Here is a 55,254-nt window from a genome sequence, read left to right on the forward strand (position 1 = left end):
CTCACATTCCTTCGCCGGCGGCAGCCTTCAGGAACATGATCTGGTCTGTATAGGCACCGATCAGGCACTGGTAGTCGGCGCCGCAGGCGTCGCGCCGAGCCAGAAACTGCTGCTGCGACGACCTGACCTCCGCGACGCTGCCGTTCTTGACGGCCGTCCCGCCGGAGATCAGCGAGTAGTAGAGGCCGGCCGCCTGGTCATCGAGCTGCGAGAGTTGCGGATGCTCGCAGATCGCGTGCTCCGTCGGCGTCGCGGCCTTGGCGCAATCGAACGATGCGGCCCGGCTGTTGCCGGCAATGCTTGCCGCCGCCGCCCCCAGGAGCAGCATCACGATGCAGCGCATTGTCCTCATTGATCCCTCCTGCCTGCCGAAAGGGCCCCGCGTGTCGAATCGCGCGCGCCCACTGCTACCTCAGATTGGTATCTGTTGGAGGCTCGCCCGGGAATTTCAATAGCCTGCCAACAATCGAAACCCTGCTGAAACAATTGTTACACGACCTAAACCGACGAAACAAATGTTACCACGACGCAACAGAGATATCGTTGTCGGCCTGAATCCCCTGGGCTAACCTTACTTAACGTAGCAGATCGGAAACGATCGACGACTACTGAAACTGGATTGAATTGTCCAGACGGCCTTGGATGGATGAAAGATGCAAACAAGCTGCATGACAGTATTGATTGCGAAGCATCCATCGAGTTGCACAGATTTTCTTTCTTCGATCCCCCCATCTTCTGTCGCCAGCCGCTCGGCTGGATTGCGTGCACCGACAGGCGCAGACCGCGCTGCCGGCGCGGCGCGCCGAGGCGGGAACCTCTATTTTCCGGGTTTGAACCTTGGCGGCCGGACCGCCTCCGGCAGGTCGATGCCGGGGCGCTGCGCCGTCAATCCCACTTATTGCTGAGACTACCTATTTCAGTCGAAGCGCGCGGCCCCGTTACGGGGCCGCGTTTTTTCGTGCGCGCCGATGCACGGGCCGCGTCGCGGCGTTTCCTCCACCCGCGAGTGCGACGCCAACCACCAGAAAAGCGACCTGACGCACGTCGCATTCACGGCGTTGCCGCCGTGCGGCGAGGGGAGCACACTCCGCGAAGAAAGCCGGCGTTGTAAACTCTATTGCCTGCCCGCTTTCTGACTTTTCGCATCACCCAGACCAGGAAAACAACGATGACGATAGCCTTGCGTTTAGCCTCGGCGCTGTCTGCGCTTGCGCTTTCCACCTGCATACTCGGTTCCGGCGCGGCTCTCGCCCAGCAGGCCGCGCGCACGTCCTCCTCGCCGGAGCGTCCGGCGGGCGAATCCAGCCTGCCGCTGCCCAAGGGCCCGCAACAGAGCAAGATGCCGCTGGTCAGTTCCGACCTCTTCGAGGAAGCCGCCGAACTGGCCACCGGCGGCCGCATCAGGGGCAAACCGGGTGTCTCCGGCGCCTCGGTGGGCGCGAATGCCGAATCCGACGCCGCGAATCTCTCCGAGCCCGAGGCATTCGGCAGCTCCACCGCGCCCTACACCACCGCCCGCGTCGCAGTCGGTGCACTTGGGTCGTCGACGACGAACGCCAAGACCCCCGTCACCAGCTACCCCTACCGGGCAACCGGCAAGCTCTGGGCGCGCTGGGGCGACAGCTGGTACGTCTGCACCGCCTCGCTGGTGAAGAAGGGCGTCCTGATCACCGCCGCCCACTGCATCTTCAACTACGGCGACCGCGCCGAGGGCTGGGCCGACGAAGTGCGCTGGTATCCCGCCAACTATGCCCAGAACGGCGCGCCGTACGGCTACTACTCGCATCGTCAGTTGCGCGTCCCGACCTCGTACTATGCGGGCACCGACACCTGCACGCAGGCCGGCGTCGTCTGCAACAACGACATCGCCACCGTCGTGCTGAATACCCGCGACGGCCAGTATCCCGGCAACGTCGTCGGCTGGTATGCCTACGGCTGGAACGGCTACTCCTTCAAGAAGTCGTCCTTCCTCGGCAACAAGACGACCGTGCAGATCACCCAGCTCGGCTATCCCCTCGCCTTCGACAGCGGCTATCAGATGATCCGCACGGACGCGGTGGGTTGGTACTACAGCTCCGGCAGTCTCAAGAACACGCAGATCGGCTCCGCCCAGACGGGCGGATCGAGCGGAGGTCCCTGGCTGACCAATTTTGGCACCAAGCCAAGCGTCTCGAGTGCCGCCTCGCTCGGCAACAAGACCAGCCAGGCCGTCGTCGGCGTGACGAGCTACGGGTCCACCACCAAGGGCTACAATCGCCAGGGAGCCTCCTACTTCGGACAGAACAAGGAGTTCTCCGGCAGCGACTATGGCGGCTACGGCGCCGGCAACATCGGCAAGATCATGCAGGACACCTGCGCAGCCCAGCCCAGCTACTGCTGACCTGTCCCGCACTCGCGGCGCGGCCCCTCGCCGGGGCCGCGCCATTTGTGCCCGCCGTCGATCCATCCGCATGAACGTTAGGGTGAACGTGCCGTTCAGGCACGGTTCAGCCGCCGCCTGTCAGAACACGTCCCATGAGACGGAGGCGTTCGAAGGCACGCAAGACGCAAGGCCCGGCGCACCGTCCGCAGACGTGACAGGAGAATTGTCATGAAACGGACCTGGAAGACCCTCGCCGCCGCCGGCCTCATCGTCGCCGTCGGCGCCGCGGCAGTCCCCGCCTCGGCGAACGCCGGCTGGAACCACAACAACGGTGCGGCCGCCGCGGCGGGCTTCATCGGTCTTGCCGCCGGCGCGATCATCGGATCGACGATGGCACAAGCCAACCCGTACCCCTACGGCGGAACCTACTACTACGGCCCGCCGGCGCCGTGGTCGCCGGCCTGGTACAGCTACTGCTCGGCGAAGTACAACAGCTTCAACCCGAACACCGGATACTTCTACGGCTACGACGGCCGGTATCATTTCTGCCGGTGAGCTCGCACCGGGAAACGCCGGGACCTCATGGGCGGCCGCGACTGCGCAGTCGCGGCCGCCGAAAATCGCCAGGCGATCTGTTTCGCCCCCTCGCGATCGAACTTCTCCGCAGCCTTGGCGTTTCAGTAACACATCCTGATTGTTTCCGATCTGACGGCAGGGCCGGGAGGGGTGGAAAGAACATGACCCGAAACGGCCGACCGCCTTCGTTGACGACCGTGAAATGATTGAAACAGGGACTGCAATACGGATGAAATCCGGACCCGGCATAAGGGAAATCGCAACGGCTCATCGTTATCGTGAGCCGGCTGGGAATTGACAGGGCTGGAACGAGATTTGGGAGCTCCAAAGATGCTCGCCGCAGATATTTTTTCCCGACGGACCCGAAATTTGACGATGAACGACGCCGCTCGTCACGGCACGACCGCCCGCATTTCCGGGCTTCGCGAGTTTTCCGCAACCGTCTCGCTCGCGGTTGCCCTTGCCGCCATGCCGGGACTGACGATGGCCGGCTACATCGAATCTCCCGTCTGCCAGGCGCACCTCGACAAGATCGAAGGAAAGCTCTCCAACGTATCGATGACCTTCGAGAACGGGCTCGACGAAGCCGGCTCTGCCGACTGCGAAGCGATGCACGGTCAGGTCCGCTTCATGCTTGCCGCCCGCAACTTCTACAAGCGGTGCGCTACAGGTACCGAAAGGGTACAACGCATCGACTTCACCGAAGGCTCCATCAGCCAGATCACCGACCGCATTTCCCAGGACTGCTCTTCGAACTAGCAACCCTCGAGGCGCCCGATAGCGGCGCCTCCCCACCGCCCGAACGCTTCGTCACACGGACCCGATCATGAGCGACCGCCGCACCCCTCGCCCCTTCGTCCTGGCCGCCGTAACCGCCGCCCTCCTCGGCGGCGGCCTGACCCTCACCATGGCCCTGGCGCCGGTTCCTACGGACGCGGCGACCGGTCCGGCAGCCGGGGCTTCCGGAAGCTGCGCCGAGAGCATCGCACAGGTCCACCGCGGTTTCGGCGCCAGCCTGACCCGGCTGGCCGACGTCGCTGAGGCCGGACCGGCCGAACGCTGCGTTGCCTATCGCACCCATCTGGCCGCAATCGACACGGCCCGGGTGGTCTATGGAAGCTGCATGACCGGCTTCGCACGGGACGACCAGGTCGGACAGCTCGACCTGGCCTATTCGGACTGGCGCACCACCATCGACGACCGCTGCTCCGAGTAGTCGGCCGGCCCGGCAGGTTGCACCGAAATGAACGCCGCCCTCTTCGACGCGATGTCGGCCTACGGGTTGCAGCTGGCATTGTGGCTCGGCTGGCCGTGTCTTCTGGCCGGCGGGCTGGCGGGTGCGGCGATATCGCCACGATGGCGCATCACCGGCATCGTCGCCGGTGCGACAGGCGGGACGCTGCTGTGGATGGCGAGCTGGCTGGCGGTCGCCGTCAGCCTGCGCCTGATGGGCGTCGCTGCCTGAACGCGCCAGGCGCGGCTCCGCTGGCCTGCGGATTTGCCGCGATTGCCCTCCCCGCCCCATTCTTGCCGTCTTTTTCCGGCCAATCCGACTTTGACAGGTCTCGGGGGATCACGTCGGAGGTCAGGGAAAATGTCCGCGTTCTTCATCCGCGCCGCGGCGGCGACTGTCGCTGCTGCGAGCCTTTTCGCGCTGTTTCCGTTGGAGTCGCATGCGTCCGAATGCGGACGCGCCTCGTGGTATGCGATGACAAGCCGCACCGCCTCCGGCGAGCGTGCCAATCCGAATGCCTTCCACGCCGCCCACCGCACCCTGCCCTTCGGCACCCGCATCCGCGTGGAGAACCTCGGCAACGGGCGCTCCGTCGAGGTCCGCGTCAACGACCGCGGGCCGTTCGTGCGCGGCCGTGTCGTCGATGTGAGCAAGGCGGCGGCCGCGCAACTCGGCTTCATATCGGCGGGCACCGCCGCCGTGCGCGTTACCGTCGTCGGGCAGAAGCCGGGCGCCGGCTGTTCCTGACGGACCGCCCGATCGAAGCAGCGCCGGGTCAGGTCGGCGCGTTCTCTCCCGCATAGGGATTGGTCCGGCGTTCCTCGCCGATCGTGCTTCCCGGCCCGTGGCCGCACAGGAAAGACACCTCGTCGCCGAGTGGAAACAGTTTCTCGCGGATCGACCGTAGCAGCGTTTGCAGATCTCCCCCGGGAAGGTCCGGTCGACCGATCGAACCGCGGAACAGGACGTCGCCGACGAGTGCGAACTTCATCTCCTTGTTGACGAAGACGACCGACCCCGGGCTGTGGCCGGGGCAGTGCAGGACGTCGAACGTCACTCCCGCGATATCTATCGTGTCGCCCTCGCGCAGCCACCGGTCGGGCACCACGTTGCGCGCACCCTCTATGCCATAGGCCGCCCCTTGCTCGGCCAGGCTGTCGAGGAACGGCTTGTCCGCCTCGTGCGGACCGATCACCTCCACGCCGAGGTCGGCGCGCAGCTCGTCGGCACCGCTGGCATGGTCGACGTGGCCATGGGTCAGGACGATGGCGTCTATCACGACGCCGAACTCCGCGACGGCGTTCTTGATCAGCGGCAGGTCGCCGCCCGGATCGATGACGATCCCCCGCCTGGTCTCTTCGTCGAACACCAGGGTGCAGTTCTGCTGGAACGGCGTGACGGGGACGATCGCTGCGCGAAGATTGGGCATCGGGGCTTCCTGTACTGCGTATGCATGGCGCCGGAGGCTGCTCGTCTCCGTGACTAGCCGATGGCGCCGCCCGACGAAAGGGGCGCGAGGCGTGCTGCACGGCTATCGTCCGGTGTGCCGGCGCTGTAGGCTTGGCGGGCTCGATGGCAACCGGCAGCGCCGCCGGGTCACTCGGCGCGCCCGCGCAGGCTTGGAGGCTTCCGCTTGATGAACCCGCTTCTGGTTTCCTTCGACATCTCCGCGGTCACGCCGGAGCACGACCAGCCGCCGGCCGACAGGGTCGTCAGCGGATCGCCGCGCTTTACCACCTGGAACGTCGACGAGAGCGGGGACGGCCGGCGCTTCGCCGGGGTCTGGGAGGCGACGCCGGGGACATGGCGGATCGCCTACGACGAGTGGGAATTCTGTTCCATCATTTCCGGTGTCTCCGTGATCAGCGACGACGACGGTGGATCCGTCACCGTGCGCGCCGGCGACGCATTCGTCCTCCGGCCCGGCTTCACCGGCACGTGGGAGGTCGTGGAGACAACCCGTAAGCAATACGTCATCGATCTGCCTCAGAAATAGGCAAAACTTGACCTTGAGTTAGCTGGCCCGGAGATGTCATTGTAAATTTGCTTGCCAATGCCAGTGCCATCCGTCATCAAAAGTGATTGAGGCGGCTGATCGGACTACCGGATTGGACTACGACGTGCTACCTGCCGCGCGGAACACCTATCCCGATGAAACCTGTTCGCCAGCCTCATTCTAGTCCGGCCGCAAGCGAAGCGGCCGGCAAGCTTCGGGAAAGGAGGCTGCCATGCGCCAGACCGGCACAGTAAAGTTCTTCAATCAGTCCAAGGGTTTTGGGTTCATCACGCCGGACGAGGGCGACAAGGATGTGTTCGTGCACATCTCCGACGTCGAACGTTCCGGCATTCCCCCCATCGACCAGGGGTCGCGCGTGTCCTTCGAGACGGAACCGGACAAGCGCGGCAAGGGGCCCAAGGCCGTCAACCTGCAGATCGCCGGCTGAGACGGTGTGCTGTCTCGGCCCGGGCAGCGGCTCGGGCCGAGTTTCGTTGCGACGACTGCCGTATATTCCCGCTGGGGAAATCGCGCGAACTTTGCTAGCCTGTCCCTGATGGGATAGCTTCGCGACATACTTGGTGCATCGTCGCCACTAACGTCGTTTCGGCGTTCTTCGCCGGAACCGGGGAAAGTCGCGCCGGCGACGGAACAGCTCCTCCCGCCCCCGCCGTTCTGGCGGCTCAGGATTCCGGGCACGTCTTGCGCCCCAACGTGAACTGCACCTGTCGCTTCGACGGCAGGGATTTCGGCATCGGTGAGTCCGCGTGCATCCGCGGCACGCTCGCCACCTGCTCCACCGTCCTCAACAACACCTCCTGGGCGATATCCGCCACGCCTTGCCCCGTCGCAAGCCTGCTCACGGAGCCGGCAGCCGGCCGGTAGGCTTGCCTTGTCAGGCGCTAAACGGCGCCGCGACGGTGATGAAGGTATCCGGGTAGAGCCCGTTGAAGTCGGTCCTCAGCGACAGCGAGTAGGCGCCGATGTGGCCGACCTCGATCCAGTCGCCTGTCTTGACCGTCTCCGGCAGCCAGAACGGCCGCGACAGGATGTCGACGGAGTCGCAGGTCGCGCCCATGATCCGGAACGGTACGATCCTGTCGGGATCGCCCTTCGGCCGCAGCCGGTCCGGCTCTGCGATCAGCTGGACCGGCAGCGTCAGCTTTCCCGTCCACGAATCCGACAGGCTCGCCCAGATGCCGTCGTTGATATACAGGCGCTGGCCCTTGCGCAGCAGCACGCGCACGATCACCGAAAGCGAGCGCGCGACGATGGCGCGGCCCGGCTCTGCGATCAGCGGAATGTCGCTGAATCCGGCCAGGTCGACGGCGCGCAGGATGCTCGGCAGCAGTTCGCCCGGGCTCGGCACCGGAAAGGCGTCGTGCTTGGGGTCGCGTCCGTAGCGGGCCGGATAGCCGCCGCCGATGTCGAGCGCCGCCAGGGGCACGCCCGCCCGGCTGCGGATCCACTGTGCCGTCTTCAGCGCCTGCTCGTAGGCGTCGGGCTGCAGCACCTGGCTGCCGACATGGAAGCAGAGGCCGGCCTGCGCGCCGAGCCTCGCCACGCGCTGCAGGAGTTCGACGGCATGGCCCGGTGCCGCGCCGAACTTGCGGGAGAGTTCGTAGACCGCGTGCCCTTTCGTGGCCAGCCGGACGAACAGCGTCAGTTCGGAGGCATCGATGCCCGCCGCCCGCGCCTCTCGCAGGATCTTGGCGACCTCGTTCTCGTGATCGACGGCCATGTGGCGGATGCCGTACTCGGCAAGACCTGCCCGGATCGAGGACGCCGGCTTGACCGGATGCATGTAGAACAGGTCGGCGCGGGGGGCCGCTTCACGCGCCAGCCGGAACTCCTCCCGCGAGGCGACGTCGAAGGCGTCGATCCCGGCGCCGGCGACGCCGCCCAGGATCAGCGGATGCGGATTGGTCTTGACGGCATACGCCGTGCGGCCCGGAAACGCGGTGCGGAACGCCTCGGCGTCCGCTGCCAGTTGATCCGGGCGGAAGCAGTAGACCGGCTCGTCCGGCCGAAGCGCCAGCGCCGCCGTCTGCGCGTCGGGATAGGACATCAGCGTGTCCGGACGGTCCTGAATGGTCTCGATACGGGCGGTCGACGGCACGACGGGCCTCCATGGTCTCCTCCCGGATCGGAAGCAGCGCTTCCGCGTTCGCCCCGGGAGTATCCTTCGTCACCGGAATGCCTGTTCCGGCGTTGGGCGGAACCGCCTACGCCCACAATATGGCCGTCTTATCACAACCGGCCGGAGCCGCGAAACACGCACCCCCGCCTGCGATGGCGGGGCGGGGACGTTTCGGAATCTAGCCGCCGCGGGCCGGCGGCATCACGGCGCGCTGCAGGCGGCAGGACTTGCGATCGACCTCCTCGCAGGACCGGTACTCGAGGGACTTCGTCAGGCAGATCCGCACTTCCCGCAGGCGCCGGCTGTCGCAGGTCACCGCGATCGCGTCTGCGGCGATGCCGGGATTGGCGGTGCGGAACGCGGTTTCCACGTCCGCCGGCGTCACCATGGTGTATGCGGCGATGCCCTCGAACGCCGGCGGTATCCTGACCTTGCCGCGGGCTTTCCTCAGCGTTTCGAAATATCCCTCGACCGGCAGGCCCGCGCAGGTGCCGTGCTTGTCCCATTCGTGCCGCACCAGGCCCGGACTCGGCATGATATCGAGCATCGCGCGCACCATCGGTTCCGACGGCGGCGCCCCGGCCGGCCTGCAGTATTGCGGCCAGCCGCGCTCGTATTGCGGCCACAGCCCGTGCACGACGAAATGGTACGGCCGCCCGCCGGCGCACTGGAACCGGTCTGCCCTGTCGCCTTCTGCCTCGCAATAGGACGGCGACCAGGACAGCGCGAGGACGTAGAAATCGAAATCGCCGGGGACATCCTGCCCGGCCCGTGCAGCGACTGGACCGGCCAGCCAGAAGACTGCGGCGGCAAGCAATGCCATAGGGCGGCACGCGCTACGCACCGGCTCGCACCCCGGAGCCAGGCTTTCGGACGGCCGCCCCGCTCAGAGCGGGCGCAGCATCTTGCAGGCCGGCGCGTAGGAGTAGTCGCGATCGCGGCCGACCAGGCAGTACTGCACCCCCCAGCCGACCCCGGCGAAGCCCTGCTCGCTGCGCAGCCAGTAAACCAGATTGTAGCGGTTGCCGTCGGTCAGATAGGCGGTGCCGGTGCAGTAGCGCCGGGCGATGATCGTGGGATCCCAGTCGCGGAACGCCGTCTCGCGGGCTTCCGTGATGTCGGCCATCCGGACGCCGGTATGCCAGTATTCCGCCTCGGTCTGGTCGAAGCGCGCCGTGATGGCGCTCAGCACGGACGGCTCGTCGCACTCCGGCCCGTTCCAGGGCGCGTTGCGATGGGCATCGTACAGGAACAGGAAGTTGTCCGCGGCGGCGGGCGCACCGATACCGCTGAGCGCGAACGCACCAAGGCTCGCGACGACAGCACAGGCTGCGACAGCGGCGAAACGCACCATTCAGGCCTCCCCGTTACAATTGTCGGGCAAGGATGCGCAGCGACGTGGGCCGGGTCAAGCAACGAGAGGGAATTTCCGGGCCCGCGCGGCGCATTGGCGCACGGCCGTGGCATTTGGGCACTGCCGGGACCGGATGGACCCGCCGCCGTTACGGTGCGGGAGCCCGCCTCCTGGCGTTCGCCGCTTCCCAGGCGTCGATGTCGGCGGCGCGATCGGGCACCAGGATGCGCAGCTGGAGCAGCACGATTCGCTGTGCCTCGAAACGGTTGGCCATGTCGGGACTGATCAGGATGTCGACCCACAGGCCGTCGATCAGCCCCTCGATCATCCTGGCCATGTCGCTCGCGCCGTCCGGCGGCTTGCCCTCGGCCAGCAACAGGTCCCGGCAGGCCTGCGTCGTCGCCTCGTAGCGCTCGTGGTCGTTGGCCCCGCAAATTTTCAGGTACTGGGGCCGGGACTTTGCCTCGCCGTAAAACGCGTGCCAGACCGCGATCGACTTGCGATTGCAGACCTTCGGCGAGAAGCTCGCCCCCACGAGAGCCAGCAGCCGCGCCAGCGGATCGGTCCCCGCCTTGGCCAGCGCCGACTGCCAGGTCTCGGCGAATTCCGCAGAGACGTGCCGCAGCGTCTCGACCAGCAGCGCGTCCTTCGACTTGAAGTGGAACAACAGGTTGGCCTGCGACATGCCGGCTTCCCGCGCCACCGTCGCCAGCGTCGTGTCGGCGAATCCGACCCGTGCGACGGAATCGATCGCCGCGGCGACGATGTCACGTCGCCGGGCGTCCTTCGAAACCCACTTCGACCGCTCCGCTCTATCGACCATTTTGACCCTCATGATAGGGTGCTTTCACGAGTAATTTCAATCCACTGACGTCAATTACTGACTGATTGATCAGTCAGGATCTGGACAAAACGGCGATACTGTGGCAGTCTTTCCTTCCGGCCGGCCCCGACCGCACCTCCCTCGTCTGCGCAGTAACGCGGCCTGCCGGCCAATGACGATGCACGTTTCACGACCGAAACCAAGGACCTGATGATCATGCGCAACGCGCTGGCCAGAAACGATCTTTTCGACGACGAGTTCCGCGGCGGCCTGCCCGCGTGGACCTACACGAGCGACGAGATCACGGAGCTGGAGATGGAGCACATGTTCCGGCGCTCCTGGCTGGTTGCCGGTCATGTCAGCGAGATCCCGGATCCGGGCGACTTCATTACCCACGACATCGTCGACGAGCGTGCCCTGATCGTGCGCGGCCAGGACGGCGCCGTGCGCGCCTTCCACAACCTGTGCCGCCACCGCGGCTCGCGCGTCGTCGCCGAACCAACAGGCAATTGCGGCAATCGCATCGTCTGCCCGTTCCACGGCTGGTGCTACAACGCCGACGGCTCGCTGCGCGGTCGCGCCGCGGAGAAGACCTTCCCCGCCGCCGAGAAATCAGAGCTCGGCCTCAAGCCGGTCGACATGGAGATCTGGCACGGCCTGATCTTCATCCGCTTCAAGGGCGACGGGCCGTCGGTGGCCGAGACCATGGCGCCGGTGGAGGCGGAGATCGCGCCATACCGCATCGAGGACATGAAGCCGCTGTTCCCGCGCTACAAGGTCGAGGTGGACGTGAACTGGAAGGCGATGGTCGACGTCGATGCCGAGGGCTATCACGTGCCGATCGCCCATCCCAGCCTGATGGACCTCTACGGCCGCACCTATCGCGACGAGATCCTGGAGAACGGCATCGCCCGGTCCTACGGGACCTTCGCGGACAGCCGCGAGGGAAAGATCTGGAGCGTGCGCAACTACAAGCGCCTGCTGCCGGATGTCGAGCATCTGCCGGAGAGCCACCGCCGTGCCTGGGTCTACTTCTCGATCTTCACCGGAACGGCGCTGCAGCTCTTCCCGGACATGGTGGACTTCTACCAGTTCTATCCGCTGACCACGAACCGAAGCGTCTCCTGGGGCGCCTCCTTCGCCCTGCCGGACGACCGGCGGGAGATGAAGGCCGCCCGCTACCTCAACCAGCGCATCAACGAGATCACCACCCAGGAGGACACCCAGCTCATCAAGTGGTCGTGCGAAGGCATGCGCTCGTCGGGCTATGACGACTTCCTGCTCTCCGACCTGGAGCTCGGGGTGAAGCATTTCCACGAGACGCTGCGCGACAACATCCCGGTCATGAGCCTGCCGGAGCCGCCGCCCAGCGGCACGGTGGCACAGGTCAACGCCGCCATGTGCGGCAACCCGGCCTATCTCGGCAACCGCTGACTCCGATTAATCGGCAGCCGCCATCGCATTGGCGTGCCGCCGGGCCGGCCGTCTGATACAAACGCGCGTCCGAAACCGCCGACCCGGTCCCGCGCGCCATGCCGATGCCACGACGCTTGCTCGCCTGCCTCTTCGCACTCCTCGCCGCGGCCTCTGCCGAGGCCGCCGAGACGGCCGCGTTTCGCGGCTGGCAGGCCGAATGCACCGACGACAACATCTGCGTTCTGGTCAACCGGGCGACCGGCGCGGCTGGCGAGGACGCGGTCATTGCCTTGCGCCGCCTGCCCGATGCGGGGGCGCCATGGCAGATCCTGGTGACGCCGCTCGATCCGGCGATCGATCTGACCCATCCCTTCGCCCTGAACGTCGACGGCGGGCCGAAGCTCACCTTCAATCCCGGCTATGACTTCCTGGCCTACGGACCAGCCGGCAACCTGTTTCTGGTCAACCCCGGGCTCGCCGGCCGATTGCTGGGAGCGATGGCGGGCGGCATGTCCGCTGCGCTTTACTACGAGCCGGAGGCCGGCGGCAGCGCAGCTGCCGTCTTCGCCCTGCCCGGCCTCGCCGACGGACTCGCCTGGATCGATGATCGCCAGTCGCGCCTCGACAGGAACCGCCGGGTGGCCGCGCCGGTAGACCTGGAGCCGCACGAATCGATGGCCGGCCTCGTCACCCCGATCGACGGCGGCACCGGCGAGCGGGGCCTGCCCAACAACGTGCTCACGCAGCACTACGGCGTGCACGGCTGCGAGCGCCTGGACAGTACCCTGATGTCCGCCACGCAGCCGCTGACGGGGAGGCTGTCGGATTCGGCCGTGCTCTATGCGATCCCCTGCACGGCGACGGGCCAGCGCGTCGACTACCGGCTCTATGTCGTGGAAACCGGCGAGATCGGCGGCATCGATACGCTGTCGTTTGCACGCTACAGCCGCGACTACGGCTGGACCGGCACCGACACCCTGGTCGACATCGCGTACGATCCCGAAGAAGGCGTCCTCACCAGTGCCTCACCGCACCGCGAGGTCGATGGCTGCGGCCACTACGCCCGTTGGCGCTGGACCGACATCCGCTTTGCGTTGATCGAGTACCGCTACCGCGAAAGCTGCGGTGGCGCAGGGGATCCAAGGCAGTATCCGGAGGTCTTCCGGCTCGGCAATTAGCTCGCCGCCTTCTCCTGGGCGGACGCGATCCGCCCCGTCGCGCTGAAGACGAAAGTCGGCGCCGGGCCTACTGGAACTTGTAGGTCACGCCGGCGCGAACCGTGTGGCTGTCGAACTCGGTGGTGAACGGCGAGCCTCCCAGCGACCCGTCGACTTTCCCCAGATCGGTATAGAGGTATTCGCCGCGCAGGGTGATCCGGTCGTTGATTGCCGCCTCGATGCCGGCGCCGATCGTCCAGCCGACCTTGGTGTCGCTGAACGAGGTGCCGGGGGCCGACAGTTCCACGTCCCCCACCGCCAGGCCGCCGGTCCCGTAGAACAGGTAGCGGTCATAGGCATAGCCCGCCCGGCCCCGCAAGGTCGAGAACCAGTCGTTCTGGGCTGTCACCGGGACGCCGGCGATGAGCTGCGTGTCGTCGCCGGTCTTGAAGTTCACGTCCAGTTCGAGGCCGTAGACGAACGGACCGTTCTGGAAGTTCATGCCGGCATAGGCGCCGGCGGTGAAATTGCTCGGATCGAAGCTGGTCGAGACGGGCGCGACGCCGAACAGGGTGTCGAACGTATCCCAGCTCGCCCCCGCGCTGACGCCGGCATAGACGCCGGACCAGTCGTAGACGACTGGGGCAGCCGGCGTGAACATGTTCCGGTCGACCGTTTGCGCATGACCTGGCGCTGCCGCGGCGGCCATGAGGATGGCAGTTCCGCCAGCAAGAAACAGCGCACGGGCGTTCGCGCGAATGGACATCCAATCATCCTCCGGGCACGCGTCGATCCGGCTGAAACCCGATCCGCCACCGGTGGAACCGGCTCACCGCCGCATTCGACCGTCCGGCTCGTCCTCGCCGGAAATCGCGAGGAAATCTGTCCGTTTCGTGGCGCGCCGACCACCTTTACCCTTACGGTTTGGCAAGGTTTCCTGCGGTCTCGACGAGGCCTATGTAGGAACGCCGGCGGGACGAACAAGTTCGCTTCTTTTACGACCGCTTCGACGAGAGTCCCGGCCGGGCCCCAAAGCGGGGCAGCCGGCCGGGGACCGCACTCCTAGAACAGGTTGAACTTGTAGTTGACGCCGACGCGCACGTAGCTGCCGTCCAGGTCGACCGGCGTCGGGGTCGGCGCGCCGAGCAGATAGGGCTCGTCGCTGAAATCGACGTAGAGATACTCGCCCTTCAGCGACAGATTGTCGGTCATCGCCCATTCGACGCCGGCGCCTGCAGTCCAGCCGGTCAGGCCCTGCTTGTCGGAGTTGTAGCCGGGAGGCCCCGCGAAGCTGGTCTCCATGCTCGTGAAGGCGACACCGCCCGTGCCGTAGACCAGCACGCGGTCGAAGGCGACGCCGGCACGGCCCCTCACCGTGGACAGCCAGTCCGCTCGGGTTTGGACGACGCCGCCGGACGAGGTGTGGGAGCCCTCCAGGTTGGCCCAGGAGAGGTCGGCCTCGCCGCCGAGCACGAGGCGATCCATCTGCCAGTTGAAGCCGACCTGGCCGCCGCCGGCGAAGCCGTCGGTCTCCACGCCCATGGTCGACAGGCCGCCGAGCGGCCCGAAGCCGACGTCGGAGTTGCCGAACAGGTAGCCGGCATGGGCGCCGACATAGAGCCCCGACCAGTCGAAGATGTCCGGGCTGATGGCCACCTCCGGCGCGGGCGCGGCCGGCGGCGGCGCAGCCGAGATATCGGCGGCGAGAACGGGCGGTGTCGCCGTGAGCGCCAGGATGGCGACACCGAAGCGTATCGGTCTACGAAGCATGAGCTGTTCAACGTCCCTTGAACTTTTGTGGTCCTGTGCCGCCCCGTCGCTGTCGGCAGGACCCGCATCCGCGTGGCGGCAAACGTCCCGGAGCATCACTCCGCTGCAGTGGCCGGAGTTTGACTGAACGAGGGCGCTCACAGACCCATTTCAAGGCAATTCGGAACAGCTGGGATGACGAAAATGCGGCATTGCCACCCTGCCCGGCCTTCCGATCCGCGACCGGCTTCTTATATCGAGCACGCCTGAACCCGCCGGCCGGCCTTTCACCGTGCGCCGGTGCCCATTGTCCGAACGGTCCGGCCCGCACGATGCGGATCGGTGCGTCTCGCCCGAAAGAGCCGTCTTGGCGTACCTCATCCTGATCGTCGGCCTGATCGTTCTCCTGTTCGCCGGCGACCTGCTGGTGCGCGGCGCCGTCACCATCGCCGAACGGCTTGGCATACCCTCCCTGATCATCGGGCTGACCATCGTTGCGCTTGGAACCTCGGCCCCGGAAATGGTGGTCAGTCTCGACGCGGCGCTGTCCGGCGCACCGGGGATCGCCGTTGGCAACGTCGTCGGCTCCAACATCGCCAACGTCCTCCTGGTGCTCGGCCTGCCGTCGATCGTGCTGGCGACCCGCTGTGACGAGCCCGGCCTGAGGCGCAACACCGTCTTCCTGATCGTCGCGACACTCGTCTTCATCGCGCTGGCCTGGACCGCGCCGCTCGGCCTCTGGCAAGGCCTTGTGATGATCGCCCTGATGGCGGCGTTCCTGGTCTACTCGGGCGCCCGGGCGCGCCACGCCATGAACGGACCCGAAGACCTGGAGGCGGCGCCGGTCGATACCGCGGCGGCGGGCGGAAGTCGCCGCTTCGTTCCGCTCCTCTTCCTGGTCGTCGGCCTGCTCGGCCTGCCGCTCGGCGCCCACCTGACCGTCGCCGGGGCGCGGGAGATCGCCCTCGCCTTCGGCATGTCTGACGCCGCCATCGGGCTCACGGTGGTCGCGCTCGGCACCTCCCTGCCGGAGCTTGCCGCCACGATGATGGCCGCCCTGCGCCGCGAAACCGGCATCGCGGTGGGCAACGTCATCGGCTCCAACATCTTCAACCTGCTGGCGATCCTGGGCGTTACCGCCGTCGTCGCGCCGATACCGCTTGCCCCGGCGGTGCTCAAGGTCGACCTCTGGGTGATGCTCGCCGCGTCGCTGGTGATCGTGCCTTTCGTCTTCGGGCGTTTCAGCATCGGCCGGATCGCCGGGCTGGTCTTCGTGGCCTCCTATGTCGCATACGTCGCGGTGGTCGTCGGCCAGCACTCCGAGGCGCTCACCTCGCACTAGCCGGAGTTGCGGTCCGCCGCTAGGTTCGTCCGGATGAAGGCTGCTTCGCCATGACCGCCAGAGTCGTGCTCGTCACCGGTGCCGCAAAGCGTATCGGCCGGGCCATTGCCTTCGATCTCGCCGCGCACGGATACTCGGTGGCGATCCACTTCAACCGGTCCGCCGACGACGCCCGCGCGCTGGCCGAAAGCATCGCTGCGGCGGGCGGCCATGCGGCGACCGTTTCGGGCGATCTCGCCGATCCCGACGCCCCCCGCCGCGTGATCGCCGAGGCGCAGGCGGCCCTCGGCCCGCTCACGGCGCTGGTCAACAACGCCTCGATCTTCGAGGCCGATTCGCCGGAAACCGTGGAGGCCGACCTGTGGGACCGCCAGCTTGCCGTCAACCTGCGGGCGCCGGTCCTGCTGGCGCGCCGGTTCGCCGCCGCCCTGCCCGCCTCCGCCTCCGCCTCCGCCTCCGCCTCGGGGGCGATCGTCAATCTCCTTGACCAGCGGGTCCTCAAGCCGACGCCGCAGTTCTTTTCCTACGCGGTATCCAAGGAAGCGCTGTGGGCGGCGACCCGGATGCTGGCACAGGGCCTGGCCCCGCGCGTGCGGGTCAACGCGGTCGCCCCCGGCCCGACGCTGGCCAACGTCCGCCAGAGCCCCGACGACTTCCGCCGCCAGCAGGAGGCCGTCATCCTGCGCCGCGGGCCGACCGTCGAGGAAGTCGCCGCCGGCGTCCGCTTCCTGCTTGAATCCGCCTCCGTGACGGGCCAGATGCTGACGGTGGACGGCGGCCAACACCTTGCCTGGGAAACGCCGGACGTCGTAGGCATCAACGAGTAGCTGGAGTCGCCGGGTGCCGGCATTTCCCTGCGAAGCACCCGGTATCGGCCTTACCTCGGCTGTCATTGCCGGGCTTGTCCCGGCAATCCATGCCCACGATCGCCAGCCAATGTGGATATGGATGCCCGGAACAGGTCCGGGCATGACAACCGGAGAGAACCAGACCCCCTTGGCGGATACGTATGACGACGGATTCGACTGACACCGACTCAACCGGAACCGACACCGCCCCCGTCCGCACCGGCCCAGCCGTCATCGCGGCGATGGTGAGGCGCGCGCCGAACGGTCCGGGCGTCTACCGGATGCTCGACCGCAACGGCGACGTGCTCTACGTCGGCAAGGCGCGCAGCGTCCGGAAGCGCATCCAGTCCTACGCCCGCTACGGCGGCCAGACCGCCCGCATCGCCCGCATGATCGCCGAGACCGCGGCGATGGAGTTCGTCTCGACGCAGACCGAGACCGAGGCGCTGCTGCTCGAGGCGAACCTGATCAAGCGCCTCAGGCCGCGCTTCAACGTGCTGCTGCGCGACGACAAGTCGTTCCCCTACATCCTGATCACCCGCGACCACGACGCCCCGCAGATCGTCAAGCACCGCGGCGCCCGCAACAGGAAGGGCGACTATTTCGGCCCCTTCGCCTCCGCCGGCGCGGTCGGCCGCACCATCAACGCCCTGCAGCGCGCCTTCCTGCTCAGGTCCTGTTCGGACTCCGTCTACGAGAGCCGCACGCGGCCCTGCCTCCTCTACCAGATCAAGCGCTGCTCGGCGCCGTGCACCGGCGAGATCTCGCTGGACGACTACGGCGTACTGGTCGGCGAGGCGGAGGATTTCCTGTCCGGCAAGAGCCGGGCGGTGCGCGAGGACCTCGCCCGCCAGATGGAAGCCGCCGCCGAGAACCTCGAGTTCGAGACCGCCGCCGTCTACCGCGACCGCCTCGCGGCGCTGAGCCATGTCCAATCGCACCAGGGCATCAACGTGCGCTCGATCGACGAGGCCGACGTCTTCGCCGTGCATCAGGAGGGCGGCCAGACCTGCATCCAGGTCTTCTTCTTCCGCACCGGCCAGAACTGGGGCAACCGCGCCTATTTCCCCCGCGCCGACAGGTCGCTGGAAGCGGGCGAGGTGCTCGGCTCCTTCATCGCCCAGTTCTACGACGACAAGCCGGTCCCCCGCCTCGTCCTGCTCTCCGACGATATCGAGGAGGCCGGCCTGTTGTCGGAGGCGCTGGCGCTGAAGGCCGGCCACAAGGTCGAGGTCGCCGTGCCGAAGCGCGGCGAGAAGCGCGAGTTGGTCGACCACGCCCGGTCGAACGCCCGCGAGGCGCTCGGCCGCCGCCTCGCCGAAACCGCCTCCCAGGCGAAGCTGCTCGCCGGTGTCGCCGAAGCCTTCGGCCTCGACGAGCCGCCGCAGCGCATCGAGGTCTACGACAACTCCCACATCATGGGCACCAACCCGGTCGGCGCCATGATCGTCGCCGGCCCGGAGGGCTTCGAGAAGGGCCAGTACCGCAAGTTCAACATCCGCTCGACCGATCTGACGCCGGGCGACGACTACGCCATGATGCGCGAGGTCCTGAAGCGCCGCTTCACACGGCTCCTGAAGGAGAGCGGTCGGCTGCCTGGGGATTACGCCGATGAAGAGCCGGCTTCGGCCAGCAACGAACCGGCACCCGGCACGACAAAAGACCCTCATCCTGAGGAGGCGCGTAGCGCCGTCTCGAAGGATGAGGCCCGGGCCGTCCCCCCGTCCTTCGAGACCCAGGCTACGCCTGCTCCTCAGGATGAGGGGACGGAGACGCCATCCACCGAAAACGGGCAAGGCGAAGCAGATGACACTGAAAGGTTAGGCGACGAGTCGCCCTGGCCCGACCTCGTCCTGATCGACGGCGGCCCGGGGCAGCTGTCTGCGGCGCTGGAGGTGATGGCCGAGCTCGGCATCGAGGACGCACCGCTGGTCGGCATCGCCAAGGGCGTCGACCGCGACGCCGGCCGCGAGGTCTTCCACATCCCGGGCCGCCCGCCGTTCCGCCTGCCGGTCCGCGATCCGGTGCTCTATTTCGTCCAGCGCCTGCGCGACGAGGCGCACCGCTTCGCCATCGGCTCGCACCGCGCCCGCCGCAAGAAGGCGATGGCCGCCAACCCGCTCGACGAGATCGCCGGCATCGGCCCGACCCGCAAGCGGGCCTTGCTCCACCATTTCGGCTCCGCCAAGGCCGTCAGCCGCGCCGGCCTCGCCGACCTGGAGGCGACCCCCGGCATCAGCGCCCAGATGGCGCGCGCGATTTACGACCATTTCCATGAGGGGAAGTAACCCGCCCGCGCTGTGACCGCCCTCAAGTAGCCGGCCCGGCGCACGAGAATCTCTCTCGACCGCGGCCGATAAATACGGTCTATTTCCTCTCGCTCTTGTCGGGCTTTCACATCCGTTTCTGATGTTGGCGGACCGGGCGTCGGTGCACGGCGGTCCGGGGGTGGCACGCGTGCTGCCCGGGTTGGAGCCCGGCACGCGCATCGTTCTGGAGAGATTGACATGTCGATCGCTGCGAGATCCGTCCTGATGCTTGGCGTCGCCACCGCTTTGGCGGCATTCGGATGGTCCGAGGCCCGCGCGCTGGACGGCTACTGGCACGGCGCGGTTTCCAATCAGTGGCACCAGGGCGTCAAGGGCAGCTCCAGCAACTGGTTCACCGCCCCGCCGCCCGGCGGATCGCCCCAGGACGTGCCGGATGGAATGGCGGTTTTTCCGCCGGGCGCCGAGCGCACCACCGTCATCGTTCGCGGCAAGCGGTCGATCGACTCGATCCTGTTCTCGCCCGGCACCGATGGGTACACGCTCAAGGTCGCCCCCGGCGGCAGGCTGACGGTTTCAGGCGACGGGCTGTCGAACCAGGCCGCGATGATCCCCCAGATCCGTGCCGACGGTGTCAGGACGACCCTGGAATTCATCAATGAGGCCGTGGCCTGCCACGACTCCTCGTTGCAGGTACTGCTGTCCACCCAGGACAGGGGGTCGATCCTGTTCACGGATGACGCGACCGGCACCGACAAGTGCGCACTCGGAGCCAACGAGAAGGGCTCCATCGAGTTTCAGAAGCGCGCCTCGGCCGGCGGCATGGATGTCGGGCTCGGCGGCAAGGGCAGCGTGCTGAAGTTCACCGGGCTGAGCACGGCCGGCGCCTCCACTATCGTCAACTCGGCGGGACAGGTGCGGATCAACTCCCGCGGTCCGGCGAAGGACGGGAAGATCACAGGCGGCAACATCGTGAATTCGGACGTCCTCAACCTCGGCAACACCTCGGTCGACCTCAGCGGCCATCTCGTCCTGCAGGGCACGTCGAAGTTCAATACCCGGATCGCCGCCGGCGTCATCAGCGCCATCTCCTCCAAACAGCAGATGTATGTCGACGGCAAGCTGCAGGTGTTCGGCACGAAGAACGTCGCGCCGGGGACCTACACGGTGCTGTCCTCGAAGAAGGGAGTCGCCGGCCGCTTTGCAAAGGTCGTCTTCAAGAAGTTCGGCAACAAGAGCGTCGACATCAAATACGCGCCGAAGTCGGTGAAGATCGAGGTCAGCGGCTAGACCCGGCCGTCGCCGGTCCGCTGGGGAGCCTCCCGCGCATCGACCCGCCGCATCGGGCGCGCCGGCGCCCGTTGCCCCTATGCCGCCTGCCCTGCCGCCCAGCCCGACGACCACGCCCACTGGAAGTTGTAGCCGCCGAGCCATCCGGTGACGTCGACCGCCTCGCCGACGAAGTAGAGGCCCGGCACCGCCCGCGCCGCCATCGTCTTCTGGTCGAGGTCGCGCGTGTCGACGCCGCCGACCGTCACCTCTGCGGTGCGGTAGCCTTCGCTGCCGACCGGCTTGACGGTCCAGGCGTTCGCCGCCGCGCCGATCCGGCGGAGCACCTTGTCGGAACAGTCGCCAAGTGTGCCGCGCGCCCCCTCCCGCAGCCCCGCCAAGTCGCAGGCCGTCTGCGCCAGCCGCTTCGGCAGGAGGTCGGCGAGCACGCTCGACACCGCCTGCCGCCCGGCCTTGGCGCGGATCCCGCGCAGCGCCTCGAACACGTCGGTCCCCGGAGAAAGGTCGACGGTGATCGCCTCGCCCTCGCGCCAGTAGGAGGAGATCTGCAGGATCGCCGGGCCGCTGAGCCCCCGGTGCGTGAACAGCATCGCCTCGGCGAAGCGCGTCCTGCCACACGAGATCACCGCGTCGACCGATATGCCGGCGAGCGGCCTCAGTCGCTCCAGCAGGCCCGCCTCGAAGGTCAGCGGCACCAGTCCCGGCCGCGTTTCGGTCACCCTGAGCCCGAACCGGCGCGCGACGTCGTAGCCGAAGCCGCTCGCCCCCATCTTCGGGATCGACTTGCCGCCGCTGGCGACGACAACCGAGGCACAGGCGATCGGGCCTGCCGTTGTCGAAACAGTGAAGCCCTCGCCGTTCCGCTCGATCGTCTCGGCCCCGACGGCGAGCCGCAGCCGCGCCCCCGCCGCCGCCATCTCGCCCGTCAGCATCGCGATGATCTGCTTCGCCGAGCCGTCGCAGAACAGCTGCCCGAGCGTCTTCTCGTGCCAGGCGATCCGGTGCCGGTCGACGAGCGCGATGAAGTCCGCCTGGGTGTAGCGGCTCAGCGCCGAGATGCAGAACCGGGGGTTCTGCGACAGGAACGCTCCGGGGCCGGCGCCCAGGTTGGTGAAGTTGCAGCGGCCGCCGCCGGAGATGCGGATCTTCTCGCCCGGCGCGGCATTGTGCTCGACGACCACGACCGAGCGGCCGCGCTTGCCCGCCTCGATCGCGCACATCATGCCCGCCGCCCCGGCGCCGATGACGAGGACCTCCGTCCGTTCCATGCCCGCCGGTGTGACGTCAGCGCGACGCGCGGTCAATGCCGATTGCCGGGAAGTGCCCCCGGTACGGCGGCCGATCGACCCCACGCCACCCGATTCGGTTCCGCCCGAACCGCCGGCCTCGTTGCCGCCTCACTCCCGATAACCATTTGTCACACGAGTATCCTAGGAAGCGTTGCGGAGATTGACGCGAAGGGCATTCTCATGGTCACTGAAAGCATGACGACCACGACCCAGGCGCGGGGACATGCCATGTCCCTGCCGAACATTCTCACCTACGCCCGCATCGCGGCGGTGCCGGCGATGGTCGCCTGTTTCTATATCGACGGCTACTGGGCGAACTGGCTGGCGCTGACGCTGTTCGTCGCCGCCTGCATCACCGACTATCTCGACGGATACCTGGCCCGCATCTGGCAGCAGCAGTCGGCGCTCGGCCGCATGCTCGACCCGATCGCCGACAAGCTGCTGGTCGCGGCGGCGCTGATCATGCTGGTCGACGCGGGCACCATCGGCGGCTGGTCGCTGCTCGCGGCGGTCATCATCCTGAGCCGGGAGATCCTCGTCTCGGGCCTGCGCGAATTCCTCGCCGAGTTGCGCGTCAGCGTGCCCGTCACCAACCTCGCCAAGTGGAAGACCACCATGCAGATGGTGGCGATCGGCTTCCTGATCGCCGGTCCCGCCGGCGACGACCTGATCCCGGGCGTTTCGCTGGTCGGGCTGACCTTGCTCTGGTTGTCGGCGATTCTTACCCTTTATACTGGGTGGGACTATTTCCGCGCCGGTGTCCGCCACGCCATGGAAGAATGAGGCGGCTGCCCGGCGCGCAAGTGGTCTGATTCCGACGTTTGCATCCCGCTGAAGCGAGTCCGAGAGCAAATGTCGAAATCAAAAGGACCAGTAGCAACTATTTGATTCTAATGGAGCTTTTGAATTTGACATTTGATACGGCACTTGCTGCAAGTGGGAATCAAATGTCAAATTCGCTCCACTAGCGTGAGGCAATTGACGTGAAACTCCTGTATTTCGCCTGGATCCGCGAGCGCACCGGCCATGCGGAGGAAGAGATCGATCCGCCTGAGGGTGCCGAGACGGTCGCCGACCTGATCGCCTGGCTGAAGACCCGCGGCGAGGAATACGAGCACGCCTTCGGAACCGACGGCATCGTGCGCGCGGCGATCGACCGCACCCATGCCCGGATGGACGCGCCGATCGCCGGCGCCCGGGAAATCGCCTTCTTCCCGCCGATGACCGGCGGCTGAGCGATGCCGGCCGCATCGCCCGCCACACCGCTCGTCGACGTCCGCGTCCAGCCCGGCCCCTTCGACCTGCCGGCGGAATCGGCGCGTCTGTCCGCCCTGCCCGACGTCGGCGCCGTCGTCACCTTCACCGGCATCTGCCGGTCCGACGGGGGCCGCCTGGAGGCGCTCGAACTCGAGCACTATCCCGGCATGGCCGAGGAGGAGATCGGGCGCGTCGCCGGGGAGGCCGCCGCACGCTGGCCGATCGCCGGGGCGATCGCCGTGCACCGCTACGGCCGCATCGCCGCGGGCGAGGACATCGTCCTGGTCGCCACCGCCTCGGCGCATCGCGGCGCGGCGTTCGCCGCCGCCGAGTTCCTGATGGACTGGATGAAGACCCGCGCTCCGTTCTGGAAGCGCGAGATCTTCAAGGATGGCACCGTCGGTCCGTGGGTCGAGGCCCGCGCGGCGGACGATGCCGCGGCGGACCGCTGGCGGCCCGACACGGCCGCGGAATAGCTCCGGTGGCAACGCAGGCATGCTCGCACGGCGGTTGTGCGGTACCGTGAATTGGCGTTGATTGCCGTTTGATCTGCGCGTTGCGTGCCGGGCCGGGTGCTCCGCGGGCGACGCCCCCCGCCTCAACCATTGGCACGCGACATTGACCACGCACGACACCGAAAAGACCGCGGCGGCTCCCTCCTTCGTCGAATTCGTCGCCATCGTCGCAATGCTGATGGCACTGACCGCGCTGTCCGTGGACATCATGCTGCCGGCGCTGCCGGCGATCGACGACTATTTCGCGATTGCCGACGACAACGACCGCCAGCTGGTCGTCACCGCCTACATGCTCGGCTTCGCCGCGGGTCAGCCGCTCTACGGTCCCCTGTCCGATCGCTTCGGCCGCAAGCCGATGCTGATGATCGGGCTGGTGATCTTCGTGCTGGCCTCGCTGGGCACCCTGTTCGCCGAATCCTACGAATGGCTGCTGCTGCTGCGCGCCGCGCAGGGCATCGGCTCCGCCTCGCCGCGGGTCGTCGGCCTTGCCGTCGTGCGCGACCGCTTCGGCGGGCGCGACATGGCCCGGGTCATGTCGTTCGTGATGATGATCTTCGTCACCCTGCCGATGATCGCGCCGGCGCTGGGAAGCGGCGTCCTGCTGTTGGGCAGCTGGCACATGGTCTTCCTGCTGCTGCTGGTGGTCGGCGTCGCGATCGCGTTGTGGATGCAGGTGCGGCTGCCGGAAACCCGTCCGGTCGACCAGCGCGAGCCGCTGTCGCTGCGATGGCTCGGCCATGCCCTGAAGCAGACGGTCACCACCCGCGAGACGCTCGGCTACACGATCGCTGTGGCCTTCATCTTCGGGCCGCTGCTCGGCTACATAAACTCCGCCCAGCAGATCTTCATCGACGTCTTCGACCTCGGCCACCTGTTCCCGCTGTTCTTCGCCATCATCGCTGCGGCTCTGGCGCTGGCGGCCTTCATCAACGGTCGCCTGGTGGTCAGGGTCGGCATGCGGCCGCTTGCCCATTTCGCGCTGGTGGCCTTCGTCGCGATCGCCGCGGTTCACGCCTGCATTATACTGTTCGTCGATGCGGTGCCCTCGATCTGGCTGTTCAGCGGCCTGATCGCAGCCAACCTGTTCTGCTTCGGCGTCATGATGCCGAACTTCAACGCCATGGCGATGGAGCCGCTCGGCGAGATCGCCGGCACCGCCGCCTCCTTCGTCGGCGCCATCACCACCGCCGGCGGCGCCGTCTTCGGCTGGTACGTGGGTCACCTCTACGACGGCACTCTCGTGCCCCTGGTCGTCGGCTATCTGGTGCTGGGCGGCATCGCCTTCCTGATCGTGCTGTACACCGAGCGCGGCCGGCTGTTCCAGCCGCACCACGCGCCCCCGCACTGAGGCCCCTGTACTGACGCACGCCACGGACCGGCCAAACGGAAACGGCGCGAACCTTGCGGTCCGCGCCGTCCCGAATGATCCGGTCGTCAGGTCTCAGCTGATCGCGGCAGCCATCTGCTTCTGCGGCTCGGCCTTCGCGGGCCGGACCTCCTTGGTGTAGTCGTTCATCAGCGTCAGCGTGATCTCGCCGGGCGTGAAGCTGTGGGGACCGATCTCGGAGACCGGCGTCACTTCGGCCGCGGTCCCGCAGATGAAGCACTGCTCGAAGTCGTCCAGTTCCTCGGGCTTGATGTGCCGCTCGACCAGCTCGTAGCCGCGCCGCTGCGCCAGCTCGATCACGGTGCGCCGCGTGATGCCGTCGAGGAAGCAATCGGGCGTCGGCGTGTGCAGCACGCCGTCCTTGACGAAGAAGATGTTGGCGCCGGTGGCTTCGGCGACGTAGCCGCGCCAGTCGAACATCAGGGCGTCGGCATAGCCCTTCTTCTCCGCGGCATGCTTGGAGATGGTGCAGATCATGTAGAGGCCTGCGGCCTTCGACTTGCACGGGGCGGTGCGCGGATCCGGTCGGCGGTACTCCGCGATGTCGAGACGGATTCCCTTGAGCCGCTGGGCGGGGTCGAAATAGGACGGCCAGTCCCACACGGCGATTGCCAGGTGGATCTTGTTCTGCTGGGCCGAGACGCCCATCATCTCCGAGCCGCGCCAGGCGATCGGCCGGACGTAGGCGTCCTCGAAGCCCTGCTCGCGCAGCAGCGCGTTGCAGGCCGCGTTGATCTCCTCGACCGAGTACGGGATCTCGAAGTCGAGCAGGCGGGCCGACTCGTGCAGGCGCCTGGTGTGCTCGTCGAGCTTGAAGATCTTGCCGCCATAGGCCCGTTCGCCCTCGAATACGGCGCTGGCATAGTGCAGACCGTGCGTGAGCACGTGAACGTTGGCCTCGCTCCAGGGCACCATTTCGCCGTCATACCAGATGACGCCGTCTCGCTGATCGAACGAAGGGGACGACATGACCAAACTCCTTGGCGTTGCCTCGCGCTGGGCGGATTTCCGGATCTTCGGCCCGGTCCGCGGCCCCGTGGGCATTGTGCGCAGGCTTTGCGTGTTGTTGCGACAATCGTTATCTTTCGCCTGAACACGCGAGCCGATGGCAGGGTCCGCTATCGAAAGGCTATGTCCGGGCGACCGTCGCGATCTTTTGTTTCGCGATCGGCAGTCCATCCGTAACAATCGCAAAAAAATATGTCAATATGGCTGACGTAAATTTTGGTCGCCGCGCGACGAAGGAAGACCTGCAGGACAGTGGCGGGCCGGCGGCGGGCCGGCGTCGCGACGGCGGAGGCGCGGCCGGTGCCGATCTCTACGATCTCGTCGAGCTGCTGTTCTTCGCCTATCGCGACTTCATTTCAGACCCCGACGAGATCCTCGCCGAATACGGGTTCGGCCGCGCCCACCATCGGGTGCTGCATTTCGTCAACCGCAATCCCGGCCTGAAGGTCGCCGATCTCCTGGATATCCTGAAGATCACCAAGCAGAGCCTCGGCCGTGTCCTCAAGCAGCTCGTCGACGAGGGCTTCATCTTCCAGCGCGAGGGGCCCTCGGACCGTCGCCAGCGGCTGCTCTACACGACGCCGCGCGGCAGTGCGCTGGCGGTCCGGCTCGCCTCGCCGCAGTTTTCGCGGTTCGCCCACGCCATCGCCACCGCAGGCGAAGCCGATGCCGATGCCGCCAAGCGCTTCCTCATGGCGATGGTCAACGAGCGCGAGCGCGACCGGGTCGCGGCGCTGCTGCGCGGCGGCCAGGGCAACGGCGATGACGGGTGACGCGATGAGGCAAGCCGCCAGTGAAAGGGCCGCCAGTGAACGGGCCGCCGGTGACAGGGCTGGTGACAGGTCGGGCCGGCCGGCGGGGGCGAAGGTGGTTCTGGATGATGCCGCCCCCCACCTACTGGTGGTCGACGACGACCGCCGCATCCGCACGCTGCTGTCGCGCTTCCTCGTCGAGCACGGCTACCGGGTGACGACCGCCGACACGGCGGCGGAGGCGCGCCGACGGCTCAACGGGCTCGCCTTCGACCTGATCGTGCTCGACGTGATGATGCCGGGCGAATCCGGCGTCTCGTTCGCCACCGACCTGCGCGCCACCTCGGACGTGCCGATCCTGATGCTGACCGCCCGCGCCGAGCTGGAGCACCGCATCGAGGGGCTGGAAGCCGGCGTCGACGACTATCTGGCCAAGCCCTTCGAGCCGCGCGAGCTGCTGTTGCGCATCGCCTCGATCCTGCGCCGCCAGTCGCGCGCCCAGCCGGCCGAGCAGGCCGTCGCCTTCGGCCCGTTCACCTTCCATCTCGGCCGGGGCGAGCTGAAGTACGGCGAGGAGGTGATCCGCCTGACCGAGCGCGAGCGGGACCTCCTGCGCACCTTCGCCTCGCAGCCAGGCGAGACGGTCGCAAGGCTCGACCTCGCCGCCGGCGCCAACGGCAGCGAGCGCGCCGTGGATGTCCAGATCAACCGGCTGCGCCGCAAGATCGAGACCGACCCCGGCAATCCGGTCCACCTGCAGACGGTCCGCGGCATCGGCTACCGCCTGCAGATCAACTGAGCGCCCGGCGCCCGGCACAGAAGATGAAACCCCTCCCCTCCTGCGACCGGCAGCGGCGAACCGGGCCCCCAAGCCGCGGCGGCCGCGGACCGGCCCGATGACCTCGATCGCCGATTTCGCCCGCCCCGCCCGCGCCGGTCGCAATGCGTGGCGCTGGTTCTGGCGGCAGGTGGCGAACTGGATGCCGAAGGGCCTGTTCGCCCGCTCCCTGCTGATCATCATCGCGCCGATCGTGCTGCTGCAGGCGGTCGTCGCCTTCGTCTTCATGGAGCGGCACTGGAACCAGGTCACCGCCCGCCTGTCGGAGGCCGTCACCCAGGAAATCGCCGCGATCATCGATATCTACGAGAGCTATCCGCAGGATCCCGAGCACGAGACGCTGGTGCGCATCGCCGCGGAGGACTTCGGCCTCGGCATCTCGATCCTGCCGCCCGATCCGCTGCCGCCGGCCGGGCCGAAGCCGTTCTTCTCGCTGCTCGACCGGACGCTGTCGGAGGAGATCACCCGGCAGATCGGCCGGCCGTTCTGGATCGACACCGTCGGCAAGTCGAACCTGGTCGAGATACGCATCAAGCTCGACGACGCGGTGCTGCGCGTCTTCGCCCGCCGCAGCCAGGCCTACGCCTCGAATTCGCACATCTTCATCGTCTGGATGATCGGCACGTCGCTGGTGCTGCTGGCCGTCGCGGTGGCATTCCTGCGCAACCAGATCCGCCCCATCCTGACGCTCGCCGAGGCGGCCGACAGCTTCGGCAAGGGCCGCGACGTCGAGGATTTTCGGCCGCGCGGCGCCCGCGAAGTGCGGCAAGCCGCCTTGGCCTTCCTGGAGATGAAGCGCCGCATCGAGCGCCAGATCGAGCAGCGCACCACGATGCTGGCCGGCGTCAGCCACGACCTCAGGACGATCCTGACCCGCTTCAAGCTGGAACTGGCGCTGCTCGGCGATTCCGCCGAGATCGAGATGATGACGGCCGACGTCGACGAGATGCAGCGGATGCTCGAGGAGTACATGGCGTTTGCCCGCGGCGACACCGGCGAGCAGCCCGAGTCGGTCGACATCCTGATGCTGTTCGAGACGCTGAAGTCGGAAGCCGAACGCTCGGGCCACCGCGCCACCGTGCACTTTTCAGGCAGCCCGATGGTCACCGTGCGCCCGCAGGCGTTCAAGCGCTGCCTCGCCAATCTCGTCGACAACGCCTGCCGCTTCGGCACGACCGTCCGCATCGCCGGCGTGCGCGGCGACATGTGGCTTACCGTGATGATCGACGACGACGGTCCCGGCATCCCCGAGGACATGCGCGAGTCCGTGTTCAAGCCGTTCCACCGCCTCGACGACTCGCGCAACCGCGACAGCGGCGGCACCGGCCTCGGCCTCGCCATCGCCCGCGACGTCGTCCGCAGCCACGGCGGCGACATCAGCTTGAGCGAAAGCCCGATGGGCGGCCTGCGGGCGACCGTCAGGATGCCGGTTTGAGCAGTGCCCGATCCGGATCCGGCCGCCTCACTCCAGTCCCGCCAGCACCTTGTCGAGCGTCGCCGGGTAGTCCCTGACCCGCACGCCGGTGGCGTTGTAGATCGCGTTGGTCACCGCGGCGGCGGCGCCGCAGATGCCGAGTTCGCCAAGGCCCTTCGCCTGCAGCGGGTTGGCCCAGTCGTCGCGCTCCTCGAGCAGCAGCACGTCGAGCTGCGGCACGTCGGCATTGACGGCGACGTGGTACTCGGCGAGGTCGTGGTTGACGATCTGGCCGTGTCGCCGGTCGTGGACCAGGTCCTCCGTCAGCGCCATCCCGATGCCCCACACCATGCCGCCGATGCATTGTGAGCGCGCCGTCTTGCGGTTCAGGATTCTCCCTGCCGCGAAGGCGCCCAGCATCCGCCGCACCCGCGCCTCGCCGGTCACCGCGCTCACCGCAACCTCGGCGAAGTAGGCACCGTAGGTCGCCTGCCGCACCGTGTCCTCGGTCTCGCCGGGCTCGACGTGGCCGCGCGCCTCGATGCTGCTGCCGCCGAGGATCTCGGTGAGCGGCGTCGAGCGGTTGCCGGCGATCGCCGCGCCATCGGTGAGGGTCAGCTCGCTCTCCGCGCAGCCGACCGCCTCGGCGATGCGCCCGCGGATCTCTTCGCAGGCGAGGAACACCGAGGTGCCGCTCGATGCGGCGCCGAACGAGCCGCCCGAGCCGGAGGCCGGCGGAAGGTCAGTGTCGCCGAGCCTCACCCTCACCCGGTCGGCCGGCAGGCCGAGCATCTCGCAGGCGATCTGGGTCAGCACGGCGTAGGTGCCCGTGCCGATGTCGGTCATGTCGGTCTCGACCTCGGCGGTGCCGTCCGGGTTCAGCCGGACGCGGGACTCGGATTCCATCAGCATGTTGACCCGGAAGGCCGAGGCCATGCCCATGCCGATCAGCCACTCTCCCTCCCGGACGGCGCCGGGCTCGGGCCGGCGACGCTCCCATCCGAAGGCGCGCGAGCCCTCGTCCAGCGCCGCGGCGAGCTTGTGCGAGGAGAACGGGATGCCCTGCGATGGATCTTCGTCGGAGATGTTGATGCGGCGCAGTTCGACCGGGTCGATGCCGGCCTGGTGGGCGAGTTCGTCCATGGCGTTCTCGAACACCGTCACACCGACCGCCTCGCCGGGCGCCCGCACGGACCCCGCGCAGGTTCGGTTGAGCCGGGCGATGTGGTGTCCGATGACCCGGTTCTCGCCGCGGTACATGAACGGCGTCGCCTGTGTCACCGGCTCGGAGAACTCCTCGTCGAACAGGCTCGAAACCAGCACCTCGTGGCCGATGCCGGTGAGCCTGCCGTCGGCGTCGGCGGCAAGTCGCACCCGCTGGCGCGTCTCGGAACGCCGCATGGTCGTCTCGAACACCTGGGGGCGGGTCATCGCCACCGAGACCGGCCGGCCGAGCTGCCTGGCGGCCAGCGCCGCGGCGACCGCCTCCGGCGCGATGCCGAGCTTGGAGCCGAAGCCGCCGCCGACATAGGGCGACAGGATGCGCACGTTCTGCGGATCGATGCCGAGGCTGTCGGCAAGCTCGTTGCGGTTGAACTTCAGCATCTGGTAGCTGCCGCGCAGCGTCAGCCTGTCGCCGTCCCATTCGGCGATCGAGGCGTGCGGCTCCATCGGCGCGCTGGAATGGGCCGGCGTCGTGTAGGTGGCGTCTATCCTGTGGGTGGCCTCGCGCATCGCCCTGTCGAGATCGCCGCTCGAGGATTGCTTGTCCTCCGGAACCTCCGGCTCGACCGCCTCCGGGTCGATCGCGAAATCGGCCTCGCGCTCGATGGCAAGCCGCAGCGCCTGCGCGCCGTGGCGTGCCTGCTCGAAGCTCTCGGCGACGACGAGCGCCACCGGCTGGCCGAAATAGGCGATCTCGGCTGCGCCCTGCACCGGCGCCTCGTTGGCCATCCCCTGCGCCGGATTGCGCAGCATCCGCTCGCCCGAGATCACGGCCAATACGCCCGGCATCGCCGTCACCGCCTCCGTCGCGAGACCGGTCAGCCGGCCCTTCGTCGCCGGCGCCCGCACCAGCACGCCGTGGCACAGGTCGTCGCGTTGCCATTCGGCGGCATAGGGCGCGGTTCCCGTGACCTTCCGCGCCCCCTCCGGCCGGTCCAGCGCCGTGCCGATGACACCCTGCGCCATGTCGTCGAGCCGGTGCCGGCGGTCGGGGGCATCCATCTTCAGGTGGCGGGTCATCGTGTGGCCTCCTCCAGCACGGCCGTCAGCGTCCGTCGCGCCAGCGGGATCTTGAAGTCGTTGTCGCCCTGGCCGCGGGCGTTCGCCAGAAGCGCGTCGGCGGCGGCCCTGAACGCCTCTTCCGACGGCGGCTGGCCGACCAGCGCAACCTCGACGGCTTCATCGCGCCACGGCATCGGGGCGAGGCCGCCGAAGGCGAGGTCGGCGCGGGTGATGGTGCCGTCGCTGACCTCGACGATGGCGGCGACCGACACCAGCGCGAAGGCGTAGGAGGCGCGGTCGCGGACCTTGCGGTAGATCTGGCGGCCGCCGGCCGGCGGGGGCAGGATCACTGCGGTGATCAGGTCGCCCGGCTGCAGAACCGTCTCGCGTTCCGGCGTGTCTCCCGGCAGCAGGTAGAGGTCGCCGACCGGCAGGCGGCTGTGTTCGCCGTCGCGGCCGCGGATCTCGACCTCCGCGCCCAGCGCCCGCATGGCCACCGCCATGTCGCTCGGATGGGTGGCGATGCAGCTGTCGCTCGCCCCGAGGATCGCGTGGATCCGGTTGAAGCCGCCGATCGCGCTGCAGCCCGAGCCGGGCTCGCGTTTGTTGCAGGCCATCGCGGTGTCGTAGAAGTAGTAGCAGCGGGTTCGCTGCAGCAGGTTGCCGCCGGTGGTCGCCTTGTTGCGCAGCTGCCCGCTGGCGCCGGCCAGCAGCGCCCGGGCCAGCACCGGCCAGCCGCGACGCACCCTGATGTCGGCGGCGAGATCGCTGTTGGTCACCAGCGCGCCGATCCTCAGGCCGCCGTCGGCGGTCTCCTCGATGCGCTTCAGGTCGAGCCGGTTGATGTCGACGAGCCGCTGCGGCGTCATCACCTCGAGCTTCATCAGGTCGAGCAGGTTGGTCCCGCCCGCGATGATCGTCGCCCCTTCGGCCGCCAGCGCCTTGGCGGCGTCGGCCGGGTCTGCGGCGCGCTGATAGTCGAAGGGCCTCATTCGCCGCCTCCCCCGGTTCCGCCGTCCCCGGTTCCGCCGTCCCCGGTGCCGTGGGTCCTTGCGACCTCGCGGATCGCGTCGACGATGTTGGGATAGGCGGAGCATCGGCACAGATTGCCGCTCATCCGTTCCGAGATTTCCGCGTCGTCGAGGCCGGGGGCTCCTTTGGCTTCGCCGTCGGCGTCGCCGGAAATTTCCGCCGTGACGTGGCTCGGCCAGCCGGCGTCCGCCTCCTCCAGCATGGCGGTCGCCGAACAGATCTGCCCCGGCGTGCAGTAGCCGCACTGGAACCCGTCATGGGCGACGAAGGCGCGCTGCAGCGGCGACTGCGCCTCAGGCGTGCCGAGCCCTTCGATGGTGGTGATCTCGTCGCCGTCGTGCATGCAGGCCAGCGTCAGGCAGGAATTGATCCGCCGCCCGTTGACCAGCACCGTGCAGGCGCCGCACTGGCCGTGGTCGCAGCCCTTCTTGGTTCCCGTCAGGCCCAGATGGTGACGCAGCGCGTCCAGGAGCGACGTCCGCGGATCGGCGTCCAGCCCGCGCACGGCGCCGTTGATTGTCAGGTCGGTCTTCATGGATCTCCTCAGCCGGCATGCCGCGGTGGGGGGAGCAGCGCCGGCATGCTGCCCCGTTAACCGACGGGCCGGACAGAGGTTCCATGGGAATGGCTGGCGCAGTCACGGACGCCGCTGCGACGGCGACCGCCGCACCGGTCGAGACCGCCGGCGGACTTCGGCATAGCTGCTGCCGCGACCACAGGCGCCCGTCTCTCGCAGTCACGCTCTTCCGTGGTGTCGGGCATCGAGGCTCCCGCCCGGCGGAGCCGCCCTGGCCATCTGCTTGAGCAGGGCGAGGCCCCGGCGAATGACTTTCGCCCGCTCGATTCGACTCTGGACCCGGATCCTGTGAACGGTCTCCGCGTCTATGCCGGATGCCGGACGCCGGCGGGCGGAGAGCCATTGGCCTAACTTGTGAGAAAAACTGTATGCCATGGGAAACGCCTCCAGTTGCATTTCCCTGAAAATCTAGCATTTCACGACGAGGCAGGCTTGTCGGAAAAGCTGCAGACCTGTTAGTTTTCCTATCATGACAAAACGCACCGATATCGCCTGGCTGCCACTCAATTCCCTGCGTGCACTCGCGGCGGTGCATGAAACCGGCTCCGTCGGCGCTGCCGCACAGGCGCTCCACGTGACCCATGGCGGTCAGTCAGCACCTGAGGTCCCTGGAGGACCGCTTGCAGCGCAAGTTGTTCACCCGGACCGGCAGTCGCCTGGTCATGCTGCCCGACGCCGCCGACCTGGCCGACAGTCTACTCCGGAACTTCAGGGCGATGGCCGGTGACATCGAGTGGTTCCGGCGTGACGAGAACGTCCTCAACATCACGGTCACCCCGCATTTCGCCCAGTACTGGCTGCTGCCGCGCCTCGGCGATTTCGTCCAGCGTCACCCGGACATCGATCTGCGCATCAACGCCGACGCGACGGTGCATGATCTTGCCCATGGCGACTTCGACGCCGCCGTCCGGCATGGCGACGGCACCTGGCCGGGGCTGAACTGCGAAAGGCTGCTGGAAAGCCGACACGTCGTCGTGGCGGCGCCCTCGCTCCTGGAGGGCGTCTCGGTGCGAACGCCGCAGGACCTCACCGGGCTGCCATGGATTCTCGACGAGGACCGCGACAGCGAGATGTCCGCCTGGTTCGATGACCACGGCTTGAGCGAGCACACCCACCCGCGCATCACCCGGCTGCCGAGCGCGCTTACGCTGGTGGCGGCCCTCGACGGGCACGGCGTGGCATGGCTGCCCCACGTCTACGCCGCACCCTACCTGGCCAGCGGCCGCCTGGTGCAACTGCTCGGCGACGACCAATGGCCGGCCCGTAACATCCGCCACTACTACCTGTGCTGGGCCGACCACAAGAACCGCCCGGCCTTCAGGACCTTCCGGCACTGGCTGAGGCGGCAGCTTCAGTGATGGTCGCGTAACGCGGCCGGGCTCAGGTTCCAAGCCGCTATCGACGGACTATCTGCTCTGCGGATGCGTCGCGCCCCATATTGGTCATCTGAGGTTGTTTCTAGACCCCTGTAGACCGGACATTCGCGCCGTCCGGCACAAGGTCGAAACTGGCGGGAAGTAGTCGTTCGCTGCGCAATCCACGAACGGCATATTTGGGGCCGGGAGCGGACTGGCGACTTCTCAGGAAAGCTGCAATTCGGTCAACGGCCAACGCGTTGCCCTTAAGCCAGCCACAAGTGCCAGAGTTCAATGACACCGGGCGGAGACGTGTGGTTCGGCGCTTGATAGCTAAAGGACCGCGCATGACTAGACGCTCGCGTGTCGGATGACATTCCCGCTAGCTGCTTCGGCAAACAAAGAGTCTGACACGGGTCTGCGGATTGTCTCGACGCGTTATACAGATGTGCCGATAGCTGACCATCAATCGTTGCGCCATCCCTTACGAAGGCGAACAGCATGGCTTCCCGATTAGCCCATGCGTATTCCCCCTTTACAAACCGCGCAATTCCGTTGGCACAATACAGGTCAACTCCCTTTCTGGCGTTTTTGTCGACTATTTTACATTCCACAACAATTGGGAATGAAGGGTGTCTCCTTGTAAGAAATATAGACAGGTCCGGTCGCTTTTCGAGATGCAAACCGTTGTAGCTTAGTGTTTCTTTTCCGCGGGCGACCGTGGCCACCAGTTGGGACCAAATTGGGTCATTGCCATAAAGCGCATTTAGTTTTGCTTCCAGAAGCGCATTGATTTCCGCCTCGGTTCCAACGGAAAGCATCTCGTTGTGCGCGCTGCGGAGTTCGATCCAGATTCGACTAACTGTCTCTGCCACAATTTGCATGTGCAGTCGCGAAATGGGCTCCAAGGGAAGACTCACTCCCTTTGTAAGTTCGGCGATATGGTCGGGGCGGGGTCGCAACGCACTAATCGTCATTTGAAGTTGCCCCGGCCAGAAAGTCGATGTTCTCCCAGATCAATCGTCGTGCGGTCAGACGCGCCTGACTGAAGGTCCAGTACCGCGCTTGGTTTAGGCGTCCCAAGATTATCTGGTGTAGGCGGTCATCCTGTAGCACGCATTCAGTGGCAGCGAGCTCGTCGGCCCACTGTATGGTAAATTCGGAAAGTGGATTTTGGCTGTTGTCACGCTGATCAGATTTAGAAATCCGAACAAAACACCAAGGAGAATTTGAAGCCGAGTGCATCAATTCCACTTTCAGCGGAATGCCGTATCTCTCAGCCCACGGCTTTAGTTCGTCAGCAAGAAAATGGCCAAATTCAACGCGCTGATTCATTGAGGTGGGAGATTGTGCTCGATTGATGTTCGCAGCATAGGGCAGATGATATCCCAGCGTGTCGCCTATCACCCGCAAGTCATCTTTCGTCAATTTGAACTTGTCGGCTACCCACTCATCCACGTCTTGCCAAATCTTGTCGCTTTCTGTTTTTGCCAATTCCTCAAATAATTCGGAAATTTTGAACTTGTCCGCGGTCGATAGAGTTTCAAATGGCGGGATCGGAATCTCATCGAGATTAAACTTTTCAACTACCTCTCGTTCAAAACCGAAGCGTCCGCTGGTCACAAGCGCATGCCATAGGGCGAACTTACTACCCAATACCAGCGCAAGATATTGAGCGAACCTGACGCCATCTGAATGTGAATGCGTGCTGTAACCGTGGAAACTCTGATTATACACAAGGCTTTGCAGGGATACAGAAGTTCTGATTCGCGCCGAGGCGACGGGCGGGGATTCGCCTACAACTAGGATGGGGCCGCTGAAAATGGACCTGGGTCTTTGGCGATGGATGCGCATCGCGGTAAACTTGGGAAGGCCCTGAACGTCGAGTTCAAGACTCAGTGGGTGCCCAGTCGGCAATTCCGGCAGACCATGCAGGTAATCTGCCGGAACACCGGGAAGACTGTCAGCTTTGTTGAGTTCGCTGCTCTGCCTTAGCCGTTGATAGCCGTTCCCGGTGAAATTGCCTTTTCCATTACAGACGCCGAATAGCTCTTTCCAGTAGTCACCAAGCGTCGAGAATCCCAGCGAAAGGAGTCGATCATACAACTCGAGGTCCAAACGCGTTCCTCGAAACAGGATTTTTAGAATCTCAGGACGTGACCTGACGTCTTGGTTGCTAACAATTTCGGCACGGCTTGCGTCGATGCGCCACGATCCACCATTGTTTAGATTGCGTTCCAAGTGGGGGCTTGTGAACCTAAATGCCGCCCCAGCAGACGGCGCGGAGTTCCGCGCGAATAAAAGACAGAAGGGTGCCGAGATTTCCGGCCAGACCTTCGTAAAGCGCAATTCCGTGCCATTCACGATTCCTGTAACGTCCAACGCTCCAAAAAGGGCGTTTCGGGCGTCTGGCATCGTCTCGCCGCGCTGAAACAGTATGCGCGCGTGAAGTGCAAATGCAATTTGGCCCGTTGGCCGCGCCCATTCCATTGCCCGCCATACAAAAGGCAAGTCCAGGACTTCATTTGGGATTGGCGCCTGAATGTCTTCTTGGCCAGTTCGTTCGGCAGCGATGGCACGTACTCGAAGCTGAACTTTTTCCCAGTTCGGCAATTTCGTGGAAGTTGCCCAAGGGGGGTTACCGATCACTAGATCGTAGGAGCCCTTGTGAGAATCCCCGACCGCGTCTCCCAAGCTGCCGAGTCCATCCACCTCGGGACTAACCCTGTCGTCATTTAGGTTTCGAAGGATATTGGGACGCAGGTTCTTAAACCGAAGCTTTTCGACAGGTTCGGGATTGGGGTCTAGTTCAATCGACATCAGGTAGAGACCCAACGCAGCAAATCGAAGCGCAGATTCGTTGATATCGAAGCCCGTGATTTGATTGTACAGAATATCCCGCAGCGTCTTCGTGTCTGGCCGCTTATCGTATCGCCAGCGCTCTGCGACTAGTTCTCTAAAGGCTGTTAGTAGGAAGACGCCTGCCCCCGCTGCCGGGTCAAGCACCTTCGCTTTGTGTAATTTCATCTCCGATCGAAGTGCCGCAAATGAACCCTGCACCATTAAATCGGCGATGTGCCTAGGAGTGTAGTAGCCTCCCTCTTTTCGCTGCTTTGCAGGTTGCCGATGACTCAAATAGCGTTCGTAGGCTTGGCTCAAGACACCTACAGGTATGTGGGCAAAGTCCAAACGATCCCAGCTTTCTTGCCATCCAAGCAATAGCTGCCCGTTTGGCGCCCGCCGCAATATATTGCCCAGAACACAAAATGCCTCGGCAGGAAGAGCCTTCACGCTCTGATCTGATAGTGGAAGGAAATCGCCGTTGAAGGTTTCATCCAGCCAATGCGAGGTAGATATCGCGCGGGACGCCGTGTCGAACAAAGCCGCCACACCGTCCGGCGAGTCCGGGAGCATTGAACTCGGCAGAAGATCCCGGTCGACAAGAAATCGCACAAACAGTGCGCGGCCACTTAGGGAGATTGCGTCTTCGTCCGAAATCCCTAAGGCAGATAAGTCATTTAGCGCACCCGTTAGCAAACGAAGGATTACGTCACTTATCCAGCTAGAGCTTTTGGGCAGTTGTGGTCGCAAGTTGGCAAGGTAAGGAATGAAAATTGCGTCATCGCTGTCGGACTGCCCAACTTCGACCGCCGCTTTCGATAAATCTCCCTCAAGCCCCACGCTGTAAACGCTAAGGCGACCCGGTGAGACGACGCCGAGATATGGCGCATCACCTCGCATTGCTACAATGCGTCTAATACGTCCAATCTTCTCTGGGTCTGAATCCAGCGCCACCCCATCAACAAGAAATATCAGGGGACGATCTTGCCATTCGTATACGGCCGCCAAGTTCGCTAGATCAGGATCGCCGGCGCTGCGTGCGGCCGTCAGCGTTGCATATGGGAGTGTGTCAGGCGAGTGTGCGGTAAGGTCAACTAAGGACTTTGGGTTGCCACCGAAACGGAGTACTGTTCGTGAGTAGTCCTCCATTTGCCGCCTCCAAAGCACAAATTTCCGGCTCGCAACACTTTTTGTTGCGACCGGCGCCATCAGTTCCCCTTTTTTCCTTCGCCAGAGCGGGAAAATATAGGGAATATTGATTCCTAATTTGTTAACGCAAAAAGCGCTTCAACGCCATCGCGGTGATTGCCGAACTGCAGTGAATGACCACCTTCGGGATACCTAGTTCCGAATGCTAACGACCTAGATGGGGCGCAAAGCGGCCGCTGCACGAGCCCCGATGGGATGGCGGTTTTGGGTCGGGTTACCGTCGAAGCCACCAACACAGGGACTACACGTGGACTGGTACAACCTCTTCCTGGCGATCCTCGGCGCCGTCATCCTGCTCACCGCCTGGCTGCAACTGCTCCTGAAGAACCTGCCGATGTCGCTGCCGATGGTGTTCATCGGCATCGGCGTGCTGGTGGCCTGGAACCCGCTGCTGCCGATCGACTTCGCCAACCCGCTGGAGAACCGCTACGTCACCGAGCGGATGACCGAGTTCGTCGTCATCGTGTCGCTGATGGGCGCCGGGCTGAAGCTCGACCGGCCGCTCGGCTGGCGCAGCTGGGGGCTGACCTGGCGGCTGATCCTGATCGCCATGCCGATCACCATCCTCGGCGTCTCGGTGCTCGGCTGGGCGGTGCTCGGGCTCGGCGTCGCCGGCGCGCTGCTGCTCGGCGCGGCGCTGGCGCCGACCGATCCGGTGCTGGCCAGCGACGTGCAGGTCGGGCCGCCGCAATCGGGCGCGGAGGACGAGGAGGACGAGGTGCGCTTCGCGCTCACCTCGGAGGCCGGCGTCAACGACGGGGCCGCCTTCCCGTTCGTCTATCTCGCCATCGCGATCGCCCTGTCGCAGGTCTCGGGCGAGCCGTTCCTGGTCGACTGGCTGCTGGTCAGCGTATTGTGGAAGATCGGCGCCGGCGTCGCCATCGGCTGGGTCGGCGGCTGGGTGATGGGCAACCTCGCCTTCCGGCTGTCGAAGCGGGCGGCGCTGTCGCAGTCGCAGGACGGCTTCGCCGCGCTCGGCATCACCTGCCTCGCCTACGGCACGACGGAGCTCGCCCACGGCTACGGCTTCCTCGCCGTGTTCGTCGCCGCGGTGGCGTTCCGGGCCGTCGAGCGGCGCCACAGCTACCACCGCGACCTGCACAGCTTCTCCGAGCAGATCGAGCGCCTGGTCATGATGGTGCTGCTGGTGTGCTTCGGCGCGGCGATCGCCGAGGGCACGATCTTCAGCGCGCTTAGCTGGCCCGTGGTGGTCGTCGCGGTCGCGATCCTGCTGGTGCTGCGGCCGCTGTGCGGCTGGCTCAGCCTGCTCGGCCACCCCGCGCCGCACGGCGAGAAGCTGGCCATCGCCTTCTTCGGCATCCGCGGCCTCGGCTCGTTCTACTACGTCGCCTACGCGCTCGGGCAGGCGGAGTTCGCCGAGGCGCAGGTGATCTGGGTGACGGTCTGCTGCGTGGTGCTGATGTCGATCTTCCTGCACGGCGTGGCGGTCACGCCGATCATGATGCGGCTCGACCGGGACCGGGCGCCGGCGGCCGCCGCTCATCCCCCGAAGTAGCGCCCCGGCGTCACGCCGAGTTCGCCGCGGAAGGCGTGGATGAAGGCGCTGACGCTGTCGTAGCCGGTCTCCAGCGCCACCGCCGTGACCGGGTCGCCGGCGGCGAGCTGCTCGATCGCCCGCAGCATCCGCAGCCGCCTCCGCCAGGCGCCGAAGCTCAGGCCGGTCTCCGCGGCGACGCGGCGGGCGAAGCTGCGCCGCGCCATGCCGGCGGCGGCGGCCCAGTCCTCGAGCGTGCCGCGCGCCGCCGGCTCGGCCATCAGCCGGGCGACGATCCGCTCCAGCCGCGGGTCGCGCGGCTGCGGCAGGTGCAGCGGCACCGTCGGCGCGGCGCCCAGTTCCGCCACCAGCAGCGCCACCAGGTGGGGCCGCGTGTCGTCGCCCCCCGGCTCACCCCCGCCCGCCGGCCCCTCGATCACCGGCCCCTCGACCAGCCGCAGGATCACCTCGCGCAGCAGCGGCGTCACCTCCAGCACCGCCAGCGCGTCGCGATAGGGCAGCCGCCGGTCCGCCCTCAGGTAGACCGTCCGCATGGCGACCTCGGTGCGGCACTGCACCTCGTGCGGCACCCGCGCCGGGATCCACAGCGCCCGGCCCGGCGGCACCACCCAGACGCCGCCCCGCCTGGTCTCGGCATGCCCGTCGCCGACCCTGCCGCCGTCCCCCCGCGCGACGACGCGCATCACGCCGCGGCGGGCGAACGCGACCTGGCCGAAATCGTGGGCATGCGGCGCGACGCCGCTGCCGCGGGGATAGTCGCTGGCGAAGGTCTCGATGTCCGGCAGGTCCGACATTGGCACGAATTCGACACTAACCGGCATTCCTGCGCAAGCGTGTAGCGGCGGCGGGCGCTAGACTGCGACAGCCCGGGGCACGATGTCGGCACGATGCCCCGCCGCCATGTTTGCCCGATACGCCGCCCCGCCATGCGGGGACCAGACCGAAGGCCCGCAATGCGCCGCACGCTGCTGTTCGTCAACGTCGCCCATTTCTTGGATCACTATTTCCTGCTGATCTTTTCGACCGCGGTGCTGGCCATCCATCCGGCCTGGAACATGTCCTACGGCGCGGCGCTGGCGCTCGGCACGCCCGGCTTCGTCGCCTTCGCGCTCGGCACGCCGGTCGCCGGCTGGCTCGGCGACCGCTGGGGCGGCCGGCCGATGATGGCCATCTTCTTCGTCGGCATCGGCCTGTCGTCGGTGGCGACCGGACTTGCGACGGGACCGCTGACGCTCGCCGCAGGCCTCACCGCGATCGGCGCCTTCGCCTCCATCTACCACCCGGTCGGCACCGCGATGGTGGTGCGGCTGGCCAACCGGACCGGGCGGGCCCTCGGCGTCAACGGCGTCTACGGCAATCTCGGCGTCGCCGCCGCCGCCGGCGTCACCGGGCTGATCGCCGGCTATCTCGGCTGGCGGGCGGCCTTCATCGCGCCGGGCCTGCTGACGGCGGCGGCCGGGCTCGCATTTCTCCGGCTGCCTGCCGCCGAGAACCACGAGGCGGCCGCGCGCCGTGGCGCGCAGGTGCTCGACGCCAGCAGGGCGGACCGCGTCCGCGTGCTCGTGATCGTGCTCGTCGCCAGCCTGTTCGGCGGCATTGCCTTCAACGGCATCACCGTCGCCCTGCCGAAGATCTTCGAGGAACGCGTCGCCGCGGCCCTGTCGGGAGACGGCGGCATCGCCGCGATCGGCGCCTATGCCTCGCTGGTGTTCGCGGCGGCCGCCTTCACCCAGATCCCGGTCGGCCGCCTGCTCGACCGGATCGGCGGCAAGCCGATCATGGTCGCCATGACCGGCCTGCAGGCGCTGCTGTTCTTCGTGCTGGCAAACGTCTACGGGCCGCTGGCGATCGTCGTCGCGATCCCGCTGATGCTCGCCGTCTTCGGCGAGATCCCGGTGGCCTCCTGGCTGATCGGCCGCTACGTCGCGGCCGAGTGGCGCTCGCGCGTCTTTTCGCTTCAGTACCTGCTGACGCTCGGCGTCAGTTCGGCGATCGTGCCGCTGATCTCGGTGCTCTACGAGCGCACGGGATCCTCGACGGCGCTGCTCATGGTGCTGTCGGGATCGATGCTGGTGGTCTTCGTGCTGGCGTGGCTGCTGCCGGGCGGCGTCCGCGCGCTGCTCGCACAGCCGCAGCCGGCGACCCGGTAGCGCGTGCTACGTACGCCCCCTTCCGCTCAGTCCCGCGGAAGCGGGACTCCGGCGTTGAGCCCGGGCGAAGCCGCCGCCGCCGTGCTGCTTGTCCATGCGGCACACCACGAGCCCTCACGGTGAGGAGCGCTCGCATGAGCGCGTCTCGAACCAGGAGGGCGGCCCGCACCTGATCACACTCCGCCAAGAACACTACGCCGTCGGCGGATCGTCACGCGGGGTCCGTGCTCGGGAACTCGGCAGAGGGTGCCTCAGTAGAGGCGGCCGCCGTTCGGCACCGGCCGGCCGGGCTGGATCAGCACCACCTCGCCGTGCTCGTCGGGAAAGCCCAGCGTCAGCACCTCCGACATGAACTTGCCGATCTGGCGCGGCGGGAAGTTGACGACCGCCGCCACCTGCTCGCCGACCAGCGCCTCGACGGTGTAGTGCCGGGTGATCTGGGCGGAGGTCTTCTTGATGCCGATCTCCGGGCCGAAGTCGATGCGCAGCTTGTAGGCCGGTTTGCGCGCCTCCGGATAGGGCTCGGCCTCGACGATCGTGCCGACCCGGATGTCGACCTTCAGGAAATCCTCTATTCCGATCGTTTCGCCCGGTTCGCCGCTCATCGCCCCCTCCTGTGGTCGCGACCGGCGCCTAGCACGCTGCTACGGCCGAGGGCAAGCTCAGATGCCGGTGCCGTAGGCCTCCTCGTCGGCCTCGGGCTCCTCGTATCTGCGCCGCCGGCGCCTGCCGCGGCGCATCCGGTCGACGGCGCGCGCCACGCCCGACAGGCCGTCGAGCCGGCGCATCCAGCGCTCGCCCTCGGTCAGCCGGCGGTCCAGTTCCACCATGGTGCGCGCCATGCCCTCGTCGTCGTCGCGCAGCCAGACGCGCACCGTCCGGCCGAAGGCGATGGCCAGGCCCTGCGTCGCCACGGCGCCGAGGCGTCCGCCGGTGTCGATGCCCGAGGCCTCCAGCATCCAGGTCATCGAGCGCACGGCGATCGGGTTCCACGTCAGCAGTTCGCCGGGCCGCCGCTCGAAGCTGCGCACGATCGAGCGCACCGCGTCCCGGTAGGGCATCAGCACGTCGAACCGGGTCATCAGCACGTCGAACAGCCGCTCGCGTGGCGGCTCGCCGGCGAGGTCCGGATCGATCCGGTCGAGCACCGCCTGGTCGATGCGGCGGGTGAAGGCAGCGAGGATACCGGTCTTGCCGTCGAACTCCGCTCGCAGCTCCGACAGCGACAGACCGACGCGCTCGGCGATGTCGCTCAGCCGGACATCCTCCCAGGCCCGCTCTGCGGCCAGTTCGAGCGCCGCGTCGACGATCGCATCGGGACGCTTGTCCCTGGCGATCTTCTTCGGGCCGGAGTTCTTTTGGGCGGGCTTGCGTGCCATGGATCACCTCCGGTTTGGAAGATAAGCGCTGCGGACCCACCTGCAAGGCGGCGAAGACGCGCAATCTGGCGGCGCGGCAACACGGCCGCCGCCGCAGTCCCTCCCGAAGGCGATCTTCCGGCCCTATCGATCCTGCAGGGCCAACCGCACACCGAGGGCGCAGTATATCGTTCCCACCACCTTGCCCTGCCACCGCAGGATGGCCGGGTTGCGGCGCAGAATGCGGCCGACGCCGCCTGCGGAGACCGCGACCACGACCGTGCTGAACAGTCCCATCAGGACGAAGAGTCCCCCGAGCACCGTGAGCTGCAGCGCCACCGACCCATTCTCCGGACGCACGAACTGCGGCAGGAATGCCAGGAAGAACAGTGCCGATTTCGGGTTCAGGACTTCGGCGATCACCGCCTGCCGGAACGCCTGGGACGATGTCACGAGAGGTGGAGCGGTCGCCACCGCGAGGTGCGACCTGTCGAGGATCGCACGTAGGCCGAGATAGACCAGATACGCCGCACCCAGGTACTTCACGAAACTGAAGGCGACCGCCGAGGCAAGGATGATGGCCGAGAGACCGAGGGCGGTCATGGCGGTATGGAGGAGATCCCCCACAGCAATGCCCATTCCCGTCGCAAGGCCGACCCGCGTACCCGAGCTTGTCGCCCGGGCAAGGGTGAGCAGCACAGCCGGGCCGGGGATGAAGACGAACCCGAGCAGGACGGCGAGATAGGTCAGTAGCGTCGATTGGTCGATCATCGGTTTGCCCCCGCAGCCATCGGCCCGCTATTCATCGCACGCGACCGCCGACTGCGGAAGCTAATCCGCCAGCTCCTTGCCGCGCCGGGTCGCCGCCGCGACGCCCTCCCTCATGAGATCGGGAATGGCGCCCGGCGCCATCAGCACCTTCAGCGCAGCCTCCGTCGTGCCGCCCGGCGAGGTGACGTTCTTGCGCAGCACGTCGGGCTCGAGGCCGGACGCCCGCAGCAGCTCGCCGGCCCCCGACACCGTGGCCAGCGCCAGTCGCCGGGCAAGCTCCGGCGAAAGGCCTGCGGCGACGCCGGCGTCCGCCAGGCTCTCGGCCAGCAGGAACACGTAGGCCGGCCCGGACCCGGACACTGCCGTGACCGCGTCCATCAGCCCCTCGTCCTCGATCCAGGCCACCTCGCCGCAGGCGCTGAGCAGCTCGCCGGCCGCCTCGCGCTGTTCGTCGGAGACGACGCCGTTTGCCACGCACACGGTGATGCCGCGCCCGATTGCGGCGGGCGTGTTGGGTATCGTGCGGATGATCGGCTGCCCCTTGGGCAGATGCGCGGCGATATTGGCGATGGTCTTGCCGGCGGCGATCGAGAGGACAACCGCGTCTTCGGGCACGTATCGCACGACGTCCTGCAACACGTCGTCCATCACCTGCGGCTTTACGGCCAGGACGACGACCTTGGGCGGCGGCGCGTTCGGCTTTTCGGGATTCAGGCGCAGTCCCTGGCCGGAGGCGGTTGCCCGCAATTCGGCGGCGGCATTGGGTTCGAGGACGCAGATCTGTTCGGCCGGGAGGCCCCGGTCGATCCAGCCCTCCAGCATCGCCCCGCCCATCTTGCCGGCCCCGACCAGCAGGACCGGACCGATGGACTGAAGGCTCACGCCTCGCCCGCCGTCTCGAACAGGGCCGACTCGATCGCCTCTTCGGCCGTCTTTCCGGCCCAGACCACGAACTGGTAGGCCTGGAAATAGCGCTCGCAGGTATCGACCGCGGCATCCAGCAGTGCCTCGCACTGGCGCGGGCTGGTCTCGGTGCCGGCAAGCGGCAGGGCATGCCGGAAGATCACGACGCCCTCCTGCGCCCATAGGTCGAAATGGCCGATCCACAGTTGCTCGTTGATCCGCGCCATCAGGTCGACCACCTCGCGCCTGCGCACGTCGGGCACCTTCAGGTCGAAGGCGCAGGCCAGATGCAGCGCCTCCAGGTCGTCCATCCACGTGAAGGAGATGTGGTAGTCGGTCCAGTTGCCAGCGACGGAGATGGTTATTTCATGGTCGCCCGAACGGTCGAAGGCCCAGTCGTTCACCGCCGCGATCTGCTCGATGGTATCTACGGGATTGATCAGGCGTTCGGTCTGGAATTCGACGACGAGTGTCATGGCCTGCTCCTCGTGGCTGAGCTTGGGGAGGTGAAGCGCATCCGCCGGCCTGAACCGGGAGAATGAACGAAAACGGGCCGGCAAAGGCCGGCCTCGCGACATGGCGCTGCGGTTGGACCGGGATCCGCTGCCCGGGAGGTATCTCTTCGCTGCGCAAAAACGAATCGCGGCATAAAGCCAATATATCGTGGCCGAAACGGCGTCGGCTACATGTTATGGATCTTTTGCGTTAACGCGCTGTTAACGATGCCGTCGCGAGTGCGTAACGCAAGGCCCACGTGCTGCGCAAGGGCGGAATGCATTCAGGGGTTGTTCGATTTTGTCGCAGCGCTTTTTGTGGCCGGCTTCTTTTTGGCCGGGCTTGAGCGCTTGGCACTGGCCGATGTGCTGCGCGTCGCGGTCTTGGGCTTCGCCGCGGCCGCTCGCGTCGGCGTCTTCTTCGCTTCAGGAGAGGCGATGCCCACGGCAGCCTCCAGCGCGGCGACCCGACCGTGCAGGGTCTCGTTCTCGGCACGGGCCTTTGCGGCCATCTCCTTGACGGCCTCGAATTCCTCGCGATGCACGACGTCGAGATCGCGCAGCACTTTCTCGGCCTGCGTGCGTACGGCCGTTTCGACTTCCGAACGCACGCCCTTCGCCATGCCGGCGGCATCGGTCATGAAACGCGCGAACTCGTCGAGTATCCGGTTGTTGCTCTGGGTCATCCTGGTTCCCGGTGCGCGGAGCACCTGGCTCCTTCCTGTCAAGCTCGTCCCGAAACGGACACGCAGACAATGGGCATCGCGGCCGGCAACTTCAAGGACGACGGCCGCAAATATGGTGGGGCGACCGTGCGCTCCCGGCGGGGCCGCCTCCCAAGAAAAACGCCGCGGGATCTCTCCAGCGGCGTTTGACTTAATCCCTCAGATCCCGTGTCGCCGGGCCAATCAGGCGAGTTCGATACCGACCGCCTGAGGACCCCGACCGCGCCGGTCTTCCTCGACTTCGAAGCTCACCTTGGTGCCTTCGTCGAGGGCCGGCAGGCCCGAGCGCTCGAGCGCGGTAATGTGCACGAACACGTCCTTCCCGCCCGATTCCGGCGTAATGAAGCCGAATCCGCGCGAGTGATTGAAGAATTTCACGGTGCCGTTCTGGCGCATGGGAAGCTCCTGTCCCGAATTCCGTCGATATCCAACCAAAGGCCCGGGCTGCGACGTACAGCCCGACAGTCTCAGATGTTCGGGATAGGCAACTGTTCGCCCCCAACGGTGTGGGCAGTCCTGACCGAATTCCTGAGGGTGCGTTCCACCGCGGACCGCACCGGCGTTCGGTATATGGCAGGGTAATGCGGCATCCGCAAGGCAGTTTGCGACCGCACGGCGCCGCCGAAACGGCGCGCCGGTGCGGTTTCCTTGCGATCCCGGAGAGTGAACGGAGCCTCGCGTGCGGGCCCGCGTTGGCGGTTGCGGCCGCTTTTCAACCTGCTCCGGCTACGGCTGGCATCGCTCGTGGCCAGGGGCGGGGGTCCGCAGAATCCGTTCGCGCACTCGCGGCGTCGCCATTGTCCTGGCGAACTTCGCAGCCGACCCGCGACGATGCGGTGCACGGTCCAGGTCGACGCCCAGAAGGTCCTCCGCAAACGCGTTGAGATCGGCGGAGTCCAGCGGCATGTTGCGCCGCTCGCCTTCCGCGGCGGCGCGCCGCACGCCAGCGCTGAGAATGTCCAGCTTGCTCGCAAGGGCCGTGGCAAGCGTATCGGTCTGGGGCGCTGCGCCGCCCTCCCCCTTGAGACGGCCTCGGATCTTCATGCAGCGGTCGGAAAGTGCGCGGACGAGACCGGGAAGTTCCCGGTCGGGAAGCACGGCCAACCGGTGTCCCCTGGTGCGTCGAATGAGCTCCATTTCGTCATCGTCGAGATAGGCGGCTTCGCCATATACCGGCGTCAAATCGTGGATCTGGTTCGACATTCTAGGGCTCCCTTGCGCAGCGGCACGCGACCGTGACAGGAGAACGCGGATCGGGGCTTCAGGTTCGATGCTCCGGAAAAAAATCCTTGGCAGTCGCGGCGCCGCGGATCGCTGCCGGAGCGGCCGCCGGAAAGCCCGCCCCATGGTGTTGCGATCGGCCGTCGGCGGACCGCCGCCTTGCCTCCTTCCGGAGCACGTCCTAATGCTCCCTGCGGCGCGGTCCCCGGCAATTCGTTCGCGCCGTCGTGCCGGCCGAGACTGCCGGCGAAACCGGTCTGCGATCTCGGAAGTCACATGTCGCTTTTCGTCCTGCCCTTTCCCGCGATCGACCCGGTCGCCGTCGAACTCGGTCCGCTGGTCGTCCGCTGGTACGCGCTGGCCTATGTCTGCGGCATCCTGTTTGCCTGGTGGTACATGATCCGCCTGGTCGGCAATGCCCGGCTCTGGGGCGGCCCCTCGCCGCTGCAGAAGCGCGATGCCGACGACCTGATCCTGTGGGCGACGCTGGGCATCGTGCTGGGCGGCCGGCTCGGCTACGTGCTGTTCTACAATCCGGCCTATTTCGCCGCCCATCCCGCCCAGATCCTGCAGCTCTGGCAGGGCGGCATGTCCTTCCACGGCGGCTTCATCGGGGTGGTCCTTGCGGTGCTGCTGTTCGCCCGCCTGCGCGGCCGGCCGGTTTCGGCGCTCGCCGACATCGCCGCCGCCGCCACCCCGATCGGGCTGATGCTCGGGCGCCTCGCCAACTTCATCAACGGCGAACTGTGGGGCCGCGTCACCGACGTCCCCTGGGCGATGGTGTTCCCCCTCGCCGGGCCGGAGCCGCGTCACCCCAGCCAGCTCTACCAGGCGACGATGGAGGGCCTGATCCTGTTCCTGGTGCTGCGCCTGCTCACCCACCGCTTCGAGAGCCTGCGCCGGCCGTGGCTGACCACCGGCGCCTTCCTGGTCGGCTACGGCGTTGCCCGCATCGTCGGCGAGGAGTTCCGGATGCCGGACGCCCATATCGGGTTCCTCTGGGGCGGCCTGACCATGGGCATGGCCCTGTCGATCCCGATGGTGCTGATCGGCGCCGCCGTCGCCGCCGTCGCCCTGAGCCGGCCGATGAGAACGCCCGCGTGACCGCGCTGGAACGTCTGATACGCGACGAGATCGCCGCGACCGGGCCGATGCGGCTCGATCGCTACATGGCGCTCTGCCTCGGCCACCCCGAGCACGGCTACTACATGGCCAAGCCCGCGATCGGCGCCTCCGGCGACTTCACCACCGCGCCGGAAGTCAGTCAGATGTTCGGCGAGATCGTTGGTGCCGTCATGGCACACGGATGGCAGGGTCTTGGCACACCGACGACAGTGCTTCTGACAGAGTTGGGCCCCGGCCGTGCCACGCTCGTCCTCGACATGCTGCGTACCTTCAAGGTCGTGCCGGGCCTGCTCGAGGCGGTCGACATCCATCTGGTCGAAACCAGCCCGCGCCTGCGCAGGGCGCAGCAGTACCGCCTCAACGAACACGGCTTCACCGCCACCTGGCACGACGCCCTCGAGACGGTGCCCGCCGGACCCATGCTGTTGGTCGCAAACGAGTTTTTCGACGCTTTGCCGATACGCCAGCACGTCATGCGCGACGGCATCTGGCGCGAGCGGATGGTCGGCACCGGCCCCGGCGGCGACCTGTGTTTCATCGACGGGCCGCAGGTCCCCGCGGCCGATATCCCGCTTCGCCTGCGCGTCGCCGAAGAGGGCGCCATCATCGAAACGCATCCCGCCGCCCGACAGGTCGCCGGGGAGATCGGCCGCCGCCTGTCCAGCCATCCCGGCCTCGCCCTGGTCATCGACTACGGCTATCGGGAAGCCGCCCACGGCGACAGTCTGCAGGCGCTGCGCGGCAGGCAGTTCGCCGATCCGCTGGTCTCTCCCGGCCAGGCCGACCTCACCGCGCACGTTGATTTCGCTGAACTTTCCCGTGCAGCGGTCGCCGCCGGCGCGCAAGCCTGGGGGCCGATCACGCAGGGCTCGTTCCTCACCGCGCTCGGCATCGGACTGCGCGCGGAACGCCTGCGGGCATCCGGCGCCGACGGCCGCGACCTGACGCTGGCGCTCGAGCGCCTCACCGGCGCCGGCGGCATGGGCACCCTGTTCAAGGTCCTCGCGCTGAACTCGCCGGACCTTCCAGCGCCGCCGCCGTTCGAAACAGGCTAGCGTCCGATTTGACAGCCCTGCGCGTCCGCACCACCGTTGCCGCCACGCCCCTGCCAGAATCGACAGTCAGATCGCGTCCATGAAGATCGAATCTCCCGCCCTTGCCCTGCCCGGCATCCGCCACGGCTTCTTCACCCGCCACGGCGGCGTCTCCGAAGGCATCTACGGCAGTCTGAACATCGGACTGGGCTCCAGGGACGATCCGGCCCGGGTCGCGGAGAACCGCGGCCGCGTCGCCGACGCGATGGAGGTGCCACGCGACCGGCTCGTGACGCCCTGGCAGTCCCACTCCGCCGTCACCCTGAACGTCGAGCGACCCTGGACCGACGATGATCGCCCCGACGCCGATGCGGTCGTCACCCGGGTTCCCGGGCTGGCGATCGGGATTTCCACGGCCGACTGCACGCCGGTCCTCTTCGCAGATCCGGACGCCCGGATCGTCGGCGCGGCCCATGCCGGCTGGCGCGGCGCGCTCGGCGGGGTGCTCGAATCCGCCGTCGACGCAATGGAAGGCCTCGGGGCGCACAGAGACCGGATCATCGCCGTGATCGGCCCGACGATCTCGCAGGACAATTACGAGGTGGGGCATGACTTCATGCAGACGTTCATCGACGCGGACCCCGCCAACGCGCGATGGTTCGAGATGCCGGCGGGCAAGGATAGACCGCATTTCAACCTGCCCGCCTATGCCGCGGCCAGATTGCGCAGCGCCGAAGTGGGCACAGTCATCGATCTTGGCCTGTGCACCTACGGCGAGGAAGATCGCTTCTTCTCCTTCCGCCGCACCACCCATCGGGAGGAATCCGACTACGGCCGCCTGATCTCCGCGATCGCACTGGATTGACCATGGCGCTGCACTTCGACCCCGCCGAATTCTCCGCCCGCCGCGCTCGGCTCGACGCGGCACTCGATGCCGCCGGCCTCGACGGGCTCCTGATGTTCGCCCAGGAATCGATGTACTGGCTGACGGGTTACGATACGTTCGGATTCTGCTTCTTCCAGTGCCTCTACGTGGACACGGCCGGCACGACGGCCCTGCTGACACGTTCGGCCGACCTGAGACAGGCGCAGCACACCTCGAATATCGACGATATCCGCATCTGGAGGGACGCAGCCGGCGCAACGCCGGCTGGACAGTTGAAGGACATGCTGTCCTCGCTCGGCACTGCCGGCAAACGCCTCGGCATCGAGTACGAGAGCTACGGCCTCACGGCAGCGAACGGCCGGGCCGTCGATGCTGCTCTCGACGGCTTCTGCACCCTTGAGGACGCCTCCGGCCTCGTCACGCGGCTTCGCGCGGTGAAGTCCCCGGCCGAGCTGGCCTATGTGCGCAAGGCCGCGGAGCTGGGCGACCGGGCATACGAGGCGGCCCTTTCGCAGATCGGAGCGGGGGCCGATGAAGGCGATATCCTGGCCGCCATGCAGGGGGCAATCTTTGCCGGCGGCGGCGACTATCCCGCCAACGAGTTCATCATCGGCTCGGGCCGCGACGCACTGCTCTGCCGGTACAAGGCCGGCCGGCGACAGCTCGATCCGAGGGATCAGATCACGCTGGAATGGGCGGGCGTCTATCGTCACTACCATGCCGCGCTGATGCGCACGGTGTGCATCGGCGAAGCGACGCCGCGCCACCTGGAACTGCACGCGGCCGCCGCGGAAGCGCTTCACGAAGTCGAGGCTACGATCGCACCCGGGCGCAGTGCGGGAGACGTCTATCAGGCGCATGCCCGCGTCATGGACAAGCACGGCGTCGAAGATCATCGACTGGCGGCCTGCGGCTATTCGCTCGGCGCCAAGTTCACGCCCTCCTGGATGGACTGGCCGATGTTCTACGACGGCAATCCCTGGGTGCTCGAACCGGGCATGGTGATGTTCGCGCACATGATCATCATGGATTCCACGACCGGCACCGCCATGTGCCTCGGGCGGACGTCGCTGGTGACGGAAACGGGAAGCGAGGTGCTGTCACGCGCCTCGCTGGACCTCGAGGTGAAATAGGGCTACGAGACCGGTCCGGGTGGGGGGTCGGAACGGACGAACAGAGACAGGTCGACGGTCAGGAGCATGGTGTTCCGACGACTCTTCCGTGGCACGCGCCGCACCAACTGCATCGCCGTGACGATCGTCGGAGTGCTGCTCGCCGGCTGCCAGACCGACGGCGCCACCTCATCGGCAACCGTCCCCGACGGCACGTCTCCGCCAGCCGCCCAGGCGACGCCGGCCACCGACATCGCGCTCGCATTCGAGCCCGTCGTGGGCATTCCCGAGGACCGCGCCACCATTCTCGCAACCGAACTGGGGGCCGGCGCGGCGCAGATGCACCTGCCGATCACCGGTCGCGACAAGCCCGACGTCCGCTTCCGCATCAAGGGCTATTTCAGTGCGGTCACGGAAGGCCGTTCGACCCGCGTCAGTTACATCTGGGACATCTTCGACACCACCGGCGCGCGCGTGCACCGGATCGCCGGCGCGGAAACGGTTCCCGCCGCCCTCCCCGACCCATGGTCGGGTATCCCGGACGAAACGCTCGAAACGATCGCCCGCGCCACCGCCGAGGGACTTCGCCAGTGGATCGACCAGGGGGCGCCGACAACCGCGGTCGCCGGAGATCCCATGCCGGCCGGCGCGACGGCCTCCCTCGAGCCCGTCTCCACGGCCGGCACGCGGGCCGGGCTGACGGAGACCCGTACCATTGCCACTGGCGGTGCGAACCGGATACCCGATGCCGCAACCGCCACGTTGCGCCAGTCCTCGCAGTCCCAGACGACCGCGGCGCAGTTGCCGGTACCGCCGCGGTTCACCTATTTCCTCACAGAAGTGTCCGGCGCGACCGGAGACGGTGCCAAGGCGCTCGCACATTCGCTGTCCGAGCAGCTGGAGGCCGCAGGCGGAGCGCGTGTCGCGACCCGCGACGACGCGGAGTACCTGATAAGCGGCGAGGCGACCATCGCTCCACCGGTCAGCGGAAACCAGGTCGTCGCCATCATCTGGTCGGTTGCCGACACGGAAGGAAACGCCCTCGGCAGCGTCCGGCAGATCGCCCAGTTCGCCCAGGGCAGCCTCGACGACGCGTGGGGGTCGTCGGCCGAGACCGCGGCGGCGTCCGCTGCGTCAGGCGTGCTCGCACTGATGCCGCAATAGCCGGATCCTTGCGCAACGTCGGCTTGGCGCGAACCGCCGCCCGCGTCCGATCCGGCGGTGCCTGGACGGCTGCCAGCCAACGTCTTCTCCGATTCGCGTTTGCGCCTTCTCCGAGGCCTTGCTATTTAGCCCGCGCTGCGCGCCCGCGTGGCGACCGTCGCACATGACGTGGCACCCTCCACGGCTCGGGACCAGAGCATGATCCGATGAAACTCGTCGCAGGCAACTCGAACCGGGCCCTCGCCGAAGCGATCGCCGCCTACCTCAATTCGCCGCTGACAAGATGCCAGGTACGCCGCTTCGCGGACATGGAGGTCTTCGTCGAGATCCAGGAAAACGTTCGCGGCGAGGATGTCTTCGTCATCCAGTCGACGTCGTTTCCCGCCAACGACAACCTCATGGAACTGCTGATCCTGACGGATGCCCTGCGGCGTTCGTCGGCCAAACGGATCACCGCGGTGATACCCTACTACGGCTACGCCCGGCAGGACCGCAAGCCCGCGGCCCGCACACCCATTTCCGCCAAGCTGGTGGCCAACCTGATCACCCGGGCCGGGGCGGACCGGGTACTGACGATGGATCTGCATGCCGGACAGATCCAGGGCTTCTTCGACATCCCCACAGACAACCTCTATGCCTCGCCCGTGATGGTGCGGGACATCAAGGAACGCTTCGACCTGTCGAAGCTGATGGTGGTGTCGCCCGACGTCGGCGGCGTGGTGCGGGCCCGCGGCCTCGCCAAGCGCATCGACGCGCCGCTCGCCATCGTCGACAAGCGCCGCGAACGGCCCGGCGAATCGGAAGTCATGAACATCATCGGCGACGTCGACGGCATGACATGCATCCTCGTCGACGACATCGTCGATTCGGGCGGCACCCTGTGCAACGCCGCCGATGCGCTGATCGCCAAGGGAGCGACCGCCGTCTACGGCTACATCACGCATGGCGTCCTGTCCGGCGGCGCCGTCGCGCGGATCACCGCGTCGCGGCTTTCCGAACTGGTCATCACCGATTCGATCCAGGCGACCGAGGCCGTGCGCGTCGCCCACAACATCCGCCTGTTGTCGATCGCCCCGCTGATCGGCGAAGCGATCGGCCGGACCGCCAGTGAGGAATCCGTCTCGAGCCTGTTCGACTGAGCCGATCGGCGCTTCCGCGCACGGCTTTCCCGACCCGCGTCCTTAAGACACGACGGCCGGTTCAGTCCGGAGCGTAACAGACGGCCTGCAGCTTGTTTCCGTCCGGATCCCGGACATAGGCAGCATAATAGGTGTCGCCGAAATGCGGGCGCGGGCCGGGAGGCCCTTCGCACATGCCGCCATTCCTAAGCGCCAGTTCATGGAAGGCGTGCACCTGCGGCCGCGACTCGGCGACAAAGGCGACATGCGTCCCGTTGCCCCATGTGGAGGGACGTCCGTCCTCCGGTTCGTAGATGTAGATTGTCGGCATGCCGCCGGCGTTTTCGTAGGCCAGCGGCTTCTCCGGCGGCTTGGGCAACCTCTCGAACCCGATCGCCCCGAGCACTGCGTCGTAAAACGCGGCAGAGCGGGCCTTGTCGTTGGTGCCCAGTGTGATGTGACTGATGATTGCCATGGCAGCCGGCGTCCGATTTCCGTCGCGTTGGCGTCCTTTTAGAAGCCCTCTGCTGACATCGTTGTGTCAGCAGGGCTTTCCGTTCGTCACGATTGCGTCGGCGGCGTCGGCCTCACCAGGACTTCCGAAACGCTGACATTCGGCGGCTGCGACACGGCGTACATGATCGATGCCGCGACATCGTCGGGCCGCAGCGCGTCGGGCTTGGGCGTTTCGAAGAAGGGCGTATCGACCATTCCGGGTTCGATCAGCGTGCAGCGTACTCCCGTCCCCTCCAGCTCTTCCATCAGGTTGTGGCCGAGCCCGGTGACGGCCCATTTCGTGGCCCCGTAGATCGACCCCTTCAACGGCATGCGGCCGGCCCGCGATCCCAGCAGCAGAATGTGCCCGCGCCGCTTGCGCAGTTCCGGCAGACAGACTTTGGCCGTCAGGGCACAGCCGTAGAAATTGGTGCGGATCATGTCGCGCCAGTTGGCCGGGTCGCCGTTCTCGATTCCCGCTGATGTTGATCCGACCCCGGCATTTGCGAGGACGACGTCGATCCGCCCGAACGCGTCCAATGCGGCGGCCGCCATCGCCTTCTGGTCGTCAAACTCGATCACGTCGCATTGCACCGCCAGCGCCCGGTCGGGGCCGCCCAGTTCCTCGACCAGCGCGGCGAGCTTGTCGATCGACCGCGCCGCCAGCACGACCCGGAACCCGGCCTTCGCAGCATGGCGAGCCGTTGCCGCGCCGATCCCGGAGGAGGCTCCGGTGATCAGGAATACCCGGTCTTCTTCAGTCATCGTCTCTCCCGTGAGTTCAGGTTATCGGCATCATCACCTGCACCCGGAAGGCCGGGCGCTCGGTGAGACGCTGGTACCACGCTTCAACGTTGGGCAGCGAGGGATGCTCGATGTTGAGACCGAAATACCGATAGGTCGCGCAGCCGATCGGGATGTCGCCCAT

At 66.8% G+C, this 55,254-nt stretch carries 55 protein-coding genes and 1 pseudogene (1 of these 56 only partly in view); 30 read left to right on the plus strand and 26 right to left on the minus strand.

Translation table 11 applies throughout. The features are described from left to right. Position 1 precedes the first annotated feature (1 nt). The gene (locus V3328_RS11875) at positions 2 to 352 is read right to left on the minus strand and encodes a lysozyme inhibitor LprI family protein (protein ID WP_340329872.1); all 351 of its coding nucleotides are present in this window, start codon (positions 350 to 352) and stop codon (positions 2 to 4) included. A gap of 816 nt (positions 353 to 1,168) precedes the next feature. Between V3328_RS11875 and V3328_RS11880 the strand changes: the two genes are divergently transcribed. The 6 genes from V3328_RS11880 (at position 1,169) to V3328_RS11905 (ending at position 4,919) form a co-directional block, all read left to right on the plus strand. Continuing rightward, positions 1,169 to 2,380: a trypsin-like serine peptidase gene (locus V3328_RS11880; protein WP_340329873.1), complete on the plus strand. Its 1,212-nt coding sequence runs from the start codon at positions 1,169 to 1,171 to the stop codon at positions 2,378 to 2,380. Positions 2,381 to 2,590: 210 nt separating this feature from the next. Next, a complete protein-coding gene (locus V3328_RS11885) occupies positions 2,591 to 2,917 on the plus strand; it encodes a BA14K family protein (RefSeq protein ID WP_340329874.1) in 327 nt (108 codons plus the stop codon). Between the two features lie 396 nt (positions 2,918 to 3,313). Next, positions 3,314 to 3,697 carry a hypothetical protein gene (locus tag V3328_RS11890; RefSeq protein ID WP_340329875.1) on the plus strand — a complete coding sequence of 128 codons (384 nt, stop codon included), beginning with the start codon at positions 3,314 to 3,316 and terminating at the stop codon, positions 3,695 to 3,697. A 67-nt stretch (positions 3,698 to 3,764) separates the two neighbouring features. Next, positions 3,765 to 4,154 carry a hypothetical protein gene (locus V3328_RS11895; protein WP_340329876.1) on the plus strand — a complete coding sequence of 130 codons (390 nt, stop codon included), beginning with the start codon at positions 3,765 to 3,767 and terminating at the stop codon, positions 4,152 to 4,154. 27 nt (positions 4,155 to 4,181) lie between these two features. After that, positions 4,182 to 4,403: a hypothetical protein gene (locus V3328_RS11900; protein ID WP_340329877.1), complete on the plus strand. Its 222-nt coding sequence runs from the start codon at positions 4,182 to 4,184 to the stop codon at positions 4,401 to 4,403. Between the two features lie 129 nt (positions 4,404 to 4,532). Beyond that, entirely contained in the window at positions 4,533 to 4,919 is a 387-nt protein-coding gene (locus V3328_RS11905) for a septal ring lytic transglycosylase RlpA family protein (protein WP_340329878.1), read from the plus strand. A gap of 28 nt (positions 4,920 to 4,947) precedes the next feature. On the opposite strand, the gene V3328_RS11910 is transcribed toward V3328_RS11905, so the two are convergent. Next, positions 4,948 to 5,601 carry an MBL fold metallo-hydrolase gene (locus V3328_RS11910; protein WP_340329879.1) on the minus strand — a complete coding sequence of 218 codons (654 nt, stop codon included), beginning with the start codon at positions 5,599 to 5,601 and terminating at the stop codon, positions 4,948 to 4,950. Between the two features lie 207 nt (positions 5,602 to 5,808). Between V3328_RS11910 and V3328_RS11915 the strand changes: the two genes are divergently transcribed. Further along, a complete protein-coding gene (locus V3328_RS11915) occupies positions 5,809 to 6,168 on the plus strand; it encodes a cupin domain-containing protein (RefSeq protein ID WP_340329880.1) in 360 nt (119 codons plus the stop codon). A 232-nt stretch (positions 6,169 to 6,400) separates the two neighbouring features. After that, complete coding sequence (locus V3328_RS11920) at positions 6,401 to 6,616, plus strand: cold-shock protein (RefSeq protein ID WP_340329881.1); 216 nt, start codon at positions 6,401 to 6,403, stop codon at positions 6,614 to 6,616. 447 nt (positions 6,617 to 7,063) lie between these two features. On the opposite strand, the gene V3328_RS11925 is transcribed toward V3328_RS11920, so the two are convergent. From V3328_RS11925 to V3328_RS11940, 4 genes are all read right to left on the minus strand, one after another. Continuing rightward, entirely contained in the window at positions 7,064 to 8,239 is a 1,176-nt protein-coding gene (locus tag V3328_RS11925; protein WP_378759364.1) for an alanine racemase, read from the minus strand. Between the two features lie 247 nt (positions 8,240 to 8,486). Continuing rightward, positions 8,487 to 9,131 carry a ribonuclease T2 family protein gene (locus tag V3328_RS11930; protein WP_340329882.1) on the minus strand — a complete coding sequence of 215 codons (645 nt, stop codon included), beginning with the start codon at positions 9,129 to 9,131 and terminating at the stop codon, positions 8,487 to 8,489. A 63-nt stretch (positions 9,132 to 9,194) separates the two neighbouring features. Further along, positions 9,195 to 9,662 (minus strand): hypothetical protein, encoded by a 468-nt coding sequence (locus tag V3328_RS11935; RefSeq protein WP_340329883.1) that lies wholly within the window; start codon positions 9,660 to 9,662, stop codon positions 9,195 to 9,197. A gap of 148 nt (positions 9,663 to 9,810) precedes the next feature. Next, entirely contained in the window at positions 9,811 to 10,485 is a 675-nt protein-coding gene (locus tag V3328_RS11940) for a TetR family transcriptional regulator C-terminal domain-containing protein (RefSeq protein ID WP_340329884.1), read from the minus strand. A gap of 210 nt (positions 10,486 to 10,695) precedes the next feature. Between V3328_RS11940 and V3328_RS11945 the strand changes: the two genes are divergently transcribed. Beyond that, on the plus strand, positions 10,696 to 11,919 hold the full coding sequence (locus V3328_RS11945; RefSeq protein WP_340329885.1) for an aromatic ring-hydroxylating oxygenase subunit alpha: 1,224 nt from the start codon (positions 10,696 to 10,698) through the stop codon (positions 11,917 to 11,919). 104 nt (positions 11,920 to 12,023) lie between these two features. Next, positions 12,024 to 13,079, plus strand: coding sequence for a DUF1176 domain-containing protein (locus V3328_RS11950; protein ID WP_340329886.1), 1,056 nt, complete (start codon positions 12,024 to 12,026; stop codon positions 13,077 to 13,079). A gap of 67 nt (positions 13,080 to 13,146) precedes the next feature. On the opposite strand, the gene V3328_RS11955 is transcribed toward V3328_RS11950, so the two are convergent. Both V3328_RS11955 and V3328_RS11960 read right to left on the minus strand, forming a co-directional pair. Further along, on the minus strand, positions 13,147 to 13,824 hold the full coding sequence (locus V3328_RS11955; RefSeq protein WP_340329887.1) for an outer membrane protein: 678 nt from the start codon (positions 13,822 to 13,824) through the stop codon (positions 13,147 to 13,149). A gap of 296 nt (positions 13,825 to 14,120) precedes the next feature. Continuing rightward, positions 14,121 to 14,828, minus strand: coding sequence for an outer membrane protein (locus V3328_RS11960; protein WP_340329888.1), 708 nt, complete (start codon positions 14,826 to 14,828; stop codon positions 14,121 to 14,123). 346 nt (positions 14,829 to 15,174) lie between these two features. On the opposite strand from V3328_RS11960, the gene V3328_RS11965 reads away from it, so the two are divergent. From V3328_RS11965 to V3328_RS11980, 4 genes are all read left to right on the plus strand, one after another. Next, positions 15,175 to 16,149 carry a calcium/sodium antiporter gene (locus V3328_RS11965; protein WP_340329889.1) on the plus strand — a complete coding sequence of 325 codons (975 nt, stop codon included), beginning with the start codon at positions 15,175 to 15,177 and terminating at the stop codon, positions 16,147 to 16,149. A gap of 50 nt (positions 16,150 to 16,199) precedes the next feature. Further along, complete coding sequence (locus tag V3328_RS11970; protein ID WP_340329890.1) at positions 16,200 to 16,976, plus strand: SDR family oxidoreductase; 777 nt, start codon at positions 16,200 to 16,202, stop codon at positions 16,974 to 16,976. Between the two features lie 182 nt (positions 16,977 to 17,158). Continuing rightward, entirely contained in the window at positions 17,159 to 19,285 is a 2,127-nt protein-coding gene (uvrC, locus tag V3328_RS11975) for an excinuclease ABC subunit UvrC (RefSeq protein WP_340329891.1), read from the plus strand. Between the two features lie 219 nt (positions 19,286 to 19,504). Further along, on the plus strand, positions 19,505 to 20,554 hold the full coding sequence (locus V3328_RS11980; protein ID WP_340329892.1) for a hypothetical protein: 1,050 nt from the start codon (positions 19,505 to 19,507) through the stop codon (positions 20,552 to 20,554). 77 nt (positions 20,555 to 20,631) lie between these two features. On the opposite strand, the gene V3328_RS11985 is transcribed toward V3328_RS11980, so the two are convergent. After that, positions 20,632 to 21,822 (minus strand): BaiN/RdsA family NAD(P)/FAD-dependent oxidoreductase, encoded by a 1,191-nt coding sequence (locus V3328_RS11985; protein ID WP_340330057.1) that lies wholly within the window; start codon positions 21,820 to 21,822, stop codon positions 20,632 to 20,634. 201 nt (positions 21,823 to 22,023) lie between these two features. Between V3328_RS11985 and pgsA the strand changes: the two genes are divergently transcribed. The 4 genes from pgsA (at position 22,024) to V3328_RS12005 (ending at position 24,963) form a co-directional block, all read left to right on the plus strand. Then, entirely contained in the window at positions 22,024 to 22,626 is a 603-nt protein-coding gene (gene pgsA, locus V3328_RS11990) for a CDP-diacylglycerol--glycerol-3-phosphate 3-phosphatidyltransferase (protein ID WP_340329893.1), read from the plus strand. A gap of 200 nt (positions 22,627 to 22,826) precedes the next feature. Next, a complete protein-coding gene (moaD, locus tag V3328_RS11995) occupies positions 22,827 to 23,078 on the plus strand; it encodes a molybdopterin converting factor subunit 1 (protein WP_340329894.1) in 252 nt (83 codons plus the stop codon). A gap of 3 nt (positions 23,079 to 23,081) precedes the next feature. Beyond that, entirely contained in the window at positions 23,082 to 23,576 is a 495-nt protein-coding gene (locus V3328_RS12000) for a molybdenum cofactor biosynthesis protein MoaE (protein ID WP_340329895.1), read from the plus strand. Positions 23,577 to 23,718: 142 nt separating this feature from the next. After that, positions 23,719 to 24,963: a multidrug effflux MFS transporter gene (locus V3328_RS12005; RefSeq protein ID WP_340329896.1), complete on the plus strand. Its 1,245-nt coding sequence runs from the start codon at positions 23,719 to 23,721 to the stop codon at positions 24,961 to 24,963. A gap of 93 nt (positions 24,964 to 25,056) precedes the next feature. On the opposite strand, the gene V3328_RS12010 is transcribed toward V3328_RS12005, so the two are convergent. Then, positions 25,057 to 25,971, minus strand: coding sequence for a branched-chain amino acid aminotransferase (locus V3328_RS12010; protein ID WP_340329897.1), 915 nt, complete (start codon positions 25,969 to 25,971; stop codon positions 25,057 to 25,059). Between the two features lie 239 nt (positions 25,972 to 26,210). On the opposite strand from V3328_RS12010, the gene V3328_RS12015 reads away from it, so the two are divergent. From V3328_RS12015 to V3328_RS12025, 3 genes are all read left to right on the plus strand, one after another. Next, positions 26,211 to 26,783, plus strand: coding sequence for a MarR family winged helix-turn-helix transcriptional regulator (locus V3328_RS12015; RefSeq protein WP_340329898.1), 573 nt, complete (start codon positions 26,211 to 26,213; stop codon positions 26,781 to 26,783). 94 nt (positions 26,784 to 26,877) lie between these two features. Then, on the plus strand, positions 26,878 to 27,561 hold the full coding sequence (locus V3328_RS12020; protein WP_340329899.1) for a response regulator: 684 nt from the start codon (positions 26,878 to 26,880) through the stop codon (positions 27,559 to 27,561). A 97-nt stretch (positions 27,562 to 27,658) separates the two neighbouring features. After that, positions 27,659 to 29,035: an ATP-binding protein gene (locus tag V3328_RS12025; RefSeq protein ID WP_340329900.1), complete on the plus strand. Its 1,377-nt coding sequence runs from the start codon at positions 27,659 to 27,661 to the stop codon at positions 29,033 to 29,035. A 27-nt stretch (positions 29,036 to 29,062) separates the two neighbouring features. Here V3328_RS12025 and V3328_RS12030 read toward each other — a convergent pair whose 3' ends face one another. From V3328_RS12030 to V3328_RS12040, 3 genes are read right to left on the minus strand one after another with little or no spacing between them, the layout of a single operon-like run. Continuing rightward, entirely contained in the window at positions 29,063 to 31,258 is a 2,196-nt protein-coding gene (locus tag V3328_RS12030; protein WP_340329901.1) for a xanthine dehydrogenase family protein molybdopterin-binding subunit, read from the minus strand. Beyond that, the gene (locus tag V3328_RS12035) at positions 31,255 to 32,232 is read right to left on the minus strand and encodes an FAD binding domain-containing protein (RefSeq protein WP_340329902.1); all 978 of its coding nucleotides are present in this window, start codon (positions 32,230 to 32,232) and stop codon (positions 31,255 to 31,257) included. Before V3328_RS12035 ends, V3328_RS12030 begins: the two co-directional genes overlap by 4 nt. Beyond that, positions 32,229 to 32,807 carry a 2Fe-2S iron-sulfur cluster-binding protein gene (locus V3328_RS12040; protein WP_340329903.1) on the minus strand — a complete coding sequence of 193 codons (579 nt, stop codon included), beginning with the start codon at positions 32,805 to 32,807 and terminating at the stop codon, positions 32,229 to 32,231. The genes V3328_RS12035 and V3328_RS12040 overlap by 4 nt, the downstream gene beginning before the upstream one ends. Positions 32,808 to 33,469: 662 nt before the next feature. On the opposite strand from V3328_RS12040, the gene V3328_RS12045 reads away from it, so the two are divergent. Further along, entirely contained in the window at positions 33,470 to 34,207 is a 738-nt protein-coding gene (locus tag V3328_RS12045) for a LysR substrate-binding domain-containing protein (protein WP_340329904.1), read from the plus strand. 963 nt (positions 34,208 to 35,170) lie between these two features. Here V3328_RS12045 and V3328_RS12050 read toward each other — a convergent pair. Further along, positions 35,171 to 38,194 (minus strand): HsdM family class I SAM-dependent methyltransferase, encoded by a 3,024-nt coding sequence (locus V3328_RS12050; protein WP_340329905.1) that lies wholly within the window; start codon positions 38,192 to 38,194, stop codon positions 35,171 to 35,173. A gap of 307 nt (positions 38,195 to 38,501) precedes the next feature. Here V3328_RS12050 and V3328_RS12055 point away from each other — a divergent pair, with 307 nt between their 5' ends. Then, a complete protein-coding gene (locus tag V3328_RS12055) occupies positions 38,502 to 39,770 on the plus strand; it encodes a cation:proton antiporter (RefSeq protein WP_340329906.1) in 1,269 nt (422 codons plus the stop codon). Here V3328_RS12055 and V3328_RS12060 read toward each other — a convergent pair. Beyond that, a complete protein-coding gene (locus V3328_RS12060; protein WP_340329907.1) occupies positions 39,755 to 40,564 on the minus strand; it encodes an AraC family transcriptional regulator in 810 nt (269 codons plus the stop codon). The genes V3328_RS12055 and V3328_RS12060 overlap by 16 nt on opposite strands. 159 nt (positions 40,565 to 40,723) lie before the next feature. Here V3328_RS12060 and V3328_RS12065 point away from each other — a divergent pair, with 159 nt between their 5' ends. After that, positions 40,724 to 41,920: an MFS transporter gene (locus V3328_RS12065; protein WP_340329908.1), complete on the plus strand. Its 1,197-nt coding sequence runs from the start codon at positions 40,724 to 40,726 to the stop codon at positions 41,918 to 41,920. Positions 41,921 to 42,171: 251 nt separating this feature from the next. On the opposite strand, the gene V3328_RS12070 is transcribed toward V3328_RS12065, so the two are convergent. The 8 genes and pseudogenes from V3328_RS12070 to V3328_RS12105 all read right to left on the minus strand — a co-directional run bounded on the left by V3328_RS12070 (position 42,172) and on the right by V3328_RS12105 (position 47,374). Next, the gene (locus tag V3328_RS12070) at positions 42,172 to 42,525 is read right to left on the minus strand and encodes a tRNA-binding protein (RefSeq protein ID WP_340329909.1); all 354 of its coding nucleotides are present in this window, start codon (positions 42,523 to 42,525) and stop codon (positions 42,172 to 42,174) included. A 57-nt stretch (positions 42,526 to 42,582) separates the two neighbouring features. Then, positions 42,583 to 43,299 (minus strand): TetR family transcriptional regulator, encoded by a 717-nt coding sequence (locus V3328_RS12075; RefSeq protein WP_340329910.1) that lies wholly within the window; start codon positions 43,297 to 43,299, stop codon positions 42,583 to 42,585. A 123-nt stretch (positions 43,300 to 43,422) separates the two neighbouring features. Then, positions 43,423 to 44,049, minus strand: a complete 627-nt coding sequence (locus V3328_RS12080; protein ID WP_340329911.1) for a LysE family translocator — start codon at positions 44,047 to 44,049, stop codon at positions 43,423 to 43,425. A 60-nt stretch (positions 44,050 to 44,109) separates the two neighbouring features. Next, positions 44,110 to 44,931: a pyrroline-5-carboxylate reductase gene (gene proC, locus V3328_RS12085; RefSeq protein WP_340329912.1), complete on the minus strand. Its 822-nt coding sequence runs from the start codon at positions 44,929 to 44,931 to the stop codon at positions 44,110 to 44,112. Further along, a complete protein-coding gene (locus V3328_RS12090; protein WP_340329913.1) occupies positions 44,928 to 45,428 on the minus strand; it encodes a type III secretion system chaperone family protein in 501 nt (166 codons plus the stop codon). Before V3328_RS12090 ends, proC begins: the two co-directional genes overlap by 4 nt. A gap of 463 nt (positions 45,429 to 45,891) precedes the next feature. Continuing rightward, positions 45,892 to 46,132: pseudogene (locus tag V3328_RS12095) on the minus strand (accessory factor UbiK family protein); the annotation flags it as partial. Between the two features lie 222 nt (positions 46,133 to 46,354). Beyond that, positions 46,355 to 46,567, minus strand: a complete 213-nt coding sequence (locus V3328_RS12100; RefSeq protein WP_340329914.1) for a cold-shock protein — start codon at positions 46,565 to 46,567, stop codon at positions 46,355 to 46,357. Between the two features lie 330 nt (positions 46,568 to 46,897). Then, the gene (locus V3328_RS12105) at positions 46,898 to 47,374 is read right to left on the minus strand and encodes a hypothetical protein (RefSeq protein WP_340329915.1); all 477 of its coding nucleotides are present in this window, start codon (positions 47,372 to 47,374) and stop codon (positions 46,898 to 46,900) included. A gap of 294 nt (positions 47,375 to 47,668) precedes the next feature. On the opposite strand from V3328_RS12105, the gene lgt reads away from it, so the two are divergent. From lgt to V3328_RS12135, 6 genes are all read left to right on the plus strand, one after another. After that, a complete protein-coding gene (gene lgt / locus V3328_RS12110) occupies positions 47,669 to 48,496 on the plus strand; it encodes a prolipoprotein diacylglyceryl transferase (RefSeq protein WP_340329916.1) in 828 nt (275 codons plus the stop codon). Then, complete coding sequence (locus tag V3328_RS12115) at positions 48,493 to 49,572, plus strand: class I SAM-dependent methyltransferase (RefSeq protein ID WP_340329917.1); 1,080 nt, start codon at positions 48,493 to 48,495, stop codon at positions 49,570 to 49,572. Before lgt ends, V3328_RS12115 begins: the two co-directional genes overlap by 4 nt. 79 nt (positions 49,573 to 49,651) lie before the next feature. Next, the gene (gene pgeF / locus V3328_RS12120; protein ID WP_340329918.1) at positions 49,652 to 50,416 is read left to right on the plus strand and encodes a peptidoglycan editing factor PgeF; all 765 of its coding nucleotides are present in this window, start codon (positions 49,652 to 49,654) and stop codon (positions 50,414 to 50,416) included. 2 nt (positions 50,417 to 50,418) lie between these two features. Further along, positions 50,419 to 51,570, plus strand: coding sequence for a M24 family metallopeptidase (locus V3328_RS12125; RefSeq protein ID WP_340329919.1), 1,152 nt, complete (start codon positions 50,419 to 50,421; stop codon positions 51,568 to 51,570). A 69-nt stretch (positions 51,571 to 51,639) separates the two neighbouring features. Then, positions 51,640 to 52,713, plus strand: coding sequence for a hypothetical protein (locus tag V3328_RS12130; protein ID WP_340329920.1), 1,074 nt, complete (start codon positions 51,640 to 51,642; stop codon positions 52,711 to 52,713). 206 nt (positions 52,714 to 52,919) lie between these two features. Further along, positions 52,920 to 53,852, plus strand: coding sequence for a ribose-phosphate pyrophosphokinase (locus V3328_RS12135; protein WP_340329921.1), 933 nt, complete (start codon positions 52,920 to 52,922; stop codon positions 53,850 to 53,852). Positions 53,853 to 53,913: 61 nt separating this feature from the next. On the opposite strand, the gene V3328_RS12140 is transcribed toward V3328_RS12135, so the two are convergent. The 3 genes from V3328_RS12140 to V3328_RS12150 form a co-directional block, all read right to left on the minus strand. Continuing rightward, a complete protein-coding gene (locus V3328_RS12140) occupies positions 53,914 to 54,306 on the minus strand; it encodes a VOC family protein (protein ID WP_340329922.1) in 393 nt (130 codons plus the stop codon). Positions 54,307 to 54,392: 86 nt separating this feature from the next. Further along, positions 54,393 to 55,091, minus strand: coding sequence for an SDR family oxidoreductase (locus tag V3328_RS12145; RefSeq protein WP_340329923.1), 699 nt, complete (start codon positions 55,089 to 55,091; stop codon positions 54,393 to 54,395). A gap of 16 nt (positions 55,092 to 55,107) precedes the next feature. Next, positions 55,108 to 55,254: the 3' end of a glutathione S-transferase family protein gene (locus V3328_RS12150; protein ID WP_340329924.1), read on the minus strand. Its footprint extends 474 nt past the window's final position; 147 of the gene's 621 nt are visible here — the last part of the coding sequence; the start codon falls outside the window, past its right edge — the gene reads right to left on this strand; its stop codon occupies positions 55,108 to 55,110.

This window comes from Microbaculum marinum, from assembly GCF_037855135.1.
Lineage (GTDB): Bacteria > Pseudomonadota > Alphaproteobacteria > Rhizobiales > Tepidamorphaceae > Microbaculum > Microbaculum marinum.

Bases quoted from the DNA above. Each gene is read 5' to 3' on its own strand.
- V3328_RS11955 (WP_340329887.1), bottom strand. From the start codon at position 13,824: ATGTCCATTCGCGCGAACGCCCGTGCGCTGTTTCTTGCTGGCGGAACT.
- V3328_RS12125 (WP_340329919.1), top strand. From the start codon at position 50,419: ATGGCGCTGCACTTCGACCCCGCCGAATTCTCCGCCCGCCGCGCTCGG.
- V3328_RS12010 (WP_340329897.1), bottom strand. From the start codon at position 25,971: ATGTCGTCCCCTTCGTTCGATCAGCGAGACGGCGTCATCTGGTATGAC.
- V3328_RS12145 (WP_340329923.1), bottom strand. From the start codon at position 55,091: ATGACTGAAGAAGACCGGGTATTCCTGATCACCGGAGCCTCCTCCGGG.
- V3328_RS11915 (WP_340329880.1), top strand. From the start codon at position 5,809: ATGAACCCGCTTCTGGTTTCCTTCGACATCTCCGCGGTCACGCCGGAG.
- V3328_RS12140 (WP_340329922.1), bottom strand. From the start codon at position 54,306: ATGGCAATCATCAGTCACATCACACTGGGCACCAACGACAAGGCCCGC.
- V3328_RS11920 (WP_340329881.1), top strand. From the start codon at position 6,401: ATGCGCCAGACCGGCACAGTAAAGTTCTTCAATCAGTCCAAGGGTTTT.
- V3328_RS12065 (WP_340329908.1), top strand. From the start codon at position 40,724: ATGCGCCGCACGCTGCTGTTCGTCAACGTCGCCCATTTCTTGGATCAC.
- V3328_RS11905 (WP_340329878.1), top strand. From the start codon at position 4,533: ATGTCCGCGTTCTTCATCCGCGCCGCGGCGGCGACTGTCGCTGCTGCG.
- V3328_RS12050 (WP_340329905.1), bottom strand. From the start codon at position 38,194: ATGGAGGACTACTCACGAACAGTACTCCGTTTCGGTGGCAACCCAAAG.
- V3328_RS12075 (WP_340329910.1), bottom strand. From the start codon at position 43,299: ATGGCACGCAAGCCCGCCCAAAAGAACTCCGGCCCGAAGAAGATCGCC.
- V3328_RS11880 (WP_340329873.1), top strand. From the start codon at position 1,169: ATGACGATAGCCTTGCGTTTAGCCTCGGCGCTGTCTGCGCTTGCGCTT.
- uvrC (WP_340329891.1), top strand. From the start codon at position 17,159: ATGACGACGGATTCGACTGACACCGACTCAACCGGAACCGACACCGCC.
- V3328_RS12090 (WP_340329913.1), bottom strand. From the start codon at position 45,428: ATGACACTCGTCGTCGAATTCCAGACCGAACGCCTGATCAATCCCGTA.
- V3328_RS12060 (WP_340329907.1), bottom strand. From the start codon at position 40,564: ATGTCGGACCTGCCGGACATCGAGACCTTCGCCAGCGACTATCCCCGC.
- V3328_RS12135 (WP_340329921.1), top strand. From the start codon at position 52,920: ATGAAACTCGTCGCAGGCAACTCGAACCGGGCCCTCGCCGAAGCGATC.
- V3328_RS11960 (WP_340329888.1), bottom strand. From the start codon at position 14,828: ATGCTTCGTAGACCGATACGCTTCGGTGTCGCCATCCTGGCGCTCACG.
- V3328_RS11895 (WP_340329876.1), top strand. From the start codon at position 3,765: ATGAGCGACCGCCGCACCCCTCGCCCCTTCGTCCTGGCCGCCGTAACC.
- V3328_RS11910 (WP_340329879.1), bottom strand. From the start codon at position 5,601: ATGCCCAATCTTCGCGCAGCGATCGTCCCCGTCACGCCGTTCCAGCAG.
- V3328_RS11935 (WP_340329883.1), bottom strand. From the start codon at position 9,662: ATGGTGCGTTTCGCCGCTGTCGCAGCCTGTGCTGTCGTCGCGAGCCTT.
- V3328_RS11940 (WP_340329884.1), bottom strand. From the start codon at position 10,485: ATGGTCGATAGAGCGGAGCGGTCGAAGTGGGTTTCGAAGGACGCCCGG.
- V3328_RS11885 (WP_340329874.1), top strand. From the start codon at position 2,591: ATGAAACGGACCTGGAAGACCCTCGCCGCCGCCGGCCTCATCGTCGCC.
- V3328_RS12000 (WP_340329895.1), top strand. From the start codon at position 23,082: ATGCCGGCCGCATCGCCCGCCACACCGCTCGTCGACGTCCGCGTCCAG.
- V3328_RS12080 (WP_340329911.1), bottom strand. From the start codon at position 44,049: ATGATCGACCAATCGACGCTACTGACCTATCTCGCCGTCCTGCTCGGG.
- V3328_RS11875 (WP_340329872.1), bottom strand. From the start codon at position 352: ATGAGGACAATGCGCTGCATCGTGATGCTGCTCCTGGGGGCGGCGGCG.
- V3328_RS11980 (WP_340329892.1), top strand. From the start codon at position 19,505: ATGTCGATCGCTGCGAGATCCGTCCTGATGCTTGGCGTCGCCACCGCT.
- V3328_RS11890 (WP_340329875.1), top strand. From the start codon at position 3,314: ATGAACGACGCCGCTCGTCACGGCACGACCGCCCGCATTTCCGGGCTT.
- V3328_RS12035 (WP_340329902.1), bottom strand. From the start codon at position 32,232: ATGAGGCCCTTCGACTATCAGCGCGCCGCAGACCCGGCCGACGCCGCC.
- V3328_RS11900 (WP_340329877.1), top strand. From the start codon at position 4,182: ATGAACGCCGCCCTCTTCGACGCGATGTCGGCCTACGGGTTGCAGCTG.
- V3328_RS12070 (WP_340329909.1), bottom strand. From the start codon at position 42,525: ATGAGCGGCGAACCGGGCGAAACGATCGGAATAGAGGATTTCCTGAAG.
- pgeF (WP_340329918.1), top strand. From the start codon at position 49,652: ATGAAGATCGAATCTCCCGCCCTTGCCCTGCCCGGCATCCGCCACGGC.
- lgt (WP_340329916.1), top strand. From the start codon at position 47,669: ATGTCGCTTTTCGTCCTGCCCTTTCCCGCGATCGACCCGGTCGCCGTC.
- V3328_RS12015 (WP_340329898.1), top strand. From the start codon at position 26,211: ATGGCTGACGTAAATTTTGGTCGCCGCGCGACGAAGGAAGACCTGCAG.
- V3328_RS12040 (WP_340329903.1), bottom strand. From the start codon at position 32,807: ATGAAGACCGACCTGACAATCAACGGCGCCGTGCGCGGGCTGGACGCC.
- pgsA (WP_340329893.1), top strand. From the start codon at position 22,024: ATGGTCACTGAAAGCATGACGACCACGACCCAGGCGCGGGGACATGCC.
- V3328_RS12105 (WP_340329915.1), bottom strand. From the start codon at position 47,374: ATGTCGAACCAGATCCACGATTTGACGCCGGTATATGGCGAAGCCGCC.
- V3328_RS11985 (WP_340330057.1), bottom strand. From the start codon at position 21,822: ATGGAACGGACGGAGGTCCTCGTCATCGGCGCCGGGGCGGCGGGCATG.
- V3328_RS12030 (WP_340329901.1), bottom strand. From the start codon at position 31,258: ATGACCCGCCACCTGAAGATGGATGCCCCCGACCGCCGGCACCGGCTC.
- V3328_RS12025 (WP_340329900.1), top strand. From the start codon at position 27,659: ATGACCTCGATCGCCGATTTCGCCCGCCCCGCCCGCGCCGGTCGCAAT.
- V3328_RS11930 (WP_340329882.1), bottom strand. From the start codon at position 9,131: ATGGCATTGCTTGCCGCCGCAGTCTTCTGGCTGGCCGGTCCAGTCGCT.
- V3328_RS12100 (WP_340329914.1), bottom strand. From the start codon at position 46,567: ATGCGCCAGAACGGCACCGTGAAATTCTTCAATCACTCGCGCGGATTC.
- V3328_RS11970 (WP_340329890.1), top strand. From the start codon at position 16,200: ATGACCGCCAGAGTCGTGCTCGTCACCGGTGCCGCAAAGCGTATCGGC.
- V3328_RS11945 (WP_340329885.1), top strand. From the start codon at position 10,696: ATGATCATGCGCAACGCGCTGGCCAGAAACGATCTTTTCGACGACGAG.
- V3328_RS11950 (WP_340329886.1), top strand. From the start codon at position 12,024: ATGCCACGACGCTTGCTCGCCTGCCTCTTCGCACTCCTCGCCGCGGCC.